A 57,671-nucleotide genomic window follows, 5' to 3' on the forward strand; every position below is an offset into this window, starting at 1 on the left:
CGTCGCCGGCGTGAACGGCGTCGCCGCGGGGGCGGGGGCGGGGTTCGCATTCGCCGCCGACTACCGGATCGTCGCGGACACGGCCGCGTTCAACACCGCGTTCGCCGGGATCGCCCTGACCGCCGACTCCGGGATGTCCTGGACGCTGCCCCGCCTGGTGGGCCCCAGCCGCGCCCAGGACCTGCTGCTCTTCCCACGGTCCGTGAAGGCCCCGGAGGCCCTGGAACTGGGCCTCGCCAACCGGGTGGTGCCGGCGGCCGAACTGGCCGACGAGGCGCGGGCCGTGGCACGGAAGCTGGCCGAGGGGCCGACGGCGGCGTACGCGGCGATCAAGGAGTCGCTGGCGTACGGGGCGGAGCACTCCCTCGCCGAGACCCTGGAGAAGGAAGCGGAGCTGCAGATCCGTTCCGGGGGGACGGAGGACCACACCATCGCGGTGGAGGCGTTCGTCGCCAAGGAGACGCCGCGGTACGTCGGCCGCTGATCCCCCGCCGGGCTTCCGGGGCCCTCGTCCGACGCGGGGCCGGGAGCCCGGCCCCGCGTCAGGTCAGGCGGTTCCGCGGAAGGCGCAGTCGGCGAGGTGGTCGTCCACGAGACCGCAGGCCTGCATCAGCGCGTACGCCGTGGTGGGGCCGACGAAGCGCAGGCCGCGCTTTTTCAGCGCCTTGGACAACGCGGTGGACTCGTCCGTCACGGCCGGCACGTCGCCGTGCACCTTCGGCGCCGGACGTCCCGCCGCATCCGGCGCGAAGGACCACACCAGGGCGTCCAGCTCGCCCGGCTCCCACGCGGCGAGGACCTTCGCGTTGGCCGTCGTCGCCCGGATCTTGGCACCGTTGCGGATGATGCCGGTGTCCGTGAGGAGCCGCGCCTCGTCCTCCTCGGTGAAGGCCGCGACCCGCGCGATGCGGAATCCGTCGAACGCCGCACGGAAGCCCTCGCGGCGGCGCAGAATCGTCAGCCAGGAGAGCCCCGACTGGAAGGCCTCGAGGCAGATCCGTTCGAAGAGGGCGTCGTCGCCGTGTACGGGACGGCCCCACTCGGTGTCGTGGTAGGCGACGTAATCCTCCGCGGACAGTCCCCAGGGGCAGCGCAGGCGGCCGTCCTGGCCCGGCAGGGCCGCGCCGTCAGCGGCCATCGCCGTGCTCCTGCGCGCCCCGGCCGCCGGCGGCCTCGTGCTCCTCGCGTGCCTTGTCGAACAGCCCCCCGTGCCCCGAGGCGACGGCCTGCGCTCCCGCCAGCGCGGACTCCAGCTCCGCGATGCGCGCGTCCCGCTCGGCGAGCTCCGCGCCGAGCCGGTCCAGCACGTCGTCGACGTCCTGCATGCGGTAACCGCGGGCGGCGGTGGGCAGGCGCAGCGCGTCGACGTCGGCGCGGCCGACCGCGCGGGAAGCCGGCAGCGGTTCGTGCAGGCGGTCCGGCGGCGCATCGGCCAGCCCGCCGCGCACCGCGTCCCCACGCCCGTCCCCGTCGAGGCTGCCCACCACGGCGAGCGTGATCGCGGCGATCACCACGACCAGCGAGATCAGCAGGAACCAGAACACGGCCATCTCCCCGAGGTTCTTCTTCGTCGCTCCGCGGCCGTTCCGCGGACCATCGGCAACGATCGTCCCACGCCGCGCCGACAGCTACCCTCGGCGGCGGGTACCCGAGCGGTGACCTGCGGTGAGCCGGAGCACGCGGACGTGCGCGGCTCGGCCGGGACGAGAGGAGAGGATGGCGGATGCTGCGCCTGGGAACACGCGAGTTCGGCGAACACGAGCCGGTGATCATGGCGATCGTGAACCGCACGCCCGACTCGTTCTACGACCAGGGCGCCACCTTCCGCGACGCCCCCGCCCTGGACCGCGTGGAGCAGGCGGTGGCCGAGGGAGCCGCCGTCATCGACGTCGGCGGGGTGAAGGCCGGACCCGGCGACGAGGTCACCGTCGAGGAGGAGGTGCGGCGCACCGCCGGTTTCGTGGCCGAGGTGCGACGGCGCCACCCGGACGTGGTGATCAGCGTCGACACCTGGCGGCACGAGGTCGGCGACGCCGTGTGCGCCGAGGGCGCCGACCTGCTCAACGACGCCTGGGGCGGTGTCGATCCGCAACTGGCGGAGGTCGCCGCCCGGCACGGCGCCGGCCTGGTCTGCACGCACGCGGGCGGCGCGCGGCCGCGGACCCGCCCGCACCGGGTGGCGTACGACGGCGACGGCGGAGTGATGGCCGACATCCTCCGCGTGACCCTCGGTCTCGCGGAGCGCGCCGTGGAGCTGGGAGTGCGGCGGGACGGCATCCTGATCGACCCCGGGCACGACTTCGGGAAGTCGACCCGGCACTCGCTGGAGGCCACGCGGCGGCTCGGCGAGATGGTCGGGACGGGCTGGCCGGTGCTGGTGTCCCTGTCGAACAAGGACTTCGTCGGGGAGACGCTGGACCGGCCGGTGAAGGAACGGCTGACCGGGACGCTGGCCACGACGGCGGTCTCCGCGTGGCTCGGTGCGCAGATGTACCGGGTGCACGAGGTGGCGGAGACCCGGCAGGTCCTGGAGATGGTGGCCTCCCTCGCCGGCCACCGCCCGCCCGCCGTGGCCCGCCGCGGGCTCGCCTGACGGCGTCCCGGCCGCACGGTGCCCGCCGCGCGAACGGCGTGGGCTCCGGCGAGGCGTCGCCCCTGCGCACCTCCCGGCCGGCGGCCCGAGCGATCGGCGGGCCGGCGCCGTCGCGGCGAGGGATTACGCACGGCTCCGCGCAGCGGGGCCACTCGGACTCCCGTCGCACGGCCGGTCCCCGGCTGCGGCCCGGCCGCGCGGCCCGGTGAGGTCCCGCCGACCCGGACGCCGACGGTGGGGAGCCGCGCGGCGTCGGCGCGCGTCGAGGCCGTCGGGACCGGAAGACCCGGGCGTAAGGCGCCACGGGGCCCACCGCGCGGCGCTACGCGCCGGCCTCCTTCGTGACGAGGGCGACCGCCTCGTCGACGTCGTCGGTCAGGTGGAAGAGGTCGAGGTCGTGCGGCGATGCCTTGCCGCTGCCGATCAGGTGGTCGCGCACCCAGGCGACCAGCCCCGCCCAGTACTCCGATCCGTACAGCACGATCGGGAAGCGGGTCACCTTGCGCGTCTGCACCAGGGTGAGCGCCTCGAACAGCTCGTCCAGGGTGCCGAGTCCGCCCGGCAGCACCACGAACCCCTGGGCGTACTTGACGAACATCGTCTTGCGGACGAAGAAGTAGCGGAAGTTCACGCCGATGTCGACGTACGGGTTGAGTCCCTGCTCGAAGGGCAGCTCGATGCCGAGGCCGACGGAGGCCCCGCCGGCCTCCAGGGCGCCCTTGTTGGCCGCCTCCATGGCGCCGGGCCCGCCGCCGGTGATGACCGCGAAACCCGCTTCGGCCAGTCCCCGGCCGAGCCGCACCCCGGCCTCGTACTCGGGCGAGTCCGCCGGCGTGCGAGCGGAGCCGAAGACGCTGACCGCCGGGCCGAGTTCGGCGAGCGCGCCGAAGCCCTCGACGAACTCGGACTGGATGCGCATGACCCGCCACGGGTCCTTGTGGATGAAGTCCGAGTCGCCGGTGGTGTCCAGCAGCCGCTGGTCCGTGGTGCCCGCCTGGACCTGGCCGCGGCGGCGCACCACAGGACCGAGGCGCTGCTCCTGCGGCCCGCGTTCCCGCCCGTCGCCCCCGGCGGACGACGGGGCGCGCCCGCCGCTGAAGGAGGCGCCGCCCCGGCCGCCGGGCGACGTCTCCCGCGCGGCGGCGTCGGCGGCGTCGCGCGCGGCGTCCTCCACGTCACGGTCCTCGGCCCGGTCCTCGGCGCGCTGCACGGCGCGCTCCGCGCCCCGCTCCGGCCCTCGCTCGGGACTGCCCATGTCGTGCTCCCTCCGCCTGCGGTGTTTCCCGTTCAGCGTACGCAGCCGCAGGTGACACGCGGTGTCATTCCGGGTGACGCGCCGCCGTCGGGTTCCTGCCCGCTACGGAGGGGTTCAGGCGGTGAGCCAGCTGCGCAGCCGCTCCTCGCAGTGCAGGATCAGGCGGGTGTCGACCCGTTCGTCACGCTTGTGGGCCAGATTCGGGTCGCCGGGGCCGTAGTTCACCGCGGGCACGCCGAGCGCGCTGAACCGCGAGACGTCGGTCCAGCCGTACTTCGGGCGCGGCTCGCCGCCGACGGCCTGCAGGAACGCCCTCGCCGCCGGGTGGGAGAGACCGGGCAGCGCGGCTCCGGAGCTGTCCTCCACGGCCGGCTCCGCGACGCCGCAGCCGTCGAACACCTCGCGGACGTGGGCGAGCGCCTGCTCCTCGGAGAGGTCGGGCGCGTAGCGGTAGTTGACCCTGACGGTGCACTCGTCCGGGATGACGTTGCCGGCGACGCCGCCCTCGATACCGACGGCGTTGAGCCCTTCGCGGTACTCCAGGCCGTCGATGACTACGCGGCGCGGCGTGTACGCGGCCAGGCGGTCCAGCACGGGCGCGGCGGCGTGGATCGCGTTCGCTCCGAGCCAGCTCCGCGCGGAGTGGGCGCGCTCGCCCCCGGTGCGCAGCGCGACCCGCAACGTGCCCTGACAGCCGCCCTCGACCTCGCCCTCGGAGGGTTCCAGCAGGACGGCGAAGTCGGCGGCCAGCCATTCCGGGTGAGCCTCGGCGACGTGCCCGAGGCCGTTGAGGTGGGCGGCGACCTCCTCGTTGTCGTAGAAGACGAAGGTCAGGTCCCGGTTGGGCGCGGGGACGGTGGCGGCGATGCGCAGTTGCACCGCCACGCCGGACTTCATGTCGCTGGTGCCGCAGCCCCACAGCACGCCGTCCTCGTCCAGCCGGGACGGGACGTTGTCCGCGAGGGGGACGGTGTCGATGTGGCCCGCCAGCACCACGCGTTCTGCGCGGCCGAGCGAGGTGCGGGCGACGACGTTGTTGCCGTAGCGGTCGACCGTCAGGTGCGGCAGGGCGCGCAGCGCCTCCTCGACGGCGTCGGCGAGCGCCTTCTCGTCGCCGCTCACGGAGGGGAAGTCGACGAGCTGCGCGGTGAGCCGCGCGGCGTCCTGGTGCAGGTCGAGTGCGGTGGGCGACATGGCTCCCACTCTAATCTCCGGTGTCGGCGGTACCTTGGTCCGCGTGTCCGAGAAAGCCGAGTCCACCCCCTCTCCGGCGAAGCCACGCGGGCGTCGCGGCAGGTTCCTGCGCGTGCTGGCCGCCTGCCTGGTGCTCGCAGCCGTCGCCGGCTATCTGGTGACCCAGTACCTCACCTCCGGCTCGGGCCCGGCGCGCTGCACGGTGGCGGCGGGCGGGAGCGGCGACGGCGCCACGTACCGGATGCATCCCGAGCAGGCGGCCAACGCGGCGACCATCGAGGCGGTCGCGTCGTCGCGGGGGCTGCCGGAGCGGGCGGTGACCATAGCCCTCGCCACGGCGATGCAGGAGTCGGGGCTGCGGAACATCGACCACGGGGACCGTGACTCGGTCGGGCTGTTCCAGCAGCGGCCGTCGCAGGGCTGGGGCAGCGTGCCGCAGATCATGGACCCCGTGTACGCGGCGGGGAAGTTCTACGAGCACCTGGTCGAGGTCCCCGGCTATTCGCGGCTGCCGCTGACCGTCGCGGCGCAGAAGGTCCAGCGCAGCGGCTTCCCGCAGGCGTACGCGAAGCACGAGGGGAACGCGTCGCTGCTGACGGGCGCGCTGACCGGCCGCCACGCGGCCTCCCTCACCTGCACGATGGGGCCGGGCGGTCCGGACGAGCGGCCGGGCGACGCGAACCGGGTGCGGGAGAAGCTCGCGCGCGAGTTCGGGCCGGCGGTGCTCGGCGAGGAGAGCGTCGCGGCCGGAACCGGCACGGGTGGCGGGCGCAGCGCCCCCGGATCGACCGCCCCGAGCGACGGCGCCCGGACCGACGGAGCCCCGAGCGACGGCGCCCGGACCGACGGAGCCCCGAGCGACGGCGTACGGGCGGGCGACGCCCGGCGGGAGGTCGTGCTGCCCGCGTCCGCGTCCGAGCGGGGCTGGGAGCTTGCGCACTGGGCGGTGGCCCAGGCCGGTGCACTGCGCATCGCGGAGATCTCCTACGACGGGCGGGTGTGGAGTGCCGAGCGCGCCGAGGAGGGATGGCGTCCGGCCGAGGGGGATGCCGGAGCACCGGACGCACGTGCCGCCGCCGTCACCCTGCGGGTCTCGCCCGGCACGACGTAGCCCTTCCGGATACCCCGAGCGGCCGCGGATCACCGGAAGTCGCGCGGGGGCACGGGCGTTCGGGCAGACCCCCGCAGGAAGGAGCGGCAGGCACCTGAGCCGCCGCTCCGGCACTCCCGGACGGCGCGTGCGACGCATTCCTCTTTCCCGTGCGGCACAGGGGCTGTGACGTTTCCGCCGCATTCTTCACGCGCCCCCGTATCGCCCTTTTCATCCGATACGGATAGTGCGACGCGTTACCAATCCTTTACCTGGTCCGGCCGCAACCTTCGGCCCTTCCGGCGCGATAGGCACTGCGTCCGGCCGGGCACCACCGCCCGTCCCGACCGTATGTGAAGAAGCAGCATCTTCTCCGTCAAAGGAGCATCATGTCCCTCCCCCTCACGCGCCGGATCGCTCGGGCCGCCCTTCTCACGGCAGCCGGTGCCGCTTCGGTCGTCGGCGCGGCCGGGTCCGCGAGCGCCGTCGACCTGCAGCAGGCCACCGACCTGGGCGGGCTGAGCAATCTGGACACCGCGGGTGTCACCGAGACCGCGGGTTCCACCGCCGGCACCGCCGCCGACCTGGCCGGTGAGGTGGGCGGCGACGCACTGGAAGGCGGCATGCCCACCGGCCGCCTGGTGAGCGACGCCGGCGAGAGCGTGACCCCGCTCGCCGAGGAGGTCGTGGCGGACACGACGGAGACCGCGAACGGCGAGCTCGGCCAGTCCGTGCAGCGGGCGGCGCACGACGTGCTGCCGATGGAGGACCTGCAGAGCGGCAGCCTGCCGACGCAGGGCCTCACCGGCGACGCCCTCTCCGGGGACGCCCTGTCGGGCGACGCGCTGGCAGGCGGGCTGACCGGCGACCTGCTGTCCGGTGGCGGCCTGCCCACCGACGGCCTGACCGGCGGCAACCTGACCGGTGGCGGCCTGCCGCTCGGCGGCGGCCTGCCCATCGGCTGATCCGCCTCGCCCCGACGGCGAGCGGCCCCGGACCTGTACTCAGGTCCGGGGCCGCTCGCCGTCAGCCGTCGCGGGGCCGGGCCCGCGCAAGGGTTCAATCACCGAGCCGGGCCACCGCGGCCCGTACCCGCTCGTCGGTGGCGGTGAAGGCCACCCGCACGCAGCGCTCGCCCGCCGCCCCGTAGAAGTCGCCCGGCGCCACCAGCACGCCGCGTTCGGCCAGCGCGCCGACGGTGTCCCAGCACGGCTCGTCCCGCGTCGCCCACAGGTAGAGGGACGCCTCGCTGTGCTCGATGCGGAAGCCCGCCGCCGTCAGGGCTTCGCGCAGCGCCGTACGCCGGGCCGCGTACCGTCCGCGCTGCTCGGCCACGTGCGCGTCGTCGTCCAGCGCCGCCGCGGCCGCGGCCTGCACGGGAGCGGGCGTCATCATGCCGCCGTGCTTGCGGATCGTCAGCAGCTCGCGCAGCACGTCGGCGTCGCCGGCCAGGAACGCCGCGCGGTAGCCGGCCATGTTGGACCGCTTGGAGAGCGAGTGGACGGCGACGATGCCCTCGTACGTCCCGCCGCACACGTCCGGGTGCAGCACCGAGACGGGTTCGGCCTCCCAGCCCAGCTCCAGGTAGCACTCGTCGCTGACCAGCAGCACCTCGTGCGCGCGCGCCCACTCCACGACGGCGCGCAGCTCCGCGGCGGACAGCACCTTCCCGGTGGGGTTGGACGGCGAGTTGAGCCACAGCAGGCGCATCCCGCGCGGGTCCAGGTCGCCCGGCCGGTCGTCGTGCACCACGGGTTCGGCGCCGGACAGGCGGGCACCGACCTCGTACGTGGGGTAGGCCAGGCGTGGATGGGCGACGCGGTCGCCGGGGCCCAGCCCGAGCTGGGTGGGGAGCCAGGCGACGAGTTCCTTGGAGCCGACGACGGGCAGTACGTTCCGGTCGGTGAGCCCGCGGGCGCCGAGGCGGCGTTCGCACCAGCCGACGATGCCCTCGCGGTAGGCGGGAGTGCCCCACACGGTGGGGTAGCCGGGGCTGTCGGCGGCGTCGACGAGTGCCTGCCGCACGAGCGCCGGAACCGGGTCGACGGGAGTGCCGACCGACAGGTCCACGATGCCGTCGGGGTGCGCGGAGGCGGTCGCCTTGTACGGCTCCAGCCGGTCCCACGGGAAGACGGGGAGCCGCTCCGTCACGGGCGACGGCGCGGAGGCCCCGGCGGAGAGGGAGGCGGGGGCGGTCTCGGAGGACACGGTTCGGCTGCTCACTTCCAGGCGGTGGGCTGACGGTACGGCCGTCCGACGGGGGACGCCGGACGGCGGCTGGAAACGCCCCGGTCCCGTACGGCTGGACCGTACGGGACCGGGTTCTGCTCGGGGCGCGGGGACCGTGCCGGTGGCCGGCCCCCAGGGGTGTCCGGTTCTCCTGCGCGGAGCGCCGTGCGACCGGCGGGTCGCGTACGGGACGTCACCCGCACACCCCGGGGCGCGCACCCCGGCGGAGTCACTCGTCGTGGCTCTGCGGGGGCAGCGCGGCGATGACGGGGTGGTCCCGCTCGATGAGGCCGAGCTTCGAGGCGCCACCGGGCGAACCGAGCTCGTCGAAGAACTCGACGTTCGCCTTGTAGTAGTCCTTCCACTCCTCCGGAGTGTCGTCCTCGTAGAAGATCGCCTCGACCGGGCAGACCGGCTCGCAGGCCCCGCAGTCGACGCATTCGTCCGGGTGGATGTACAAGGACCGCTGGCCCTCGTAGATGCAGTCGACGGGGCACTCCTCGATGCAGGCCTTGTCCTTCAGGTCGACACAAGGCTCCGCGATGACGTAGGTCACGCTGTCGTTCCTCCTCGATAGGGCTGGCGGCCCGTGGTACGGCTCCGCCGCAGGGCGCGCGGGAGCGCGGCGTCGTCGATGCCCACACCTAGTATCTCCGTTCCCGGCCGCGAGACGAACAGGAGGGGCGGGTAGAGCTGTGGAATTCACTGGCGGCGGACGCCTGGAAGTCCGTATCACCCCGGATGACGTGGGGAAACGGGTATCGGTGCGCAGTTTGACCGGTGACCGGGTACCCGGCGCGCGGTTCACCGACACCGTCGGCGTGCTCACATCGTGGACGTCCGGTGTGCTGGAGATCACACGACGGAACGGCCGGATCGTCGCCCTGCCGGAGGACGACGTGGTGGCCGCCAAGACGGTGCCCGCCGCCCCGGCGCGGCGGCGCGGCGTCCCCGCGGCGGGCGCGCACGAACTCCAGCGGGTCGCCGCCCAGGGCTGGCCGGCCCTGGAGACGGAACGTCTCGGGGAGTGGACGCTGCGCGCCGCGCACGGATTCACCAGCCGCGCCAACTCGGTCCTCCCCATGGGGGACCCGGGCACCGGACTCGACGCGGCACTCGAACGAGTGACGCGCTGGTACGAGGCCCGCGCGCTGCCCGCGAAGATCCAGGTCACCACGGGCGACGTGGACGACGACCGCGCGCTCGCCCGGGCGCTGGACGAGCGCGGCTGGACGGCGGAACGGCATGCCGTGCTGCGCACCGGCGCTCTCGCGCCGCTCGCCGACCGGGCCCCCGACCCGCGGGTGCGGCTGCACCGGACGCCCGGCGACGCGTGGCTGGGCGCCTACCGCCGGGCGGAGGGCGCGGCGGGGGACGCGGCCGTCCGCGTGCTGTGCGGCGGGCCGTCGGTCTGGTTCGCCACCGTGCCGGGCGCGTGCTCCGCGACGGGCGCGGAGGACCCGGGCGCCGGTCCGGTGGCGATCGGCCGCTGCGTGGTGGCGGGCCGCTGGGCGGGCTTCGCGGCCGTCGAAGTGGCCCCCGCGCACCGGCGGCAGGGACTGGCCACGGTCGTGATGGCCGAACTGGCGCGCCGGGCCCTGCGGGAGGGCGCCTCCGCCGCCTACCTTCAGGTCGAGACCGGCAACGCGGCGGCGCTGGCGCTCTACGACCGGCTGGGCTTCGCCGACCACCACGCCTACCACTACCGCCGCGCCCCGCAGAGGAGCACGCCATGACGGGCACCGACGACCCCCGGCGCGCGGCGAACCGCGAACGGTTCCGGGCCGCGGCGGCGGACGAACGCCCGGACCTCGCCCTGCTCTGCCTGCTGATCGGTGCCGAGGCGGCCGGACCGGAGCACGGCGCGGCGCGGCCCGACGGGCCGGAGCACGGCGGGGCGGCTCTCGACGAGGCCCAGATCGAACTGGACCGGCTCGCCGGACTCCTTCCCGCCCGCTTGCGCGGCAGGGGTGGTGCGGGCTCGCCCGGCGGAGCGACCGACCCGCGTGCGTGGGCCGAGGCGCTGCGCGAACTGCTCGGCGCACGCGAGGGCTTCCACGGCACCCCGGGCGACTACCGGCGGCTGGACTCGTCCCTTCTGCAGGCGGTCCTCCACCGGCGGCGCGGCCTGCCCATCCTGCTCTCCGTCGTGTGGACCGAGGTCGCGCGGCGCGCCGGCGCCCCGGTCTACGGCGTCGGCCTGCCCGGCCACTTCGTGGTGGGCTTCGGCGACCCGCTGGGCGACCACGTGCTGGCCGACCCGTACGCGGGGGGCGCCCTGCTCGGCGACCAGGACGTCGCGGAGATCGTCGCGCGGGCCACCGGATCGCCCGCGCCGGTGACGCCCGGGATGCTCCGCCCGGCGGGACCGCTGGACGTCGTGCTGCGCGTGCTGAACAACATCCGGGCCTGGGCGGCCGCCCGCCCGGAGCAGTCGGCCGTGCAGCTGTGGGCGCTGGACCTGTCGCTGCTGCTCCCCCACCGCCCGCTGCGGTTGCGGCTGGAGCGGGCGCGGCTGCTGGTGGAGCGCGGCGAGTTCCGGGCCGGGGCGCGCGAGCTGGAGGCGTACGCGGACGTGGCCGGCGAGGTCGAGCCGCAGAGCGCGGATGCCGTACGGCGGGAGGCGCGGGAGGCGCGTGCACGTTTGAACTGAACGGCACGCGCGGAACGTCGCTCCGACGGTCCCGTCCGCATTGCGACCCCCTGAGGGCGCCCGTAACGTCACTGTAACGGTGCGTATGTGACGGCTTACGCAGACGCCGGTGCTGCGGCTGCGCCCGGGATGTGGAGAACAGCATGCGTCGCGCCCGACTGGTCGCCGCCGCCTTCGCCGGCTCGGTCTGCCTGACCACCCTGACCCCCGCCGCGGCGGTCGCGGCCGAGCCCGCGGCCGAGGTCAGCCCGCGCCGGGTGCACCCGGGCGGCACCGTGACGATCACGGTGACGTGCGGCAAGCACGACGAGCAGGTCGCGTACCTCACCGCCTACTCGCAGGCGTTCGCGGAGGGCGAGGCCAAGCTGCAGCTGCTGCCCCGCGGCGGTGACGACGGCAAACCGACCTACCAGGGCCGGGCACGCATCGCGGGCGCACACGCGTTCTCCGGGTCGGCCGGCTCCGACGGCAGCGACGGCTCGTCGGGACGTGCGGAGTCCTCGGGCTCCTTCGAGACCTCCGGCTCGTACGAGTACGGCTCCGAGGACACCTCCGGGTCCGAGGGTGCCTTCGACGCGGAGGGCTCCTACCCGTACGACTCCGAGGCCCCGGGTTCCGAGGGATACGACGCGGACGGCTACGGGTCCGAGGGCGCCACCGGGAAGGGCACGCCCGGTTCCCGCGACTCCTACGACCCGGGCGCGGGCCGCCACGGGAAGTCCTGGGGCATCAACGGCAGTTGCCCCGACGGCAAGGACTTCACCACCAGTGTGTTCGTGGAACACAAGCCGCGCGGCGGTGCGCACGCCGGCCTGGGCGGAGGCCGCGACGAGGTGGACACCGCGGTGGTCGCCGCCGGCGGCGCGCTGCTGTCGCTCACCGTCGGCCTCGGGGTGTACGTGCTGCGGCGCCGCCGGTCCGGGGCCTGAGGCTCCGGACCGGCGACGTCCGCACGGCGTGCGCCGCGCCGGCTCGCCTGCAGCGGCTCAGCGGCTCCTGCTCACTGGCTGCGCGCGCCGGTCACCTCGGCCACCCGTTTCTGCGGCGTCGGCGGTGCCGGTTCGCGCAGCGCGTCGACCATCGCGGACGCGGCGTGCTTCGGTTGCATCGGCACGGTGCCGGCGCCCCCGTCGATCACCACACCGTCGAAGGCGGACCCGTAGGTGGCCTCCAGCTTCTCGAGGTCGATCACCGGCTGCAGCGTCCCGCCCGAGGGGGCCTCCATGATGAGGAAGGTGCCGATGGTCTGCTGGCTGAACGGCACCTCGACGTCGCCGGCGCGCAGCCAGACCCAGCCCGACATGGCGTCCTTGCCGAAGCCCTCGACGGCGGCCCGGAGTTCCTGCTCGCCGATCTTCGGCTGCTGGGTGCTGACCGGCAGCGTCACCGGTGCGGAGCGTCCGGTCGCCGCCCGCTCGCGGTAGGCGTCCTCGATCAGCGTCGCCGCCTTGCCGACCTCGACGGCCTCGTACGGTTTGCCGGGGACGGCCTCGGGCTCGCCGCCGGTGAAGACGACCCGGCCGTCCTTCCCGCCGTTGCCGTGCAGACGCCCGACGGCCGACGTCAGCTTCTCGTCGTCGACCTTGACGTGCGCGTCCACCACCCGGGTTCCGCCGAACAGCGAGCCGATCACCGAGACCGGGTTGTAGTCACGGCCGGCCGCCGCCCGTACGGTCTCGTCGGTGTCGATGGTCAGGCCCAAGGTCTCGGGCTCGACCTTCTCCTCACGGCCGTCGACGACCAGCGGGATCGGGTCCGTCATCCGGCTCTTGAGCGCGGCGTCCAGCGTGTTCGTCGCGTCCTGCTGGGTCTGGCCGCCGATGTCCACGCCCAGCACGGTGGTGCCGTTGGGCACGTCGGCGTGGTCCAGCAGCAGGCCCGCGCCGTAGGCGATCGCGACGACGCCGACCAGGCTGACACCGGCGAGCACCAGCTTCGAACGCCCCTTGCGGCGGCCCTCGTCACCGTCCCGGTCGCCGCGGTCGCCGCGGTCCGGGGCGACGTCGGGGTCGCCGTCGCGCCGGTCGTCCCGGTCGTCCCGGTCGTCCCGGTCGTCGTCGAAGAGACCGTGGTCCACCGGGCGGGGGCCCGGCGCGTCGGGTGGGAACACGCTGTCGACGGAGGGCACCCGGGGGATGCCGCTGACGAGGGTGTCGCTGGTGATCCGGTCGTCCCCGCGCGGGCGGGGCGGCGCCGGCGGGGTCGGCCCCTGCGAGTAGAGCGCGGAGGTGGAGCCCTGACCGGGCCCGGAACCGGTGCCGGGCACGCCGGTGCCGGGCGGGCCGACGTCCGGGCCCTTGGGGCGGCCCAGCCCGCCGGGGCCGCCTACGGTGCCCGGAGCCGGGCCGGGCGAGGAGCCGCCCGGGATCGGCCGGACGGGCATGTCGCCGGTCTGCGGGCCGGTGGTGCGGCCGGACGGCGGGCCTGCCGGCGCACCGGGGTCGAATCCGGACGTCGGCCGGTCGAGGAAGTCGGACAGCGCGCCGTCCTGTGCCCCGCCCGAGCCGCGAGTCCCGCCGAGGCCGCCCACCGTGGGGAAGCCGTCGGGCGGGGTCGCCGTGCGGCCGTCCTCGGCTCCGGGGCGCTCGGCGGCCGACGGCCCGGGGTCCGGCGCCGGCCGCGGCGGCTTGCGCGGCGCGAACCAGTCACTCGTGCCGCGGGGTGCCTCGCCGGAACCAGAACCGGAACCGGGGTCGGCAGCCCGGCCGGAAGCACTGCCTGCACCCGTGCCCGGGGCGGCAGCGGACGCAGCCGCCCCGCCCGGCGTCGAGGCCGGCCCGGAACCGGAACCACCCGTGGAACCGGACGCGGCACGCGCGCCGGGGCCCGTCCGGTGCGACGGATCGCTGTCGGCGGCCTCGCCTCCGGCCGCCCCGGCGTCGTCACCCTCGCCGACCGTCTTGCGCATCACGACCGGCGGGATCGGGCGCGATCCCGGGATGTTGATGCGGATGCGGGTCGTCAGCGTCGTCTCGGTCTTCGGTTCGTCCGCGGGGGCCGGTGCGTCGCTGCCGGCCTCCGGCGCGTCCGACGGCCGGGACGGCGCGCCGTAGGGCTCGGTGCCCGGCGCGTACGGAGGGCCGCCGCGCCCGTGGGGCCCGGAGGACGAACTGTCAGTTTCACGGCTCAATGCAGGTTCTCCCGGTTGGATGCGCCGCCCTTCCCGGCGTCGACCGCAATCGACGCCCGCGGCTCGCCGGCGCGCCCCACCTTACTGGGGACGTCCGGCGCCAGGCCCGTGCCCACCGAATCGGCACATCCGGCGCAGCGTCAGCTCTGCCGCGCGCCGCGACGTTCCGTCGGCCGGCGGGGAGGCGCAGGCAGCGAGATGGTGGCACACAACAGCGCGACGAGCATCCCGCCGAACAAATAGGCATATGAGCTGAATCCGGTGCCGAACAGGAAATCGCCCTCCGCACGCGAGGAGGTCAGCAGCATCACGGCGACCAGCCAGCCCGCGGCGGGCACCATGGCGCCGACCTTCGTACGCGTCAGCTTGGCGCCGCCGCCGAACGCGCCCGCCGCGCCCGCCAGAGCGAGCAGCAGCCCGCCCGGGGACCAGCCGTCCTGTACCAGCGCTCCCGCCGTACCGACCAGCGCGCCCAGCACGAACAGGAAGGCGTACACCGCCCACCGGACCGGACCGGGCCGGGTCAGCACTCCCTCACCGGGGTGGCCGGTCGGGCCGGTCGCGCCGGCTCCCCCGGCGCTCATGCGACCTCCAGACCGGCGAACAGGTCGTCCCACGGAGCGCCTTCGGGCGCGGGGCGGTCGGCGAGTCGGTAGTGCTCGGCGCCGAACAGGGGCTGGCCCAGGTCGTTGGACAGGGCGAAGAACGGGCCGTCCACGGCGATCTGCGTGGCGTGTGCGCGCATGGCCGCGTTCTTCGCCGCCAGATAGCGCTCGCCGCCCTCGACGACGACCGCGACCTGGCCGTCGTCGACGACCCCCGGCACGTCGTCGGGGGTGGCGATGCCGGGGAACGGCATCGCGCGGCCCTGTTCCCGCAGCCGGGCGAAACCCGCCTCCACGGCGCCGCGTGCGACACAGTTCCAGTAGACCCGGGCCACGGTGTGCGGCGGTCCCAGGTCGGGGCGGAAGTCCTCGTGGGCGGCGAGTTCGGCGCCGCGGCTGGCGACGCGGTGCGCCTTGATGTGGTCGGGGTGGCCGTAGCCGCCGTTCGGGTCGTAGGTCACGAGCACCTGCGGCCGCACCTCGCGGAGCACCGCGACCAGGTGTCCGGCGGCCTCGTCGAGCGGGGCCTGCCAGAAGCAGCCGGGCCGGTCGTTGGTCGCCAGGCCCATCATCCCCGAGTCCCGGTAACGCCCCTCACCGCCGAGGAACCGGTGGTCCCGGACGCCCAGTTCCCGCATGGCGGCGGCGAGTTCACCGATGCGGTACGCGCCCAGGGTGTCGTCCCGGTCCGGAGCGAGATGGGCCAGCTCCGGTGGGATCACCTCGCCCTCCTCGCCGAGGGTGCAGGTCACCAGGGTGACGCGGGCGCCTTCGGCGGCGTACCGGGCCATGGTCGCGCCGTTGTTGATCGACTCGTCGTCCGGGTGCGCGTGCACCAGCAGCAGACGGCGCTCGGGAGCATCGGTCATGCCCCCGAGCCTACGACCCGGCGCCCGCCGTCGGCGCTCCCGCCCCGGGAGAGGAGACGTCCGGGGAGCGCGGACGGCGTCAGAAGCTGATGTCCCCGAGCATCCCGGCGACGTTCGAGGTGACCTGCTCGATGGTCGGCGCGATGGACGAGCTGGAGAGGTAGAAGCCCAGCAGCATGCAGACCACCGCGTGCCCGGCCTTGAGGCCGGATTTCTTGACGAGCAGAACCACGATGATCGCCAGCAGCACCACCGCCGAAATCGAGAGTGCCACGGCGGTTCACCTCCCAAGTCGCGTGCGTCGGTTGCGGATGCACGGGCTACATACCCGGCACCGGTCATGCGCAAAGGATCATAACTATCGACCGGGGCGGCACGGCTCGTCGCACGGGTGCAAGACAGGGGCGCATATGCGATTTCGGCCAGCGCTCCCCCTAGGGGTGGCGCATAGGCTCGCCGTATGCCTACGACCTTTCCCCGGCAGCACGCCCGTACGGGCCGGTTCACCCTCGGGGTGCCCCGGGCCTTCACCGTCGCCCCGGACGGCACGCGCGTCGTGTTCCTCCGCAGCCGGGGCGGAACCGACCGTGCGCACGTGCTGTGGGTACGCGAGCCGGACGGCCGGGAGTATGCCGCGGCCGACCCGGCCGTGCTGCTCGGCGGCGCCGGCGAGGAGTTGTCGCCCGAAGAGCGGGCGCGGCGCGAACGGAGCCGGGAGACGTCCTCCGGCGTGGTCGCGTACGCCACCGACGCCGCGGTGGAACTGGCGGCGTTCGCCCTCTCCGGGCGCCTCTACACGGCCGAGCTGCGGGCGGGCACGGCGCGGGAACTGCCCGCACCCGGCCCGGTGCTCGACCCGCGGCCCTCCCCGGACGGACGTCTGGTGGCGTACGTGACCGATGGCGTGCTGCGCGTCGCCCCGGTGGACGGCGGCGAGGACCGTGCGGTGGCCACGCCCGAGTCGGAGACCGTGACCTACGGGCTGGCGGAGTATGCGGCGGCCGAGTCGATGCACCGCTACCGGGGGTTCTGGTGGTCGCCGGACAGCGACCGCCTGCTGGTGGCGCGGGCCGACGACGCGCCCGTGGGGCGCTGGTGGATCGCCGACCCGGCGAACCCGCACGAGCCGTCCGCGGAGCTGGCCTACCCGACGGCCGGGACGGCGCACGCCGAGGTGGGGCTGTGGCTCGTCGGCACGGACGGCGGGCGGCGCACCGAGGTGCGCTGGGACCGCGAGCGCTACCCCTATCTCGCTCGCGTGCACTGGTCGGCCTGCGGGCCGCCGGTGATCCTGGTGCAGGCCCGTGACCAGCGCAGTCAGCTCCACCTGTCCGTCGACACCGCCTCCGGCGCCACCTCGACGCTGTACGCGGAGGAGGACCCGACATGGCTGGAACTCTTCGCCGGATGCCCCGCCTGGACCCCGTGCGGACGGCTGCTGCGCATCGCCGACGCCGGCGGCGCGCGGCGCCTGTTCGCGGGCGAGGTGCCGCTCTCCCCGGCCACCCTGCACGTCCGCACCGTCCTGGACATCGGTGAGCACGACGTCCTGGTCGCGGCCTCCGCGGCGGGCGACACCGGGCGTTCCGACCCGGGCGACATCGGGGTCCACCTCATCCCGTTCGACGGCGACGGCGGGGGCGTACGGCGGCTGGCGGTGGACGTCGGCCCGCACGTCGCCTCGGCGGTCCGCGGCGGCGACACCGTCGTCCTCACCTCCGCCGCCCTCGACCGCCACGGCAACCGGGTGCACGTGCTCCGGCTCCGGGAGGACGGCACCCTCGAGGAGCGGGGCACCGTCCCCTCGCTCGCAGAGGAGCCGGTGCTCACGGCCGCCCCGCTGCTGGCGCACGTCGGCAAGCGGGAGATCCCGACCGCGCTGCTGCTGCCCACCGGCCACCGGGACGGCGACGGGCCGCTGCCCGTCCTGCTCGATCCGTACGGCGGCCCGCACGGCCAGCGGGTCACCGCGGCCCGGAACGCGTACCTGACCTCGCAGTGGCTCGCCGACCAGGGATTCGCCGTGGTCGTCGCCGACGGCCGCGGCACCCCCGGCCACTCCCCCGCCTGGGAGAAGGCGATCTCCCGGCAGGTCGTGGACGTCGCGCTGGAGGACCAGATCGACGCCCTGCACGCGCTGGCGGAGGCCCGCCCGTCGCTGCTGGACGTGAGCCGGGTGGGCATCCGCGGCTGGTCGTTCGGCGGCTGGCTCGCGGCCATGGCGGTGCTGCGCCGCCCCGACGTCTTCCACACCGCCGTCGCCGGCGCCCCGGTCACCGACCAGCGGCTCTACGAGGCCCACTACATCGAGCGGTACTACGGCACGCCGCAGGACGACCCGGAGGTCTACCGGCACAACTCCGCGGTCGCCGACGACGGTCTGGTCGAGCCGGCCGGGCCGCACCGCCCGCTGCTGCTCGTGCACGGCCTCGCGGACGACAACGTGGTCGCCGCCCACACGCTGCGACTGTCCTCGGCCCTGCTGGCCGCGGGACGGCCGCACGAGGTCCTGCCGCTGTCCGGCGTCACCCACATAACCCCGCAGGAGCAGGTCGCCGAGAACCTGCTCCTGTTCCAGGTGGCGTTCCTGAAGCGGACCCTCGGCACCACAGGCACACCCGATAAGACTTAGATATTGGACAATCGCTAATCTACTCGAAATAGCGACGTGAATCATCCATTTGCGCCAGTACGTTTCACCTTGACCCACCCCGCAGCTCCATGTTTAGACTATTCCTCCGCAAACTCAGGAGGAGTAGTGAAAATTCTTAGATCAGCTGGCGCCATCGCCGCAGGAAGCATGCTGGCTCTCGGCCTGATGACTTCCTCAGCCTCCGCCGATGCCGCTCACATCGAGAATGCGACTGACGTTTCCGGCGCACCACCCTCAAGCGCCAGGTGTACGCCTGTATATCCCGATAGCCACAGCCTCATCGCAGGTGAAGCCTGCTTCGAGTCCTACGGCGACTACTTCTGGGTGCGGGACTGGCGAGCCGACGGTCATCACATCGAAGTGAGGGCCACGTACCGTGGAAATCCGGCCACCTTGTTCATCTGCAAGGACTACAAGGGTGAAGTGGCGGGATGGACTCGTTGCTCTTTCCATAACGAAATGACCGAGGACCAGAGGATCAATTACGTCACGATGCTCATGGAGGGAAACAGCATTCTGGCCAAGGGCCCAACCATCTCTTCAGTTAGCTGAACAGAGCACTGAACAGAGCCGTGAAGCCCATTTGAGGGCCACCGCATTGCGACTCCAGAGATGGCGCTTTGACAACGTCACGAGACGTTAAGTCCTCGCGGTACTCAAGCACCTTCAGATCGGCCGCCGTTTCAGTGGGCAAGGCCTGGCAGCAGCGATGGGGATGTGTACCCTCGGCAGGGGCGCTTCAACTCGCGGTCCGAAGCCCTGCATGTCAGTGCCACCACGCCTCGAAACGGCGGCCGATCTGAAGCACTCATCAGATACATCACCATCTGAGCTCTCAGTTCCTGCGGCGACACGAACATCAAAAGCCGGAAGAAGGACGTAACGAGGTGGTTCGGCCGAGGTCGACCGTCTGTGCTCTTGTTACGTGGACCTCCGATTCGGAGACCGTGCCGCTCTCTGCCCGCGACGCGGGCACACGAGTCGAACCCCACCCTCTCCTTCGCCCCGGAGGTGTTTTGCTCACGGGTGCTTACTGATCTCGGCAAGGTGACTGCGTGATCAGCGGCAGTCGCGGTGACGTCCTGGGGTGACGCACTATTGTAATTCAAGATCCGTCTATTCCGGGCCAAGCGGAACTTCGGCGTGATACATCCCGCCAGCGCAGGCTGGCACTTGTTCTACTCGCATCTGTCGGGGCTGCCCTGTTAGTTCGTCGGCGGCACCGCTAACCGCGAGAATTGACCTCTCAGCTCTGTCCTCTGGGATCAGATCCGAACTCTGCTAGGGGGCAGTACACAACATCGATGTCGCTCATGATTTTGCGACAGGCGAAGTGATGGGTCAATGCCCACGAGCTTCAACGTAGCCGTCAGGCCAGTCTCCGCGATCGCTGATGAGCGATGCACGAGTTGCGTTCCCACCATCCCCGTAGGGAACAGGTCATCCCTGTCACGGTTGCCTGCCTCTCAATGGCGGCAGCGGTAGCCAGTCGCGCTCAGCTAAGTTGCCGGACCTGCGGCTCTCGCCTACGTGCCGTCGCTTGCCCAAAAGCAAGCGACGGCACGACAGAGACCTTCGCGGATCCCTACCTCACGGCATCTTCTTGACGCTCTCCGTCTCGGCGCGCTCCTCGACGATCTCGCGCTCCTCCTCCGGAGTCACCAACTCGTCGGTCCGGCGCCGGGCGCCCCCGCCGGTCATCACGACGTCCTCGCCGTGGGCGAGGATGGTGGGCTCCTCCGGGAAGTGGCAGGCGGTCAGGTGACCGTCGTGGTTCCCGGAGATCTGCACCAGCGGCGGCTCGTCGGTGGCGCACTTGTCCTGCGCCTTCCAGCACCGGGTGCGGAAGCGGCAGCCCGATGGCGGGTCGATGGGCGACGGCACGTCGCCGGCCAGGCGGATCCGCTCGCGCTGCTCCTCCTCGCCCTCATCCAGCCGCGCCTCCGGCACCGCAGACAGCAGCGCGTGGGTGTACGGGTGGCGGGGCCGGTTGTAGATCGACTCGCGGTCGCCCACCTCGACGATCTTGCCGAGGTACATCACGGCGACCTTCTGCGAGAAGTGCCGCACCACGGCGAGGTCGTGCGCGATGAAGAGGAAGGCGATGCCCAGCTCCCGCTGCACCTTCTGCAGCAGGTTCACCACCTGGGCCTGGATGGACACGTCCAGCGCCGAGACCGGCTCGTCGGCAACGATCAGCTTCGGCTCCAGTGCCAGCGCGCGGGCGACGCCGATGCGCTGCCGCTGGCCGCCGGAGAACTCGTGCGGGAAGCGCTGGTAGTGCTCGGGGTTGAGACCGACGGTCTCCAGCAGCTCCCGGACGCGCTTCTCGCGGCCGCCGGGCGGGTTGATCCCGTTGACCTCCATCGGGCCGCCGATGATGGTGCCCACGGTGTGTCGGGGGTTCAGCGACGACTGCGGGTCCTGGAAGATCATCTGGATCTCGGACCGCATCGGCGCCATCTGGCGTCGCGAGTAGTTCGCGATGTCCGTGCCCTGGTAACGGATCTCGCCGGCGGTGGAGTCGAGCAGCCGGGTCAGCAGGCGGCCCGTGGTGGACTTGCCGCAGCCGGACTCGCCCACCAGGCCGAAGCTCTCGCCCTCCTGCACGGTGAGGTCGACGCCGTCGACGGCCTGGACGTGGCCGACGGTGCGCCGGATGGGGAAGCCGCCCTTGATCGGGAAGTGCTTCTTCAGTCCCTTGACTTCCAGCAGGGGCGCGCCGGTCTTCGACGCCGCGCCCTCCGTCTTCGTCAGGGTGAGTTCCTCGCTCATGTTCCGTTCTCCCTAGACCAGCCGCGGCTTGATCTGCTCGACGAAGAAGGTCTGCTTCTGCTCCGGCGTCAGGTGGCAGGCCGCGCCGCGTCCCTCGGGGAGCGGCGGACGGTCCGCGGTGCAGGAAGCACCGGTGACCTGGCCCTGGAAGTCGCACCGCGGGTTGAAGTGGCAGCCGGGCGGCGGGTTGAGCAGGCTCGGCGGCGTGCCCTCGATCGGGACGAGCTCCTCGTCCACGTTCGAGGTGATGCGCGGCATCGAGCTCAGCAGGCCCCAGGTGTAGGGGTGCTGCGGCGCCCGCAGCACCTCCGCGGTGGTGCCCCGCTCCACGGCCCGGCCGCCGTACATCACCATGATGTCGTCCGCGACGTTGGCGATGACGCCCAGGTCGTGGGTGATGAAGACGATCGCCGAGCCGAACTCCTCCTGGAGCTCGTTGAGCAGGTCGAGGATCTGCGCCTGGACGGTCACGTCCAGCGCGGTCGTCGGCTCGTCCGCGATCAGCAGGTCGGGGTTGCAGACCAGGGCCATCGCGATCATGGCGCGCTGGCGCATGCCGCCGCTGAACTGGTGCGGGTAGTCGTCGACACGGACCTTGGGGTTGGGGATGCCGACCTTGTGCAGCATCTCGATGGCCCGCTCACGGGCCTCCTTCTTCCCCGCGCCCATGTGCTTGCGGTACGGCTCCATGATCTGCCGGCCCACCGTGTAGTACGGCGACAGCGCCGTCAGCGGGTCCTGGAAGATCATGGCCATCTTGTTGCCGCGCAGCTTCTCCAGGTCCTTCTCGCGCGCGCCGGTCAGCTCCTGTCCTTCGAGCAGGATCTCGCCGGTGATCTCGGTGCTGACCGGGTTGTGCAGGCCCAGCACCGCCAGGTTGGTCACCGACTTGCCGGAGCCCGACTCGCCCACGATGCCCAGGGTCTTGCCCCGCTCGAGGTCGAACGAGAGCCCGTCGACGGCCTTGACGATGCCGCCCTCGGTGCTGAACCGGATGCGCAGGTCGCGGACGGAGAGGAAGGAGTCCGCCCCGGTCGGGGGCGTGGTGTCCGCGGTTTTGGTGAGAGTGGTCACGGGTCGATCTCCTAGGCGAGGCGCACGCGCGGGTCGATGAACCCGTACACGAAGTCCACGAGGATGTTGAGCAGCAGGATGAAGGCGGAGGCGAACAGCATGACGCCCATGGTCATGGGCAGGTCCTTGTTGTTCACCGAGTCCACCACGAGGCGTCCGAGACCGGCGAGGCTGAAGGTCGTCTCCGTCACGATGGCGCCGCCGAGCAGGGCTCCGAGGTCGATGCCGAGGATGGTGACGATCGGGGTCAGCGAGCCGCGCCAGGCGTAGCGGAAGAACACGTACTTCCCGGACATGCCCTTGGCCCGGGCCGTCCGGACGTGGTCCTCCTGCAACTGCTCGATGAGCGTGGAGCGGGACATACGTGTGTAGTTCGCGGTGAAGATCAGCGACATCACGAACCACGGGATCAGCAGGCCGATGAACCAGCCGCCGAGGTTCTCCGTGAGCGGCACGTACTCGGGGGCCGGCAGCAGGCCGGTGCTGTAGACCAGGAGTCCGACCACGATCGGGCCGATGAAGTAGATCTGCAGCGAGCTGAGCACCAGCGACGCGGAGCTGAAGGACTTGTCGATCAGCGTGCCCTTCTTGCGGGCGGCGATCATGCCGGCGCCGATGCCGAGGGTCAGGAAGACCACCAGGCCGCCGAGGGTCAGCGAGACGGTCAGCGGGAGGCGGTCGATGATCGTGTCCCAGACCATGCGCTGGTCGTTGAAGGAGACGCCGAAGCACGGAGCGTCGCAGTGGCCGACGTCGAAGCTGCGGCCGGCGACGATGCCCTTCATGAACTCCCAGAACTGCACGGGAACGGGCTGGTCGAGCCCCATCTGCTTCTCGATCAGGGCGACGTTCTCCGGCGTGCAGTTCTTGCCGCAGGCCAGCAGGGCCGGGTTCTGCGGGATCGCGAAGAAGATGAAGAACGTGAACGCACTGATCAGGAAGAGAATCACGAGGCCGCCGACCGATCGGCGGAGAAAGAATTTAAGCATGTTGGTTCGCTGCTCTCGGCGCGGCGGCTACGACGGTGAAACGTGGGCTGAACACCCGGGCGGGTTCCCGGGGGCCTGAAGCCCCCGGGAACCCGTGGTGAGGTGCTGTTACTGCTTGACGTACACCTGGTTCACGTTGATGTAGCTCCGGACGGTGCTGAACTTCGCGCCGCCGATCTTCGAGCCGTGAATCTGGATCGTCTTGGTGTAGTAGAGCGGGACGGCCGGGTTGATCTCCTCCACGATGTGGTGGTGGAGCTTGACCCACTCCTCGTTGGCCTTCTCCGGGTCCTTGATCTTCAGGATCCGGTCGATGTCCTTGTTGGTCTTCGGGTCGTCGATGTGCGAGTAGTTCGACGCACCGTCGGCGATCACGTCACCGTCGTAGACCGGCGGGATGACCGTGGAGGGCGAGGACCAGTCCTGGCCCCAGCCGGTCATGTAGACGTGGAAGGGGTTGTCGACCTTGCCCATCTGCTCGTACCAGGTCTGGGAGTTGACCGCCTTCTTCTGGACGTTGAAGCCGGCCTCCTCGAGCGCCTTGGCGATCACGACCGACTGCTTCTGCCGGATGTCGGTGTTGGCGAAGGCGTAGACCAGCTCCATGTTCTCCTTGCCGGCCTCCTTCAGGAGCTCCCGGGCCTTCTCGGGCTGACCCTTCGGGTTGTCCAGGCGACCGTAGGGGTCGTACTCCGGCTCGTGGCCGGGGAGCGTCGGCGCGAACAGGTTGCCGGCGGTGGCACCCGCGTACTCGCCGCCCTCGGGGGCGAAGATGGCCGGACCGGGCAGCGCGTAGGTGATGGCGTCGCGGACCTTCTTGTCCTTGATGCGCTTCATGTTCATGTTCAGCTGCCAGACGTACGGCTGGTAGCCGGCGACGCTGCGGTCCTTGGCGTTGGTGACCACGTCACGGAGCTGGGCCGCGGAGACGGCACCGCTGAACTGCAGCGCGCGCTGGGCCTCGCCCTTGTCCGCGAGGATGCGGCGGGTCTGGTCCGCGTCATCGTGGTTGAACGTGAACTTCCACTTGTCCGGGTAGGCGCGGCGGATCGGGTCGGTCTCCGCGTCCCAGTGCTCGTTACGGACAAGCGTCATCGACTTGCCCGGCTTGTAGTCCCCGATCTTGTACGGACCCAGCGCCTTCGGGTTCTGGTCGTACTTCTTCTGCGTGTCGTCGTCCTCGGGAACGATCGCGTAGCCGGCCATCGCGAGCGCCTGCGGCAGGTCGTTCTGCGGCGCGTCGAACTTGAAGACGATCGTCTTGTCGTCCGGCGTCTCGATGACGCTGTCCGGCAGGTGGTCACCCTTGTACGGACCGTCCGGGAGGGCCTTGCGGTAGTCGTCGCCGGACAGCCACTTCTGGATGAAGGTCGGGCCGTCGAAGATGACCTCGGCGTACAGGCGCTCGAAGGTGTGGCGGACGTCCGCGGACGTGATCGTGTCGCCGTCCTGGTCCTTGACGCCGTCCTTCAGCGTGTACGTCCAGGTCTTGCCGCCGTCGGACACCTCACCGGCACTGGTGGCGAGGTCGCCCACGATGGTCTTCGACCCGTCGTCGTTCTCCTTGGTCGCGGTGAGACCACGGTGAATCAGCACGGCCAGGTTGCCGGCGTCGCTGACGTAGATCTGGCCGGGGTCCAGGTGGGTGAAGTCCGTCTGCTGGTAGACACGGACGGTCCCGCCCTTGGAGGAACCCTCGACCTCGTCGGCAGGGCCCTGCGAGGCGGCGGCGTCCGCATAGGTGACCGGCTGCGACTGCGCCTCGATGTCGCCGAAGTCGGTGTCCTTGCCCGGACCCTTGTCCTGGCCGCCACCGCCGCTGCAGCCGGTGAGAATCAGTGAGCCGGCCGCCAAGGCGACTGCGGCTCCGCGCATTCTGCGCGAACGGAGGAAACTCATGATGCCGAATACACCTGCCTGTCAGTTGGGATCCATCTGCTGCCGGTTCGCAGCCCGGTAGGCCGGACGCGGGGGTGGCAGCCCCCCGGGTGGACGTCCGTCAACGTCCGGACTTGGGGTCGAAGGCGTCCCGCACGGAGTCGCCGAGGAGGTTGAACGCCAGGACGAAGATCACCATGGCGATGCCGGGGAAGAACATGAACGCGGGGTCGTACTGGTAGTAGTCCGCGGCCGCAGCGAACATCCGCCCCCAGTCGGGGGTCGGTTCGACGTAGCCCGCACCCACGTAGGACAGGAACGCCACAGTCAGGATCGCCGAGGGCAGCATGTAGGTGGCCTGCACCAGGATCGGCGTCATCAGGTTCGGCAGCAGCTCCTTGCGGATGATCCGCCACGGGGACGCCCCGGACACTTTCGCGGCCTCCACGAACTCCCGCTCGCGGAGCGTCAGCGCCGAGCTGCGCACCAGGCGCGCCATGCCCATCCAGCCGAGCACCGCCAGCACGACGACGATTGCGCAGAACTGCACGTAGACCGGCGTCTCCTTGGTGGGCGACACGAACAGGGCCAGCACGACCGGCATGGTGGCGATCAGGGTCAGCTGACCCGGCAGCGCCATCATGAAGTCGGTGATCCGGCCGAGCCAGTAGTCGACCCTGCCGCCGAAGTAACCGCTGACCAGGCCGACCAGGATACCGAGCAGGACCATCGGGATGGTGCAGACGAGCGCGGTGAAGAGCGAGGTGCGCATGCCGTACAGCAGCTGGGTGAAGACGTCGCGGCCCAGCACGGGCTCCACACCGAACCAGAACTCGGAGGACATACCGCCATAGGAGCCAGCGGGATAGTTGAACGCGTCCAGCAGTCCGGGCGTGTCCTGTCCGTACAGGGTGTACGGGTTCTTGCCGTACAGCATCGAGATCACCGGAGCCAGTGCGGCGACCACGAAGAAGGAGATCACCACGCATGCGGAGATCACGCCGGTGCGGTCGCGCTTGAAGCGTCGCCACATCAGCTGGCCGGGAGAGAGACTCTGCTCGCCGCTCTGGCCGGCCGCATCCTTGCTCAGGCTCACTTCGCCGGTACCGGGGGTGTCGGTCTCGACGGAGGGCGCCTGGGTTGGACTTGTCATCGCGTGTTAGCCCCTGCGTTAGTGGTACTTCGCTGACCCCGTCTGGATGGCACCGGGGTGCGCCTGGGGTTGAGCGGACTTTTGCAAGTGAATAAGTGCTCAGTCAAGAGGTGTTGGGGTTGGCTTATGAGCTCGGGGTGCATCTTGAGCGAAGATTGCGCAGATTGACGTCCCAGCGTGCTTGACAGAGAGCGATCGTAGTAGACAAAAACGGACGAACCTATGCGAAACGCGTTCACCATCTCGCAACGTGGCCGTCGCCACGCCGATATACGAACGTGGAGAACTGAACTCCGTACAGGCGTCTCCACAGTCTCTCCTGTTTCGCGACACGGATTCGGTCTTTCGCCTGCTCAGTCCACGCGGGTAGACCTCACCACCCGATCGGCGGCCGATGCGCGATCGAACAGAGGCAACGACGGACACACGGGGCACGCGGGCACACCTCGACGGCCCGGGGGCCGGCGACGTGACGTCGCCGGCCCCCGGGCCGTCGTACGGGCGTGCCGGGGCGCCTCCCGGCGCCCCGTCGTCAGCGCTTGGCGCGGGAGGCCGTGCGGGCGCGCTCCTTCTGGTCCAGGACGACCTTGCGGATGCGCACCGTCTCCGGCGTCACCTCGATGCACTCGTCCTCACGGCAGAACTCCAGCGACTGCTCCAGGGAGAGCTTCCGCGGCGGCACCAGGTTCTCCGTGGTGTCCGCGGAGGCGGCGCGCATGTTGGTGAGCTTCTTCTCCTTGGTGATGTTGACGTCCATGTCGTCGGCGCGGGAGTTCTCCCCGACGAGCATGCCCTCGTACACCTCGGTGCCGGGCTCGATGAAGATCGTGCCGCGCTCCTGGAGGTTCATCATCGCGAACGGGGTCGCCTTGCCCGCCCGGTCCGCGACCAGCGAGCCGCTGCTGCGCGTGCGCAGGTCCCCGAACCACGGCTCGTGGCCCTCCGAGATGGAGTGCGCGATGCCGGTGCCGCGGGTCTCGGTCAGGAACTCCGTCCGGAAGCCGATCAGGCCGCGCGACGGCACCAGGAACTCCATCCGGATCCAGCCCGACCCGTGGTTGGTCATGGTCTCCATGCGGCCCTTGCGGGAGGCCATCAGCTGGGTGATGGCCCCGAGGTGCTCCTCGGGCGAGTCGATCGTCATCCGCTCGACGGGCTCGTGGAGCTTGCCGTCGATCTCCCGGGTGACCACCTCGGGCTTGCCGACGGTCAGCTCGAAGCCCTCCCGCCGCATGGTCTCCACCAGGATGGCCAGCGCCAGCTCGCCGCGGCCCTGCACCTCCCACGCGTCCGGACGCTCGGTGGGCAGCACGCGGAGCGAGACGTTGCCGATCAGCTCGCGGTCCAGGCGGTCCTTCACCAGCCGCGCGGTGACCTTGTGGCCCTTGCCGCCCTTGCCGACGAGCGGCGAGGTGTTGGTGCCGATGGTCATGGAGATGGCCGGCTCGTCCACGGTGATCAGCGGCAGCGCCACCGGGTTCTCCGCGTCGGCGAGGGTCTCGCCGATCATGATCTCCGGGATGCCGGCCACCGCGCAGATGTCGCCCGGGCCGGCCTTCTCCGCGGGCTTGCGGGTCAGCGCGTCCGTCATCATCAGTTCGCTGATGCGCACGTTCTGGACCGTTCCGTCGCGCTTCATCCAGGCCACCGTCTGGCCCTTGCGCAGCTCGCCGTTCTTCACCCGGAGCAGCGCGATGCGGCCGAGGAAGTTGTCCGCGTCGAGGTTGGTGACGTGCGCCTGGAGCGGCGCGTCCTCCTCGTACGTGGGGGCGGGCACGGTCTCCAGCAGCGTGGTGAAGAACGGCTCCAGGCTGTCGCTGTCGGCGGGCACGGTGCCGTCGTCCGGCTGGGTCAGCGAGGCCACGCCGTCCCGGGCGCAGGTGTACACGATCGGGAACTCGATCTGGTCCTCGTCGGCGTCCAGGTCGAGGAACAGGTCGTAGGTCTCGTCGACGACCGCGGAGATGCGGGCGTCGGACCGGTCGGTCTTGTTGATGCAGAGGATCACCGGCAGCCGCGCCTGGAGCGCCTTGCGCAGCACGAAGCGGGTCTGCGGGAGCGGGCCCTCGGAGGCGTCCACCAGCAGCACGACGGCGTCGACCATGGACAGGCCGCGCTCCACCTCGCCGCCGAAGTCGGCGTGGCCCGGGGTGTCGATGATGTTGATGACGACCGGGTCGCCGCCCTTGCGGTGGTACTTCACGGCGGTGTTCTTGGCGAGAATGGTGATGCCCTTCTCGCGCTCCAGGTCGTTCGAGTCCATCACCCGGTCGTCGACCGACTCGAGCTGGTGTGCGGCGAACGCCCCCGCCTGCTTGAGCATGGCGTCGACCAGGGTCGTCTTGCCGTGGTCGACGTGGGCGACGATGGCGACGTTACGAATATCGTGGCGGGTGGGCATGCGTGGGCGCTTCTCCCGGAGTCGTGGATGACGGCGCGACCGATCCGGTCCGCGCGGTCGCCGGGCTCATCACTGTGCTGTGCGCCGCGGCCTCATTACCGCCCCATGGTACGGGCCGGGGGCCTCGCCGCCGCCCCCGGGTCTCGACGTGCGGACGCGCGTGTGCTAGCGCCCGGCGCCGCGTCCGGTCGCACGGCACGGCCGCCTCGCCGTCCACCCGGGGTGACCGGGCGGGCGAGGCGGCCGTACCGACGACGGCGGCTTACTCCGTGCGGCCGATGTCCTGGTAGCGCGGGGTCTGGAAGCCGTACGCGCCGACGTTGGCCAGGTCCTCGCGGACCGCGACGAGCTGGGGACGCTGGTACAGCGGCACCGAGCCGGCGGCCGCCCAGATGCGGGAGTCGGCGCGGCTCAGCAGATTCTGGCGCTCCTCCCGGTCCAGCTCGCCGACGGCCGCGGCGAAGAGCTGGTCGATGCGGTCGGTTCCGACCCGGGTGTAGTTCTGGCGCACGGTGAGGGAGCCGTTCCCCGCCGGGACGGGCTTGGCGAAGATCGGTCCGGCGTCGGTCGCGGGGAACGCGCTCGCCGGCCACGCGTACAGGGCCAGGTCGAAGTCGCCGGACGCGATGTGGTCGCGGAACAGGCTCTCGTCCTCGACCCGCTCGATGCGGGTGCGGATGCCGACCTCGGCGAGCTGGTCCGAGATCTGCTCGGCCGTCGCACGGGTGAGGGCGCTGCCGGGGCCGTCCGGGACCAGGAAGCGCAGGGCCAGCGGGTTGCCGCCCTTGGTGCGGACGGCGGCGGCGCGGCCGGCCTCCAGCCTCTTCATCTCGTCGGCGCGCTGCTCGGCCCGCTCGCCGTCGCGGTTCTTCCCTTCCTCGTCGCCCTTCTCCTTGGCGTCGACCGGGGCGTCCGGGTCGTCGCCCGTGGCGGGGGCTCCGCTCTCCCAGCCCGCGTCGGCGAGCAGGGCCTGCGCGGACTCGACGTCGCGGCCGCCGAGAGCGGCGCTGTTGTCCTGGTATCCGGCCTGGTCGCGCATCCGCAGGTGGCTGCCGAGCGCCTGGGCCGGCAGCCCCAGGCCGGCGAGCGCCTTCTCCGCGAGCGCCCCCCGGTCCAGCGCCCGGGCGAGGGCGCGGCGCACGCGTTCGTCGCCGAGCGGGCCGGAGGCGCCGTTCAGGGCGAGCTGGGTGTAGGCGGGGGCAAGGGCGCGGCGCACGTCGTACGTCCCGAGGTCGCCGGTCTTCTTCCGGGCATCCTTCCGGGACTTCCCGGCGGTCTTGCCGTCGGCCCTCTCCTTGTCGCGGGGTTTGGCGTCGGTGGTGTGGACGCCGTCGATGCGCTCGGCGAGCTTCGGGGTGACTTCGGCGACGTCGACCTTCCCGGCGGCGAGCGCCGCGCCGCGTTCGGCGCGCGGCACGACCGTGAGCGCGATCCGGTCCAGCTTCACCTCGTCCCCCCACCAGGCGTCGTTGCGCACGAGGGTGACCCGGTCGTCCTTCTTCCCGAACGGCTTCACGGCGAAGGGCCCGCCGGAGGCGGGCAGCCGGGTGCGTGCCTCCTCGTTGAAGCCGTCGGGGCTGCCCATCACCGACTTCGGGTAGAGCGGTGTGAAGAGCGACTCCCAGTCGGCGTACGGCTTCTTGAAGGTGACCTCGACCTGGCGGGGGGTGTCGCCCGCCGCCACCTTCGCGATCCGGTCGTAGCCTGCGTTGCGGGCCGTCCAGTAGGCGCTGTCGCCACCGCCGAGCGCCTTCCACTGGGCGCGGAAGTCGGCGGCGGAGAGGGCACGGCCGCCGCTCCAGCGTGCGTCCTCGGCGAGGGTGTAGACGACCGTCTGCCGGGGTTCGGTCTCGGTGACCTCGGCGGATTCGAGGTAGTCGCCGTTCCGCTGGGGTCGGCCCCGGCTGTCCAACGTGAACAGGGCGGGCAGCACGGCCTCCGCGATGCGGGTGGTGGCACCGGTGGCGTCGGGCTGGAAGACGTTCAGCGTGGTGGGCATCGCGTCGACGGCCCAGCTCAGCGTTCCTCCGTCGGCGACGTCGTCGCGGGAGACGGCGCGCACGTCCCGGGCGGCTCCGCTGTCGCCGTGCGGGGCGTCGTCTCCGCCCGAGGTGCACGCGGCGAGCGGCAGCAGCAGGCCGCCGGCGGCGAGTACGGCCGCGCAGCGCCGCGCGGCGGTGTCGATGGCTGGTGCGGCTGGCATCGCGGGAACCTCCGGGGCGCGCGGACGCCGCCCCGGGTGGGCCGGCGGGTCGTCGCAGGTGGGCCGTGTGGTGCACGGGCTCGGTACGCACCCACTGAAAGCGACCGGACGCGGTGCGGCATCCGGGCAGGTCCATCCGTGTGCCGACGCCACCCGCCCGGCGCACACGTCCGCGGGCGCCCCGCCCCGCCGAGAGCGGGGTGTAATCTGAATTACATGATTACCCAGCAAGAGCGTGAGAAGCTGCGCGGCTGGTTCGCCGGCCGCCTGCCGGACGAGGTGTACGAGGAACTGCCCGACGTGACGGTGGACCGCGAGGAGATCACCGTCGTCGGACGGATCACCGGGCCCAGGCTCGCCGACGACGTCTCGCCGGAGGAGCGGGAGGCTGCGGCGGAAGGCCGGCTCAACGAATTCCGGGAACGCACCCGGGAGGCACGGATGGCCGTGGCCCGCGAGGCCGAACGCCGGTTCGGGCGCAAGGTCTCCTGGGGCGCCCGGTGCGACGACCTGGAGGCGGTGTTCACCAACGTCTCGGCGCCGGTGATGTCACGCCTGCGCCAGCCCGAGCGTCAGGTGCTCGACGTGCTGATCGCGGGCGGCGTGGCCCGGAGTCGCAGCGAGGCGCTCGCCTGGTGCGTGCGCCAGGTCCACGCCAACGCCGCCGACTGGTTCTCCGAACTCGCGGACTCGCTGGAGCACGTGCGCCGAGTCCGCGACCGCGGCCCGCACACCCGGACCGCGGACTGACCGGCGGCGGACCGCACGGAGCGACCGCCGGGCCGTCCGCGGCCGAGGGGCCCCGCCGGACGCTGACGGCGGTTCAGAACTCGGAGGTGTCCAGCTCGATCGCCAGCGGTTCCGGCAGGGTGAGGGTCTTGGCGAAGGACGTCTCCTCGAGGTGGGTGTACCGGCCGTCCAGCGGCTCGGAGTAGACCCTGACCGTGCCGGCCTGCCTGTCGACGAGGAGATAGAGGGGGACGCCCGCGGCCGCGTATCCCCTGAGCTTCCCGGCGCGGTCCTTCTCCGCCGTCGACGTGGACGTCACCTCGCCGACGAGCAGCACGGGGGCGGGGTCGTGGTACTCCTCCTGGTCGGCGAACGCCCCCTTGGGCGCCACGACCAGGTCGGGAATCACCTTGCCCGTCACCGAAGCCCCGGGGATGTTCAGCCCGAGGCCGGTGTAGCGCCCCAGTTTCCGGCGTTGGAGCACCACCTGGGCGGTCAGCTCCGAAACGATCTCCTCATGCTCACCGTTCGCCGGTGGGGTCACGTGGATCTCCCCCTCGATCAACTCCACGCGCCACCCCTCGGGAGCGGCCGTGCTGAGGGAGTCGAAGGCTTCTTCCACGGACCGGGCCATCGGATCGTCCATACGGTCATCCTCGTCAGCGCACGTCGTACGCTCCGGGACGGTCAGCACCATGGCGGGCCTCCTCCTGTTTACGGAGCGACGTTCTCACCCTAAGCGAGCCGACCACCACGAGAACGGACCTCGTTCACTCGAACGCGTGAGCGGATACGTTTCTGCAGGTCACCCCGACTCCGCACTCCGTTCAGGCGAACCGTTCAGGCGTTGCCGGCCGCCTTCTCCGCCGCACGCTGGAACTCGCCGAGGTCGTAGTGAGCGAGGACGGAGTCGAGGTTGGTGAGCGCGCCCAGGTGCTCCACGAAGCCGCGCGGGTTGTACTCGATCTGGAGCGCCACCCGCGTCCGCGTGTCGCTGACGTGGTGGAAGGTGACCACGCCGGCGTGCTCGACTCCGTCCATCGTGCGCCAGGCGATCCGCTCGTGGGGGACGACCTCGGTGAGTTCGGCGGTGAACGCCTTGTCCGCGCCGGGCAGGGCGAGCCACCACGAGAAGGTCCGGTCGTCGATGCGCGCGACCTTCTGCACGTGGCTGAGGAACTCCGGCCAGCGCGTCACGTCGCTCCACAGCGCCCAGGTCACCGCCACCGGGGCGTCGACGTCCACGGTCTCCACGAGGGAGGACGACACGTTTCTCCACCTCTTTCCCATGTGTACGAAGGGGAGTTGGCACCCCGCGTACCCCGCCGCGCCGCTTTCATGACCGGGCGGTGCGGCTCGCGCGTCAGCGCCGGGGGCGCACACCCCCCTGCGGCGAACGCGCCCCCACACGCGGGCAACCCTCCACCGGCCCCGCGTGTCCGACAAGGCGGAAGAAGCGGACAGATGACGTTCTTCGCGTTGCCCGTCCGCAGCGTGGAACGCGTGCGCCTGCCGCGTGTGCGCTCCGCCGACCCGTCAGACCGAAGCAAGGGGGACACCTCGATGCGTGCACGAACGACCGCGATCGCCGCCACCGCCTGTGCGCTGGCGCTGCTGCCGGCAGCCTCCGCCGTCGCCGGTACGGGGCCCGCGCCGGACAAGCAACGCAAGGCCGCGTCCACCGCGCCCTCCGCCGCCGGCAACCCGCTGAGCGCCCGCGCCCAGGCGGCCGGCGTCTGCACCGACGCGTACGAGATCGGCACCGCCGGATACATCGTCCGCGACGGGCAGCGGATCGGCTCCGTCAAGCAGTTCTACTCGCCGTCCTGCGGGGAGAACTACGGCTACCTGTGGGTGTGGCAGAGCTTCCGCGCCTCGCACGGCGACTACGACGTCTCGGTCGGCGTCTACAGCTACAGCCGCGACGAGTTCGTCGGCAAGCGCACCTGGCTGAACACCAACGGGAAGGAGTACTGGTCCAACCCGGCCGACACCACCTCGGAGTGCACCGCCGCCGTCGGCTCCCTCCGCGCCGCGGGCGACCCGCTGGCCGGCCAGGCCGCAAGCTCCAAGCGCTGCTGACACCGCACCACCGTGGCAGCAGCGGGGCGTCGGTCCCCCCGGGCCGACGCCCCTCGTCGCTCTTCCGGTCCCGCCCCTCCCGTCAGCGGCCGGCGAGGAACTCCCCCACCTCCGGTGCCAACAGCCCGACCTTCGGGTTGTGGGACAGTCCGCTCAGCATCCTGTGCTCGGCCGCGGGCAGCAGGCCGGCGATCGCACGGGAACCCTTGCGCAGCAACGGGTCGCTCTTCTCGCCGGAGATCACCAGGGTGGGCGCCGTCACCCCGGCCCAGTCCTCCGGTCGCAGCGGCTCCCCGCGCATGTAGGGCGCCATCACCGCCCAGTCGTGCGCGGTGGCCGGCGCCGTGGCCCGGAGCTTCGGCCAGAACGGCGTGAACCGCATCGCCGCGACGACGAAGGACGGGACGCCCATGCCCCGCGTCATGAAGTACCGCACGGTCTCGTCCCGGCGGCCGGCATCGATCAGCGCATGCAGCCGTGTCTGCAGGTCGGCGGGCGGAACGTGGTGTTCGTCGTCGACGACGAACGGCGGCTCGAACGCGACGACGCGCACCAGCCCGGGCAGCCGGCCGCCTGCGGCGGCGAGCAGCGCGAGGGCGGCGCCCGAGGACCAGCCGAACAACGAGAGATCGTTGTCCGGCCCGCCCTCGGCCTCCGCCAGCGCCACCAGGTCGTCGATCTCGCGCCGCACGTCGTACACACCCGGAGTGTCACCGCTGTCACCGCGACCGCGCCGGTCGTAGGTGAGCACCGTCAGCCCGTGGTCCCGGACGAGCGCCTCGGCCAGCTGCGCCATCTTGGGAAACTTCCGGTAGCTGAACGCGCCGCCTATCTGGATGACGGTGCCCGCGCCGCCGCCGCGGCGGCGGTCGTAGACGATCTCCGTGCCGTCCGCCGAGACGACGGATCCCTGCTCGATCGCCGCGCTCTGTGATGTCGTCGCCATGGCCCGCTCCTGATGGAAATCCGAGGCACCGCGCGGTGCACTGTGGTGAGGTTCACCGGTACGGACGGCACCGGGCCCGGAAAATCATCGCTCGGGCGCGCAAGGACGGGAGAGGAACGTGGCAGGAGCACTGGACGGGCGGGTCGCGCTGGTCGCCGGGGCGACGCGCGGAGCCGGGAGGGGCACCGCCGTGGAGCTGGGCGCGGCCGGGGCGACGGTGTACGTCACCGGGCGGACCACGCGCGGGCGGCGGTCGGAGTACGACCGGCCGGAGACCATCGAGGACACCGCCGACCTGGTCACCGCAGCAGGGGGGCACGGCATCGCCGTGCCCACGGACCACCTCGACCCGGCGCAGGTGCGCACGCTGGTGGAGCGGATCGAGTCCGAGCAGGGCCGGCTGGACGTGCTGGTCAACGACATCTGGGGCGGCGAGAAGCTCTTCGACTGGGACGCCCCGGTCTGGGAGCACGACCTGGACGCCGGCCTGCGCCTGCTGCGCCTCGCCGTCGAGACGCACGCGATCACCAGCCACCACGCGCTGCCGCTGCTGCTGCGGAACCCGGGCGGTCTGGTGGTGGAGATGACCGACGGCACCGCCGAGTACAACGCCCGGAACTACCGGGTGTCGTTCTTCTACGACCTCGCCAAGTCGTCCGTACTGCGCATGGCGTTCGGACTGAGCCGCGAGCTGGGCCCGCGGGGCGCGACGGCGGTGGCGCTCACCCCGGGATGGATGCGGTCGGAACTCATGCTCGACGCGTTCGGCGTCGCCGAGGAGAACTGGCGGGAGGCGCTCACGGATCAGCCGCACTTCGCGATCTCCGAGACCCCGCGTTTCGTGGGCCGGGCGGTGGCGGCGCTTGCCGCGGACCCGGAGGTGGCGCGCTGGAACGGCGACTCGCTCTCCAGCGGCGGGCTGGCGCGTGAGTACGGCTTCACCGATCTCGACGGCAGCCGCCCGGACGCCTGGCGCTACCTGGTCGAGGTGCAGGACCCCGGCAGGCCGGCGGACGTCACGGGCTACCGCTGAGGGGTGTCCGGCCCGCCCCGGACACCTCACTCGAACGGGTCAGTCGTGTACCCCGCAGAGCGAATCCCCGTCCGCGCTCTTCACAACGCGTGTGTGACGTAGAACACTCTGGCGGACCAGCCGAGCCACCCGCACCGAAGCGGAGGTGCCCCAGCACATGACCCTGCAGGACGACATGACCAGCGTCCAGCGTTGCCTGGACGATCTCACCCGTTGTGTGACCCGCCTGGAACAACAGGTCGGCAGCGGACTGGAGATGAGGCGGGTACGCAGCGACGCCGAGCACCTGCGGGAATCCCTGGCGCTGCTCCGGGCCGCCACCGGCGGCACGGAGGCGTCACCCGCTCCGCGTCCCGAGATGGTGACCATCCCCGACGCGCCGTACGACGCGGCGCTGTGGACGGACGCGGAGGACGAGGGGCTCGGCGCACGGGACCGGCACGCGCCCTGATACCCGGCCGCGCCGGGGTGCACGCCGCGTTGACGCAGGCGTGACCCCGGCGCGCGCCGGCGCGTTGGCCACCCGCCCGGCCCACCGCCGTGCCCGGCCACGCGCCGCCGCGTCCCCCGCGCAACCGCCCGCCACCCTCCCCTCGACGGAGTCGACCCTTGGCCACCGGAACCACACACCCCACCGAGCCCACGGGGCCGGACAGCCCCGGACCCCGTTCCGCGCCCGGCGGCGTCACCGACGCCCCCGGGCGCGCCGCGATTCCGCAGCGCCACCTGCGCGTGGACCGCTGGTGGCTGCCGCCGGCCGCCACCGCCGCCGGCCTGCTGGCGTTCATCGTCTACTCGACGTGGCGCGCCTTCGCGAACGCCGACTACTACGCGGCGCCGTACGTCTCGCCGTTCTACTCGCCCTGCCTGGCGGAGAGCTGCGTGCCCATGAAGGGCGGCCCGAACTGGGAGATCTTCGGCAGCTGGTGGGGGCTGTCGCCCGCGCTGCTGATCCTGATCTTCCCGCTCGGCTTCCGGCTGACGTGCTACTACTACCGCAAGGCGTACTACCGCGGCTTCTGGGCGTCGCCCCCGGCCTGCGCGGTCGCGGAGCCCCACGCGAAGTACAGCGGCGAGACCCGCTTCCCGCTGATCCTCCAGAACCTGCACCGGTACTTCTTCTACGCCGCGCTGCTGGTCGCCGTCATCCTCACCTGGGACACCGCGCTCGCCTTCCGCAACGCGGACTACGAGTGGGGCCACATGGGCCTGGGCACCCTGGTGTTCGTCGCGAACATCGTGCTCATCTGGCTCTACACCCTCTCCTGCCACTCCTGCCGCCACATCATCGGCGGGCGACTCAAGCACTTCTCCAAGCACCCGGTGCGATACCGCATGTGGGGCTGGGTCGGGAAGCTCAACGCCCGCCACATGCTGCTCGCCTGGGCGTCGCTGATCAGCGTGGCGCTGGCGGACCTGTACGTGTACCTGCTGGCCATCGGGGCGTTCGACGACCCGCGGTTCTTCTGATTCGAGAGGACAGCGAAGACAAGATGACGCAAGTCGAACGCCAGCAGTGGGACGTGGTGATCGTCGGCGCCGGCGGCGCCGGGCTGCGCGCCGCCATCGAGGCGCGCGAACAGGGCATGCGGACGGCGGTGATCTGCAAGTCGCTGTTCGGCAAGGCGCACACGGTCATGGCCGAGGGCGGCATCGCCGCCAGCATGGGCAACGTCAACTCCGGCGACAACTGGCAGGTCCACTTCCGCGACACGATGCGCGGCGGCAAGTTCCTCAACCAGTGGCGGATGGCCGAACTGCACGCCAAGGAGGCCCCGGACCGCGTCTGGGAGCTGGAGACCTGGGGTGCGCTCTTCGACCGCACCAAGGACGGGAAGATCTCCCAGCGGAACTTCGGCGGCCACGAGTACCCGCGCCTCGCGCACGTCGGCGACCGTACGGGCCTGGAGCTGATCCGCACCCTCCAGCAGAAGATCGTGTCGCTCCAGCAGGAGGACTTCGAGGAGTCCGGCGACTACGAGGCCCGGCTGAAGGTCTTCCAGGAGTGCACGGTCACCCGCGTGCTCAAGGACGGCTCCGCCGACAACAGGGTGGCCGGCACCTTCTGCTACGAACGCGAGTCCGGCCGGTTCTTCGTGCTGGAGTCTCCCGCGGTGGTGCTGGCCACCGGAGGCATCGGCAAGTCGTTCAAGGTGACGTCCAACTCCTGGGAGTACACCGGCGACGGCCACGCGCTGGCGCTGCTGGCCGGTGCGTCGCTGATCAACATGGAGTTCGTGCAGTTCCATCCCACGGGGATGGTCTGGCCGCCTTCGGTGAAGGGCATCCTGGTCACCGAGTCCGTGCGCGGCGACGGCGGCGTGCTCAAGAACTCCGACGGCAAGCGCTTCATGTTCGACTACGTGCCGGACGTCTTCAAGGACAAGTACGCCACCTCCGAGGAGGAGGCGGACGGCTGGTACACCGACCCGGACAAGAACCGGCGCCCGCCCGAGCTGCTCCCCCGCGACGAGGTGGCCCGCGCCATCAACTCCGAGGTCAAGGCCGGACGCGGCACCCCGCACGGCGGCGTCTTCCTCGACGTCTCCACCCGCATGCCGGCCGAGGAGATCCAGCGGCGGCTGCCCTCGATGCACCACCAGTTCAAGGAGCTGGCGGACGTCGACATCACCGCACAGCCGATGGAGGTCGGCCCCACCTGCCACTACGTCATGGGCGGCGTGGACGTCGACCCCGACACCGGCGAGGCGACCGGCGTGCCCGGGCTGTACGCCGCGGGCGAGGTGTCCGGCGGCATGCACGGCTCCAACCGGCTGGGCGGCAACTCCCTCTCCGACCTGCTGGTCTTCGGGCGCCGGGCGGGCCTGTACGCCGCCGAGCACGCCAGGAGCACGGCGCCGGACGCCCGTCCGGTGGTGGACGACGCCGAGATCGACGCGGCGGCGGCGGAGGCGCTCCGGCCGTTCAGCGCCGAGGAGACGGCCTCCGCCGAGACGGGCGAGAACCCGTACACCATCCACCAGGAACTCCAGCAGGCGATGAACGACCTGGTCGGCATCATCCGCCGGGACGAGGAGATGGCGCAGGCGCTCCAGCGTCTCGGCGAGCTGCGGCTGCGCGCGGCCCGCGCGGGCGTGGAGGGGCACCGCCAGTTCAACCCGGGCTGGCACCTGGCCATCGACCTGCGGAACATGCTGCTGGTCAGCGAATGCGTGGCGCGTGCCGCGCTGGAACGCACCGAGTCGCGCGGCGGCCACACACGCGACGACCACCCGGACATGGCCCACGACTGGCGGAAGGTCAACCTCGTCTGCTCGCTGGCGGACGACGACGAGGGGCCGGGGCAGATCGCGCTGCGTCGCCGCGACATGCCGCCGATCCGTGCGGATCTGCTGGGGCTCTTCGAGAAGGAGGAGCTGATCAAGTACCTGACGGACGAGGAGCTGACCGACCAGTGAGCAGCACGAGCGGCACCACCAGTGGAGCCATGGCCGACGGTCCGGACCGCGCCCCGGACGACGACCGGGAGCGCGAGCCGGCGATCGCCCGCGAGAGCGACGCGGGCGCGATGGGCGAGGCCACCCAGGCGCCGGGCGGCGGTGGCCTGAAGGACGCTGCCGGCGGCGAGCCGCGTGACGGCCGCGCCCCGTCCGCCGGCGGCACGTCCGCAAGCAGCAGCTACCAGGCGCACTTCCGGGTGTGGCGCGGCGACACCGAGGGCGGCGGCCTGGAGGACTTCACCGTCGAGGTGCACGAGGGCGAGGTCGTCCTCGACATCATCCACCGGCTCCAGGCCACCCAGGCGCCCGACCTCGCCGTGCGCTGGAACTGCAAGGCGGGCAAGTGCGGTTCGTGCAGCGCGGAGATCAACGGCAGGCCGCGGCTGCTGTGCATGACGCGGATGTCGGTCTTCAGCCCGGCCGACACCATCACGGTCACGCCGATGCGCACCTTCCCGGTGATCCGCGATCTGGTCACGGACGTGTCCTTCAACTACACCAAGGCGCGCGAGGTGCCGTCCTTCGTGCCGCCGAAGGGTGTGGCGCCGGGCGAGTACCGGATGCAGCAGGAGGACGTCGCGCGGTCGCAGGAGTTCCGCAAGTGCATCGAGTGCTTCCTGTGCCAGGACACCTGCCACGTGGTGCGTGACCACGAGGAGAACAAGGAGTCCTTCGCGGGCCCCCGTTTCCTCATGCGGATCGCCGAGCTCGACATGCACCCGCTGGACGCCGCCGAGGAGAACGGCCTGGACCGCAAGACCACCGCGCAGGACGAGCACGGCCTCGGCTACTGCAACATCACCAAGTGCTGCACGGAGGTGTGCCCGGAGGGCATCAAGATCACCGACAACGCCCTGATCCCGCTCAAGGAGCGGGCCGCGGACCGCAAGTACGACCCCCTGGTCTGGCTCGGGAACAAGATCCGCCGCCGTTAGGGCGTGCTGTCCGGCGGGCCCTCGGGCCCGCCGGACGGGACCAGGGGGGCGGGGTCCGTGGAGGAACCCCGGCGCCGATGCGACGGCTTGGTGACCGAAGCGTGGAAGGTCACGCCGCACCGCCCGCCGCGGCGGTGATCTGCGTCACGATGAGGCGACCGCCGGGCCTGCCGGGTCCGTCGGTCCGGCCCCAACCCCACGTCCGGGGCCGGTGCGCAACTTCCCCCCACAGGAAGGAAGCACCCTCATGTCGTTGCTTTCCCGCACGAGCCGCCGCTCCGGCATCGCGGTGGCGACCGGAGCCGCAGGCTGTCTCACGGCCCTGAGCGTGATCGCCCCGGCGTCCGCCGCCACGGCGCCTCCCACGGTCGAGCGGGCCCCCGCGTCGCAGCAGCAGGCCGCCGGTCTCACCCCCGGCCAGATGCTCAACCGCGCGGACTCCTGGCTGACGGCCAACAACGGTTCCCAGGTGCCCTACAGCCAGACCCGGACGTGGTCCGACGGATACCGCCAGGACTGCTCGGGATACGTCTCGATGACGCTGGGCCTGGCGAAGCCCGGCCCCAACACGGTCGGACTCGCCGGCAGCCGGGACCTCACCACGCCGATCAAGCTCAAGAACCTGAAACCCGGCGACCTGCTCATCGACGCCGACGGCTCGAACACCACACGCCACGTGGTGATCTTCGAGAAGTGGACGGACGCCTCGCACAGCGCCTACTCCGCCTACGAGCAGCGTGGCGGGCACGGCACGGACCACCGCGTGCTCGACTACGGCCTCGGCGCCGGCAGCGAGTACAAGCCCTACCGTCCGGTGAAGCTCGCCGGCGTCGCCCCCTAGAGGCCACAAATCGGAGGCGCTGCCGTCCGCGAGTCGGCAGTACGGCACGAGTGTGGCGGGGCGGCCGGGCGGCAAGGACCGACTCCCGGCCGCCCCGCCGCGCCGTCTCCGGCCGCCGGGCGGGCCGGAGGGGAGCCCGCCCGGACGGGGCCGGCGCGCCTTGCCCGGCGCTGAGGGAGCGACGTAGCCTGAGCGCTCTTTCGTCAGAGCAAGCAGGTGAGCGTCGTTCCAGTGAGTGCTCCCACCGTGTACGACGTCGCCGAGCAGGCCGGCGTCTCGATCGCCACCGTCTCCCGCGTCTACCGCAACCCGGAGTCCGTGCGGGCCGGCACCCGCGCCAAGGTGATGGCCGCCGCCCGCACTCTCGGCTACGTCCCCAGCGGGAGCGCCCGCGGCCTCGCCAGCCGCACGACGCGCGTGCTGGGGCTGTGCTTCCCGGACTACGCCGATCCCGATGCCGAGGACCCGGACGGGGAGTCCGACGGCGCCCCCGACGGGTCGGAGCTGATGCTGTACTCCGACGAGATCATCCGCGGCATGGAACGGGCCGCACGGCGCCGGGGCTACGCCCTGCTGATCGCCGCCTCGCTCGCCGAGGGTCCCGAGAACCTGGTCGCGGAGGTCGCCGGCCGCGTCGACGGGTTCGCCGTGCTGTCCCAGACGGTGCCGGTCGAGGACCTGGAGGTGATCGCCCGGCGGCTGCCGGTCGTGATGCTCGCCGGGCCGCGCGAGGACGCGTCACTGGACCACCTCGACCACATCGAGGTGGCGAACCGCGACGGGGAGCTGGCGCTGACCCGGCACCTGATCGCCGACCACGGGCTGCGGCGGCTGGCGTTCGTCGGCAGCACCCCGGACTCGCCCGACGGCGAAGCGCGCTTCCGCGGTTTCCAGGCGGCGCACCGGGAGGCCGGCCTGCCGGTGCCCGAGCGGCCGGACGTCCGGGCGGAGTTGACGCAGGCGGAGGGACACCGGGCCGTCGGCGAGCTGCTTGCCGTGGGGGGCTCCGGTGAGCGCCCGGAAGGCGTCGTCTTCGCCAACGACCAGATGGCGGTGGGCGCCCTGGCCGCGCTGCGACGACGCGGGGTGCGTGTGCCGGAGGACCTGGCCGTGGTGGGCTTCGACGGGATTCCGCTCGGCCGGCTGGTGACCCCGGCGCTGACGACGGTGCGGCAGCCGATGCGGCGGCTGGGCGAGAAGGCCGTGGAACTGCTGGTGGCGCGCCTGGAGGACCGCAAGGCGGAGCCGGTGTCCGTGGTGCTCCCGGTGTCGGTGATCCGGCGGAGAAGCTGCGGCTGCGACGACGGAAGCTCGGATTCCGTTACCTATTCGTAATACACGGGGACCTTGCGACCCGCCCGCCGGGACGAGTTATGTATGCGCTTACAAGCGCTCCACCCCCCACACCCCGCCAGCGTCCCCACAACGCCGGGTCCCCCGCCAGCTCCCGCTCCAAGCCCTCAGGAGGAGCCGATGAAGCTCATCCCCCGTCTTCCCACGGCGTCCCGTCCACGCACCACCCTGGCGGCCGTCACCGCTGCGAGTGCGCTGCTGCTGACCGCCTGCGGCGGCAGCGGCGGCGACGGCGAGCAGAAAGCCGCGGACGAGAAGCAGACCCTCACCGTCTGGGGCATGGGCGAGGAGGGCAAGCACCTGCAGACGCTCGGCGAGGAGTTCGAGAAGGAGAACCCGAACATCACCGTCGAGGTCACCCCGATCGGCTGGGACGTGGTGCACCAGAAGCTGATCTCCGCCGTCGCGGCGGGCGAGCTGCCGGACATGGCACAGATGGGCAGCACCATGATGGGCGAGTTCATCGCGCTGGACGCGCTGGAGCCCGTGGACACCCGGACCTTCCAGAAGTCCGACTTCTTCCCCGCGGCCTGGGAGGGGAACGTCAAGGACGGCGAGACGTACGGCGTCCCCTGGTACGTGGACACCCGCGTGCTGTACTACCGCACCGACCTGGCGGAGAAGGCCGGGATCGACGAGGCGCCCGAGACGTGGGAGGACATGAGCTCCCTGGCCTCCGGCTACAAGGAGAAGGCCGGGACCCAGTGGGGCGCCTACCTCCAGCCGTCCAACACCGGCGCGTGGCAGACGTTCGTACCGTTCCTGTTCTCCGCCGGCGGCTCGCTGCTCGGCGAGGACGGCAAGCCCGCGCTGAACTCCCCCGAGACCGTCGAGGCGCTCACCGAGTACGGCGCCTACGCCGAGAAGGGCCTCTCCGCCAAGAGCGTGCCGCCCGGCTTCGACCCGGTGAAGACCTTCGGCAACGACCGCACGCCGATGTTCGTCTCCGGACCGTGGATCGTGAACCTGCTGAACGAGCAGCAGCCGCAGATCAAGGGCGACTGGGCGGCCGTGCCGCTGCCGGCCGGCCCCGACGGCGGCAAGTCCTGGGTCGGCGGCTCCAGCCTGGTGACCTTCGCCGACAGCGGGCACAAGGCCGCTGCCGAGAAGTTCACCGCCTACCTGACCGGCACGAAGGAACAGGCCGACTGGTACGAGATGTCCAGCTCGCTTCCCGCGAACCAGGCCGCCTGGGACGAGCCGGAGGTCTCCGGCACCAAGGGCCTCGACGTCTTCCGCACCCAACTGGAGAGCTCCGAGCCCATCCCGCCGATGGAGAAGTGGGAGGAGTTCGCCGCGAAGGTCGACGAGGCCGTCTCCCGCGTCACCCAGAAGGGCGAGGACCCGAAGAAGGCCGCCGCCTGGCTCCAGCAGGCCACCGAGGGCCTGGCGGGCTGAGGCCGATGTCCGCGACCACCGCCTCCGGGCCGCCCGGCACCACCGGCCCCACCCCCCGGCGCACGGCGAAGCAGCCGACCGCGCCGGGGGCGGGGCGGGGGCCGCGGCGCCCCCGGCGCGACAGGCTCAGCATGCAGAACCTCGCCGGGTGGCTCTTCTCCACGCCGTTCCTGGCGGTCTTCGGGACGTTCATGGCGTTCCCGATCCTCGCGACCCTCGTGATGAGCTTCACCAGCTTCGGGCTGCGGGACGTCACCGACCCGTTCGGCGCGGAGTTCATCGGCCTGGAGAACTACACCCGGCTCTTCGAGGACGAGAAGTTCACCACGGCGCTGTTCAACACCGCCTACTTCGTCGTCCTCGGGGTGCCGCTCACCGTGGGGACCGGGCTCGCCGCCGCCGTCCTGCTCAACTCCGGGGTCGAGCGGATGCGCACCTTCTTCCGCGTCGGCTTCTACGCGCCGGTGGTGACCAGCATCGTCGCCGTCGCGGTGGTGTGGCGCTTCGTGCTCGACCCGGCCGACGGGCTGATCGCCGGCCTGGCCGCCGAAGTCGGGCTGGACGGGCCGAACTTCCTCGGCTCCGAGATCCTCGCCATGCCCTCGCTGATCGTGATGGCGGTGTGGCGCAACCTCGGGACCGCGATGGTCCTGTTCCTCGCGGGCCTCCAGGCCATCCCCACCGAGGTGCGGGAGGCGGCACGCATCGACGGCGCCGGCATCTGGCAGGAGTTCCGCCGCATCACCGTGCCGCTGCTGCGCCCGACCATGCTCTACGTGTCGGTCATGACCTCGATCGCCTTCCTCAACGTCTTCGAGGAGCCGTTCGTGATGACCGACGGCGGCCCGGGCGACAGCACGCTCACCGTGTCGCTGCACATGTACCAGGAGGGCTTCGACTTCTTCCACATGGGCTACGCCAGCTCCATGGCGTACGTGCTGTTCACCGTGATCCTCGCGATCACGCTGCTCCAGCTCCGTCTGCTGAGGGACAGGACGCGATGACCACCACCGCACCCGGCGCATCCGCCGGACACCAGGCCGCCCGTCGACGCCGCAACGCCGCCCGCCTGCGCAGAGGACTCGTCTACGCCGGGCTGACGGCCGGGGTGGTCGCCATGCTGGCGCCGTTCGTCTGGATGGTGCTGTCCGCCTTCAAGACCGACCGCGAACTGGGCGCCAGCCCCACCGTCTGGATTCCCACGCAGTGGACGCTCGAGCACTTCCGGGAACTGCTCGACCTGCTCGACATGGGGCTCCACTTCTTCAACTCCACCCTGGTGGCGGTGGCGGTGACGGTCTGCAACCTGGTCTTCTGCTCGATGCTCGGCTACGCGCTGGCCAAGCTGAACTTCCTCGGCCGGGGCCCGGTGTTCGCGGTCGTGCTGGGCGCGCTGATGGTGCCCAGCACGCTCATGCTGATGCCGATGTTCGTGATGATGAGCAGGATGGGCCTGATCGACAGCTACGCGGCACTGATCCTGCCGTTCGCGGCCGGCGCCTTCGGGGTCTTCCTGATGCGGCAGTTCATGCTGTCGGTGCCGGACGAACTCCTGGAGGCCGCGCGGATCGACGGGGCGAGCGAGTGGTACATCTTCTGGCGCATCGCGATGCCGCTGGTCAAGCCCGCGCTGGCGACGCTGACGATCTTCACCTTCCTCGGCTCCTGGAACAACTTCCTCTGGCCGCTGGTCGCGACCAACGACCCCGACCGGTACACACTGCCGGTGGCCCTGGCCACCTTCGCCATCGACCCGACGAAGGCGGACGGCTCCAACGGCGTGCTGATGGCCGGCGCGTTCCTGGTGGTGCTGCCGGTGCTGCTGGTCTTCGTCGTGCTCCAGCGGTACTTCACCCAGGGCATCGCCACCGCCGGACTCAAGTAGCCCGCCGGAGGCGGTCACCCGCACGCGTCCGTCCCACCGTCCCGTCCCGTCTCGTCCCCTGACGTCCCGTCTCGTCCCGTCCCCTCTCGTCCCGACCCGCGTCCCGTTCCTTCCCGGGACATACGCCCATCGCGCATCGTGGGGCCTGAGCACGGCCGCGATGTAAGCGCATCCATGGAGGTTCCCCCACATGACCGAGAAGAACGCCCGCCTCGACTGGGAGCAGCGCATCGGCCTCCCGAGCGACCGGCCGCTGACCGGCACCGCCGACCTGCCCGCCCCCACCGGGCTGCGCTCCCAGGACGGCACCGGACACGTGCTGCTGGACTGGCAGCCGGTGCCGGGCGCGCTCGGCTACCTGGTGTACCGCTCGGCCTCGGTCGACGGCCCCTACGAACCCCTCGACCACCTGGGCGGCGACGTGCTGGCCGTGCCGCACCCGCCGTACGCGGACACCCTGGCCGAAGCCGGCCGCGGCCACTGGTACAAGGTCGCCTCCTGGACCGACGCCGGCCCCGGCCCGATGACCGAGAACCCCGTGTCCGGCTGCCCCGTCGCGCCCGGCACCGCCCCCGCGCAGGTGACCGTCACCGCCAACGCCGCCGCCCCCACCGAGCCGCTGCCCGGGGTGTGGAACCGGATGATCGGCGCCGAGCACCTGTCGATGCTCACCTGGCCGGAAGGCCCCGGCCCCGGCGGATCCGACGTCGCCGCCGAGTACGCCCGGGCGCTCGGCATCGTCCGCGACGAACTGGGCGTCCGCACGGTCCGCGCGCACGGCACGTTCCTGCCGGAGTGCGTCCAGGTGCGCGAGGACGGCTCGTTCGACTTCTCCGGCCTGGACGAGGTGTACGACCGCTTCCTGGCCACCGGCCTCAAGCCGGTCGTCGAACTCTCCTTCATGCCCGCCGAACTGGCCGCGGAGCCGGACTACACCGTCTTCGAGTACCGGGGCATCGCCTCCGTCCCGCGCAACTGGGAGCGCTGGGCGGCGCTCTGCGGCGACCTCACCCGGCACCTGCGCGAACGGTACGGCGCCGACGAGGTGGCGACCTGGGAGTTCGAGGTCTGGAACGAGGCCAACCTCGAGGTGTTCTGGAACGGCACGCAGGAGCAGTACCACCTGCTGTACGAGAAGGCCGTGCGCGCCATCAAGGCCGTCGACCCGCGCATCCCCGTCGGCGGCCCCTCCTCGGCGGCGGCCGGCTGGGTCGGCCCGCTGCTGGAGTACTGCCGCGAGCACGACGTGCCGATCGACTTCGTCTCCACCCACACCTACGGCAACGCCCCGCTCGACTTCCGCCCGCAGACCCGGTCGTTCGCCGAGGCCACCGGCAAACCGGAACCGGAGATCCTGTGGACCGAGTGGGGCGTCACCCCCACCCACTTCCACCGGGTCAGCGACTCCGTCTTCGCCGCCCCCTTCGTGCTGCGCGGCATGAAGAGCGCGCTGGCCTCCACCGACTGCCTGGCCTACTGGGTGGCCACCGACCACTTCGAGGAGCTGGGCCGCCCGCCGAGGCTCTTCCACGGCGGCTTCGGCCTGCTGACGGTCGGCAACCTGCGCAAGCCGCGCTTCTGGGCCCTCGACCTGCTGAACCGGCTCGCCGGCGGCCGGATGCCGGTGGACGTCGCGGGCGACGGCGCCGGAGCACTGACCGAGGCCCTCGCCACCCGCGCCGACGACACCTCCACGGTCGACGTCCTGGTGTGGAACGGCACTCTGGACCAGTCGAAGATCGACGGCGCCCGCGCACTGGACCGCACGGCGACGGTGCGCGTCACCGGGCTCGCGCCGGGTGCCTCGTACGCGGTGGGCGTACGGGCGGTGGACCAGCAGCACGGCAACCTCAAGGCCCTGTGGGACGAGCTGAACGAGACCGGCGCCGACTGGCCCGACGAGCGGCAGTGGACGCGGCTGCGGGAGGCCGACCGGCTGCCCGAGGAATCGCTGCCCGCCGTGACGGCCGACGGCGACGGCACCGTCGAGGTGACCGTCGACCTGCCGATGCCCGGAATCCGGGCGCTGCGCCTGACCCGGGCCTGAGCCCGGCATGAGGCGCCCCGCATGACGTCCGGGGCCCGGCCCTGACACCGGGCCCCGGTCTCCCCTCCCCCACCCCCCCCCCCCCCCCCCCCCACACACACCCCTCACCCCGCACACCGAAGGAGTCGCACACCGTGGAACGACGTACCTTCCTCGGCGCCGGAGCGGGCGCCACGGCGGCGCTCGCGCTGGCCGCCCCCGTCGCAGCGAACAGCGCCCCCGCCGTCCCCGCAGGGGCACCGCGCGGCCGGGACACCGAGGCGCTGCTGCGCCGCTGGTTCCGGGACACCTACCGGTCCCTGGACGCCATGTACACCGACTTCGGTCTCACCACCGACAAGATCGACGTGAGCGGCGACGCGCCGGTGCAGAGCACCAACACCTCGCCCACCAACATCGGCTGCGGCCTGTGGGCCACGGTCGCCGCCGCCCGCCTCGGCGTCGTCGACGGGGACGCGATGCGCCGCCGCCTGAGGCGCACGGTCGCCGCCGTGGAGCGGCTGGAACGCGCCCACGGATTCTGGCTCAACTGGTACGACGCGCACACCGGCGAGGTGCTCACCGAGTGGCCGGAGACCGGCGACCCGGTCCGCCCGTTCCTGTCGTCGGTGGACAACGCCTGGCTGGTCACCGGGCTGCGCATCGCCGCCGACGCCGACCCGGCCCTGCGGCCGCGCGTCCGGGCTCTGCTGGCCGACGCGGACTGGTCGTTCTACTACACGCCCTTCGACGCCGACGACCCGGTGCAGCACCCGGGCCAGCTCAAGGGCGGCTACTGGACCGACGACGACACCTACACCGGCCACTGGTACGGCGCGCTCAACACCGAGCCCCGCATGGCCAGTTACCTCGGCATCGCCGACGGCACGGTGCCCGGCGAGCACTACTGGCACGTTTTCCGCACCCTGCTGCCCGGCATGGGCCAGGAGCAGGAGCCGGCCGGCGAGTGGGCGGAGGTCGACGGCTTCCGCGTGTGGCGCGGCCACTACACCTACCGCGGGAAGAAGATCGTGCCGTCCTGGGGCGGGTCGATGTTCGAGGCGCTGATGGTGCCGCTGTTCGTGCCCGAGGGCGAGTGGTCGCCGCACTCGTGGGGCGTCAACCACCGGCGGCACGTGTGGAGTCAGATCGAGCACGGGCTGCGCGAGGAGGACTACGGCTACTGGGGCTTCTCCCCCGCCAACGTCCCGGCCGGCGGGTACAGCGAGTACGGGGTCGACGCCGTCGGCATGCAGACGGAGGGCTACACCTCCAAGGGCGTCGTCACGCCGCACGCCTCCTTCCTCGCCATGCCGTTCGCCCGCGGGCACGCCGTCGCCAACCTGCTCCGCATCGAACGGGACTTCGACGCGTACCACGACGGGCTCGGCTTCCGCGACTCCGTCGACGTGCGCGACGGCACCGTCAGCGGCGCGATGCTCGCCCTCGACCAGGGCATGATCGCCGCCGCGCTGGCGCAGGTGCTCCGGCCCGGCACGCTGCAGCGCCCGTTCCGGCGGGGCGGCTTCGCCCGGCGCGTGCGGCCCCTGCTGCGGCGGGAGGACTTCGGCATAGCGTAGGCCCGCCCGGGCCCCGCCCCGCCTCGCCTCGCCTCTCGCCCCGCACGGAACGGAGTACGCGTGCCCTCCACCGCCCAGCCGCCCAACCTGCTGCTGTTCATGACCGACGACCACGCGGTGCCGGCCATCGGCGCGTACGGCAGCGCGTTGTGCCGTACCCCGGCGGTCGACCGGCTGGCGGCGGAGGGCATGCGCTTCGACAACACCTTCTGCACCAACGCGATCTGCACTCCCGCGCGCGCGACGCTGCTCACCGGCACCTACGGTCACGTCAACGGCATGACCTCGCTCCAGGCGCCGGACCACGTCTTCGACGCGACGCAGCCGTCGTTCCCCGAGATGCTCCAGGCCGCCGGCTACCAGACGGCCCTCGTCGGCAAGTGGCATCTCGGGCACGGCGGCGACAGCGACCCGCGCGGCTTCGACCACTGGGAGATCCTCCCCGAACACGGCGTCTACCACGACCCGACGTTCCTCACGGCGGACGGCTCACGCACCTACCAGGGTTACGTCACGGACGTCATCACCGACCTGGCGCTGCGGTGGCTGGACCGGCGCGACAGGGACCGGCCGTTCGCCCTGCTCGTGCAGCACAAGGCGCCGCACCGCGCGTTCGAGCCCGCGGAGCGGCACCTGCGGCTGTACGAGGACCGGGACATGCCGGTACCGGCCACCCTGCACGACGACTACGGCGGCGGCCGTGTCCCCGAGGCCGCCGAGGCGCGGATGCGGATGTCCGACCTCCAGGACTTCGACCTCAAGGCCCCCGTGCCGGAGGGGCTTTCGGAGCGGGAGGAACGGGAGTGGCGCTACCAGCGCTACATCAAGGACTACCTGCGGGTCGTCGCCGCCCTGGACGAGAACGTGGGCCGGGTGCTGCACTACCTCGACGTCGCGGGGCTGGAGGACGGGACGGCCGTCGCGTACACCTCCGACCACGGGTTCTTCCTCGGGGAGCACGGCTGGTTCGACAAGCGCTTCATGTACGACCCGTCCCTGCGGATTCCGCTGGTGGTGCGGTGGCCCGGACTGGTCGCCCCGGGAACGGTGAACGACGACCTGGTGGCCAACATCGACTTCGCGCCGACGCTGCTGGACCTGGCCGGCGTGGACGCGCACCCGCGGATGCAGGGGCGCAGCATCCGCCCGCTGCTGGAGGGGCACACCCCCGCGGACTGGCGGTCGTCTGTGTACTACCGGTACTGGATGCACATGGACCACGACCACGGCGTCCCCGCCAGCTACGGCGTGCGGACGGCCACACACAAGCTGATCCACTATCCGGGGCACGGCTCCGGCGCCTCGGGAGCGCGGGACGTTCCGCGGGAGCCGGCGTGGGAGCTGTTCGACCTGGAGGCCGACCCGGACGAGCTGCGCAACGTGTACGCCGACCCCGGATACACGGAGGTGCGGCGCGCGCTGGAGGCGGAGCTCTCGGCGCTCCAGCGCCAGTACGGCGACGCCCCCGGCTGAGCCGGGGGACGTACGGCGAGGGCATCCCCCGCGCCAAATCCTCCGCGCGGCCGCGCGGAGGATTTGGCGCGGACGCCCACCGCCGGGAACATGTGCGGAGACCGGCGTGGACGGAGACCGGCGTGGACGGAGAGGCACACAGCGTGAGCGACCCCGCACCCCGCGCCTGCTGCGCGCCCGCCCGCGAGGGTGCGCCCCCCGCCGAAGCACCCCACGCCGCGGCGCCGTCGCACGGCGCGCCGGGCGCCGGACCCGGCGGCGTGATGCGGGAGCCGCACGGCGGGTGGCGTTCCCTCGCGGGCGGTCCCTTCCTCATGGGCTCCGCCGACGGGCCCTACCCCGCCGACGGCGAGGGCCCCGTCCGCGAGGTCGCCGTCTCCCCGTTCTCCCTGGCCGCCACCGCCGTCACCGTCGCCGAGTTCGCCGCCTTCACGGAGGCCACCGGCCACACCACGGACGCCGAACGGTTCGGCTGGTCGTTCGTCTTCGCCGGGTTCCTGCCGCGGGACGCCGCGCCCACCCGCGGCGCCGCGGCCACACCCTGGTGGCGGCAGGTGTTCGGCGCGGACTGGAACCACCCCGAGGGCCCCGGCACGGACACCGCCGCCCGCCGCGACCATCCCGTGGTGCACGTCAGCCACGCCGACGCCGTCGCGTACTGCGCCTGGGCGGGCGTACGCCTTCCCACCGAGGCCGAGTGGGAGTACGCGGCGCGCGGCGGCCTGGAGCAGCAGCCGTTCCCGTGGGGCGCCGAGCGCGACCCGGGCGGGGAGCCGCGGATGAACATCTGGCGCGGCACCTTCCCCGACCGGAACACCGCGGCGGACGGTTACGCCGCCACCTGCCCGGTCGACGCGTTCGAGGCGAACGCGTTCGGACTGTGGAACATGACCGGCAACGTGTGGGAGTGGTGCGCCGACTGGTTCAGCCCCGGCTTCCACAAGCGGGGCCCGCGCACGGACCCGGCCGGGCCGCCCGTCGGGCAGGCCCGGGTGCTGCGCGGCGGCTCGCACCTGTGCCACGAGTCGTACTGCCTGCGCTACCGCACGTCCGCGCGGATGGGGAACACGCCGGACAGCTCCAGCGGCAACACCGGTTTCCGCGTGGCACGCTGAACCCGCGTCGCGGACCGTCCGCGCGTGGTCGTCCCCGGACTCCCCGGCGACTCCCCCACCGGACGACGCCCGTGCCGCCGTCCTCCGTCAGAGGTCGTACCAACGGCGTGTCCGCACGCCGGGGTGCAGATCACCGCGGGCTGACTACGCTGCCGCACGAGTGGCCGGTCGTCGAGAACCCGAGGTGTGGCAATGAGACGTCGTCAGTTCCTGGGCGCAGCGGGTGCGGTGGGTGGCCTGGCCGCGGTGCCGGGCGCGCTGAGCCTCGCGGGGGCGTCGCCGGCGGGGGCGGCACCGGCCCCGTCCGGAGTGCCCGGCCCGCCCACCGTCACGCCCGACGACCTGCGGTTCCGTCCACGGACGCTGCGCCCCGGCAGTCCGCAGCGCGCGGGCCTGCTGGCCGAGCACGTCGCACGGATCACGCCGACGGCCGCCGAGTTCATGGCCCCCGGCCCGGGACGTCCCGAGCCGTCCCATCCCGGCTTCGTGGTCCTCGCCGCGCGGCACGGCGTGATCGTGGAGCACGAGGCGCGCGGTCACGCGCTGCGCTACGCGAGCTGGGACGCGGAGGCGGGCGCGCCGGTCGAACTGCCGCGCGAGGACTGGGTCGACATGCGGCCCGACACGCTCTTCGACATGGCCTCGGTGTCGAAGCTGTACACCTCGGTCGTGCTGACGATCCTCGCCGAACGCGGCGACCTCGACCTCTCCGCGCCGGTGTCGCGGTACCTGCCCGACTTCGCGGCCGCCGACCCGGCGAAGGCACCGGTCACCGTCGAGATGCTGCTGACGCACACCTCCGGCATGAAGGCGTGGATGAGCCTCGCCGACTACCCGGACAACGCGGCGCGGATGGCGGCGATCTACGCCCAGCCGCTGGACTTCGAACCGGGCAGCGACTACACGTACTCCGACCTGAACCTGATCACCGCCGGACGGATCGTGGAGGAGCTGACCGGCAAGGGCCTGGACACCCTGGTCGCCGAGCTGATCACCCGGCCGCTGGGTCTGCGCGACACCGGCTACAACCCGCCGGCCGCCAAGCTGGACCGCGTCGCGGCGACCGAGTACCAGCCGTGGACGGACCGCGGCATGGTGCGCGGCACCGTGCACGACGAGAACGCCTACTACCTCGGCGGCGTCGCCGGCCACGCCGGGGTCTTCTCCACCGCCGCCGACATGGCGGTGTTCGGGCAGATGGTGCTGAACGGCGGCACGTACGGCGGCACCCGGCTGCTCCGGGAGGACACCGTCCGGTCGATGCTGACCAACCGGAACGGGCGGTTCGGCGGCGGCGCGGCGCGCGGTCTGGGCTGGCAGCTGGACCAGCGCTTCTACATGGACTGCCTCAGCTCGCCGGTCGCCTTCGGGCACACCGGATACACCGGCACCTGCCTGGTGGGCGATCCGCTCGAGGGCATGCTGTACGTGCTGCTCACCAACCGGGTCCATCCGACCCGCGAGTGGGGCACGACCAGTTCCTACCGGCGGCAGCCCGCCCGCCGGCTGGGACGCGCGCTGCCGGTTCGTCCGCCCGTCGGCCGGTACGCCTGGTTCTCCGGGCAGGAGGACGAGGCGACCGCCACCCTGGAGGTGCCGCTGCGCCGCCCGGTGCGCGACGACGCCTCGCTGAGCTTCCGGCTCTGGTACGACACCGAGGCCAGCGACGTGTGCACGGTGGAGGCGACCACGGCCGCCGACCCGGGGGACGAGGACTGGCAGCCGGTGCGGCTGGAGCTGCGGGCCGGCGACGACCACCGGTGGGCGGCGGACGACGGCGCGTTCTCCGGCTTCGCGGCGCGCCGCCGGCTGCGCGGACGGGCCGAGCTGCCGGACGGGGTGACCGCGGTGCGCTGGCGGTACGTCACGGACTCGCTCTACCAGGGACGGGGCGTCTACGTGGACGACATCCGGGTGCTCGACGGGCACCGGCCGGTGTTCCTGTCCGTCCGGCCGTGGGACAACGACCGCATCCGTGCGGAGGGCTGGACCGAATCCGCGGACTGATCCCCGCCCGCCCCGCCCGGCCCGTGCCGGCGGCGGGCGGACCCTCCGGAACCGTCCGGGCCCGGCCGGGGTGTGCTCAGAACAGGCTGAGCAGCGCTTCGGTCGGGTCCTTCGGCTTGCTGTCCCCGTCGGGCAGGGCCACCTCGAACCACACCGTCTTGCCGTGCGGTGTGCGCCGGCTGCCCCACGCCTGGCTGAGCAGCTGCACGAGCTGGAGTCCGCGGCCGCCCTCGTCGGTGGCGCGGGCGCGGCGGCGGCGCGGCTGGACCAGGCCGGAGTCCCAGACCTCGCAGACCAGGGTGCGGTCCAGCAGCAGCCGCAGGCGTATCTCGCCCTCGCCGTGCCGCAGCGCGTTGGTGACGAGTTCGCTGACGAGCAGTTCGGTGGTGTCGGCGAGTTCGTTCAGGCCCCAGCCGGCGAGCTGCTCGACGGCCATGTCCCGGGCGCGGGCGACGGACTGCGGCTCGGGTTCGAGGTACCAGTCGCCCACCGACCCGGCGGGCAGGCCGTGCACGCGGGCGACCAGCAACGCGATGTCGTCCTCGCCGTGGTGCACGTCCAGGTCGCCGAGCACCCGGTCGGCCACGTCCTCCAGGGCCTTGGGCGGCCTGGCCAGAGCGCGGCGCAGCGCGTTGAGGCCCTCGTCCAGCGGATGGTCGCGGGACTCGACGAGGCCGTCGGTGTACAGCGCGAACAGCGCGCCGTCCGGCAGTTCCACCTCGACCTGTTCGAACGGCTCGCCGCCGACGCCGAGCGGCACGCCCTTGGGGACCTCCAGCAGCAGCGCCCCGGCGTCCGGGTCGTCGGGGTCCGGCTCCAGCAGGACGGGCGGCAGGTGGCCGGCGTTGGCGAACGTGCAGCGCCGGGTGACCGGGTCGTAGACGGCGTAGGCGCAGGTGGCGAGGTAGACCTCGGCGAGGTCGTCGGCGCTGTTGCTGTGCTGCCAGCGGGCGCGGCGGCGCCGGCTGTCGCTGGGTGCGGCACCGAGCCCCTGGGCGATCTCGTCGAGGGCACCGAGCACTTCGGCCGGTTCGGTGTCCAGCAGCGCCAGCGTGCGCACGGCGGTGCGGAGTTCGCCCATGGCGACGGCGGCGCGCAGACCGCGGCCCATCACGTCGCCGACGACCAACGCGGTGCGGTGACCGGGGAGTTCGATGACGTCGAACCAGTCCCCGCCGACCTCGGTGGCCGGATTGCCCGGCAGGTAGCGGCACGCGATGTCGAGCCCCGCCGCCTCCGGGTTGCCCGGTGGGAGCAGGCTGCGCTGGAGGATGAGCGCCCGCTCGTGCTCGCGCCGGTAGAGGCGGGCGTTGTCGAGGAACACCGCGGCCCGGGCGGCGAGTTCGGCAGCCAGCGCGGCATCCCGTTCGCCGAACGCGCCGCTGCCCTTCGCGCGGGAGAAGTGCGCGAGGCCGAGGACTCGTTCCCGGGCGACCATCGGCACCGCCAGCGTGGACTGCACCACGGCGCCGAACTGCACCGGCACGGAACCGTCGTCGCGGCCGGTGACCCGCTGCACCCGGCCGGTGCGCAGCGCCTCGGCCCCGGCGGAGTCGGCGGCGTAGCAGTGCATGGAGCCGACGGAGACCGGACCGGCGTCGGCGTCGCCGGCGTCGGAGGGCAGGGGCAGCGGCGCGTCGGAGACGGAGCTGGCGAAGGCGACCCGGCGCAGTTCGCCGGTGCCCTCGTTGGCACCGGCCGCGGGCGGTTCGTCGCCGATCAGCACGGCCTGGTACAGGTCGACGGACGCCAGGTCGCAGAACTGCGGCACGGCGACGTCCAGGAGTTCGCGGGCCGTGGTCTCCAGGTCGAGGGTGTTGCCGATGCGCGCTCCGGCGGCGTTCAGCAGCGCCAGGGCACGCCGTACGTCGTCGGGCTTGCCTGCCGCCTCGACTGGGATGTCACTCAACGCCGCCCCTTCCCTCACCGGTGTCCGCCCGGGTCGGAGCATTGTCGCAGGTCCGTGCCCACGCGCCATACCCTTCCCGGTCACTGCACACGTTCTTCCGGTATTCGGCGGAACGCCCGCAGGCACCGTCCTGCTCGACCCCCCGTTCGCAGGGTCCTTGATGTCTCCTAACCAGGCAGCGGGAGCTCGAACCAGACTGTTTTCCCCAGCGGGCCGTGGCGGGTCCCCCACCTGCGGGATTCCCGGGCGACCAACTGGATGCCGCGGCCGCCCTCGTCCTCCTCGGTGGCGCTGCGCGGCTGCGGCGGGTCGGGCAGCGGGTCGGAGACCTCGACCAGCAGCGAACCCCCGCGGACCATGCGGACACCGATCGGTCCATGCGCGTAGCGGAGCGAATTGGTGACCAGTTCGCTGACCAACAGCTCGGTGCTGTCGATGAGTTCGTGCAGGTTCCAGTCCCGCAGGGTGTCGCGGACGACCGAGCGGGCACGGCGCACCGCGTAGCTCTCGGCGGAGAACGTCCAGGAGGCGGCGCTGCCTTCGGGAAGGCCGCCGAGCTGCGCCATGAGCAGCGCCGCGTCGTCGGCCGGCACCGACGGCGAGGCGGACCGGGAACGGTGCGGCTCGTCCCCGAGACGGACGGCTCCGGCGAACGCACCGCGGGAGCCGTCGCCGCGGGCGCCGCTGGAAGCGCGGGTGGCGACGACGGCGTCGCAGGCGTCATCGAGTGAGGGCGCCGGCGTACGGGCGCAGAGCAGGTCGCGGAGGCGTTCGATGCCGTCGGTGATGTCCTCGCCGCGGTTCTCGATCAGGCCGTCGGTGTAGAGGACGAGCACCGCGCCGTCCTCCACCTCCAGTTCGGTGGTCTCGAAGTGCACGCCGCCGACGCCCAGCGGCGCCCCGGACGGCAGGTCGAGGACCCGGGACCGCCAGCCTCCCTCCGGTCCGGGCATCAGGAGCAGGGGCGGCACGTGTCCGGCCTTGGCGAGGTGGCAGCGGCGGGTGGTGGGGTCGTAGACGGCGTAGAGGGCGGTGGCCAGCAGGGGGTCGTCGGGCCCGGGCGCGAGGTCGTCGGCCAGGTCGTTGACGCGGCGCAGCAGTTCGTCCGGCGGCAGGTCCAGGCCGGCCAGCGTGCGGACGGCGGTGCGGAGCCGGCCCATGGTCGCGGCGGCCCGCAGACCGTGCCCGGTGACGTCGCCGACGACGAGCGCGACCCGGCCGCCCGCCAGCGGGATGACGTCGAACCAGTCCCCACCGACCTCGGTGCCGCTGCTGCCGGGCACGTACCGGTAGGCGACCTGCACGCCCGGCGGCGAGGGCACGGACTGCGGCAGCAGGGTCCGTTGCAGCATCAGGGCGCCCTCGCGCTCACGGGCGTAGAGGCGCGCGTTGTCCAGGGAGGTGCCGGCCCGGTCTGCCAGCTCCATGGCGAGCGCCAGGTCGTCGTGGTCGAAGGGGTCGCTCTCCGTGGCGCGGCTGACGACCAGCAGGCCCAGCACGATGCCGCGGGCGCGGAGCGGGACCACCATCAGCGAGTGGATGCCCAGGTCCAGCGCGGCGACGACCTTGGGGTCGTCGGCGTAGGTCGCGGCGCGCAACTCCTCCTGGGAGGTGATGAGGTGGGGGGCGCCGGTGGAGAGGGTGCGGCCGAAGTAGGAGCCGGACTCGAAGGCGATGTCCTGGCCGACGCGGAGCATCCGGCGCACCGACGGGCCGCGGTCGCGGGCGGCGACGCCCAGCTGGAGCAGGGGAGTGCCGGAGGTGGGTGTACGACCGGGCAGGTCACCGCCGTGCGCCAGGTTGCCGACGAGCATCACGCCCGCGTAGTCGGCGAAGCGCGGGACCAGGGCGGTGGCCAGGGCCTGGGCGATGTTGCGGACGTCGAGGAAGTCGCCGAGGGCGACGCCGACGTGGTCGAGGAGAGCGAGACGCTGCCGGGCCCGTTCGATCTTCTCCAGGGCGTCGCGGCGCTCGGAGACGTCCATCACGGCGCAGCTGAGGCCGAGGACGTGACCGAAGTCGTCGGTGAGGCGGCTGTAGGACACCGACCGTGCGCCGATGCCGTCGGGGGCGTTGGTGACCAGGTCGATGACCGAGCGGCCGGTGCGGAGCACGGTGGACTGCACCTGGGTGATCTCCTCGGCCATGCCGGGC

At 72.1% G+C, this 57,671-nt stretch carries 47 protein-coding genes and 1 pseudogene (2 of these 48 cut by a window edge); 26 read left to right on the forward strand and 22 right to left on the reverse strand.

Features of this window, described 5'->3' with window-relative positions:
- Positions 1–484, forward strand: partial view of a 2-cyclohexenylcarbonyl CoA isomerase gene (gene chcB, locus K304_RS0115405; protein WP_027764473.1) — the 3' portion only. It extends 305 nt beyond the left edge of the window; the window shows 484 of its 789 coding nt (coding positions 306–789); its start codon lies off the left edge, out of view; its stop codon occupies positions 482–484.
- Between the two features lie 63 nt (positions 485–547).
- Here the strand turns inward: chcB and K304_RS0115410 are convergent, their stop codons facing one another.
- Together K304_RS0115410 and K304_RS0115415 are read right to left on the reverse strand one after the other, a co-directional pair.
- Positions 548–1,138: a DNA-3-methyladenine glycosylase I gene (locus tag K304_RS0115410; protein WP_027764474.1), complete on the reverse strand. Its 591-nt coding sequence runs from the start codon at positions 1,136–1,138 to the stop codon at positions 548–550.
- Positions 1,128–1,550, reverse strand: a complete 423-nt coding sequence (locus tag K304_RS0115415) for a DivIVA domain-containing protein (RefSeq protein ID WP_027764475.1) — start codon at positions 1,548–1,550, stop codon at positions 1,128–1,130. The genes K304_RS0115410 and K304_RS0115415 overlap by 11 nt, the downstream gene beginning before the upstream one ends.
- A gap of 173 nt (positions 1,551–1,723) precedes the next feature.
- On the opposite strand from K304_RS0115415, the gene folP reads away from it, so the two are divergent.
- Entirely contained in the window at positions 1,724–2,593 is an 870-nt protein-coding gene (folP, locus tag K304_RS0115420) for a dihydropteroate synthase (RefSeq protein WP_027764476.1), read from the forward strand.
- 322 nt (positions 2,594–2,915) lie between these two features.
- Here folP and K304_RS29280 read toward each other — a convergent pair whose 3' ends face one another.
- Both K304_RS29280 and dapE read right to left on the reverse strand, forming a co-directional pair.
- The gene (locus tag K304_RS29280) at positions 2,916–3,848 is read right to left on the reverse strand and encodes an LOG family protein (RefSeq protein ID WP_486591684.1); all 933 of its coding nucleotides are present in this window, start codon (positions 3,846–3,848) and stop codon (positions 2,916–2,918) included.
- 114 nt (positions 3,849–3,962) lie between these two features.
- Positions 3,963–5,042 carry a succinyl-diaminopimelate desuccinylase gene (dapE, locus tag K304_RS0115430; protein WP_027764477.1) on the reverse strand — a complete coding sequence of 360 codons (1,080 nt, stop codon included), beginning with the start codon at positions 5,040–5,042 and terminating at the stop codon, positions 3,963–3,965.
- 43 nt (positions 5,043–5,085) lie between these two features.
- Here dapE and K304_RS0115435 point away from each other — a divergent pair, with 43 nt between their 5' ends.
- Together K304_RS0115435 and K304_RS32195 are read left to right on the forward strand one after the other, a co-directional pair.
- Positions 5,086–6,153 carry a VldE C-terminal domain-containing protein gene (locus tag K304_RS0115435; protein WP_051308491.1) on the forward strand — a complete coding sequence of 356 codons (1,068 nt, stop codon included), beginning with the start codon at positions 5,086–5,088 and terminating at the stop codon, positions 6,151–6,153.
- Positions 6,154–6,521: 368 nt separating this feature from the next.
- On the forward strand, positions 6,522–7,097 hold the full coding sequence (locus tag K304_RS32195) for a hypothetical protein (RefSeq protein ID WP_027764479.1): 576 nt from the start codon (positions 6,522–6,524) through the stop codon (positions 7,095–7,097).
- Between the two features lie 94 nt (positions 7,098–7,191).
- On the opposite strand, the gene dapC is transcribed toward K304_RS32195, so the two are convergent.
- Positions 7,192–8,340 (reverse strand): succinyldiaminopimelate transaminase, encoded by a 1,149-nt coding sequence (gene dapC, locus K304_RS0115445; protein ID WP_051308492.1) that lies wholly within the window; start codon positions 8,338–8,340, stop codon positions 7,192–7,194.
- A 250-nt stretch (positions 8,341–8,590) separates the two neighbouring features.
- Positions 8,591–8,917: a ferredoxin gene (gene fdxA / locus K304_RS0115450; protein WP_027764481.1), complete on the reverse strand. Its 327-nt coding sequence runs from the start codon at positions 8,915–8,917 to the stop codon at positions 8,591–8,593.
- Positions 8,918–9,056: 139 nt separating this feature from the next.
- Here fdxA and K304_RS0115455 point away from each other — a divergent pair, with 139 nt between their 5' ends.
- From K304_RS0115455 to K304_RS0115465, 3 genes are all read left to right on the forward strand, one after another.
- Positions 9,057–10,097, forward strand: coding sequence for a GNAT family N-acetyltransferase (locus tag K304_RS0115455; RefSeq protein WP_027764482.1), 1,041 nt, complete (start codon positions 9,057–9,059; stop codon positions 10,095–10,097).
- Positions 10,094–11,014, forward strand: a complete 921-nt coding sequence (locus tag K304_RS0115460; RefSeq protein WP_027764483.1) for a transglutaminase-like domain-containing protein — start codon at positions 10,094–10,096, stop codon at positions 11,012–11,014. Before K304_RS0115455 ends, K304_RS0115460 begins: the two co-directional genes overlap by 4 nt.
- A 143-nt stretch (positions 11,015–11,157) precedes the next feature.
- Positions 11,158–11,943 carry a hypothetical protein gene (locus K304_RS0115465; RefSeq protein ID WP_027764484.1) on the forward strand — a complete coding sequence of 262 codons (786 nt, stop codon included), beginning with the start codon at positions 11,158–11,160 and terminating at the stop codon, positions 11,941–11,943.
- A 71-nt stretch (positions 11,944–12,014) separates the two neighbouring features.
- Here the strand turns inward: K304_RS0115465 and K304_RS0115470 are convergent, their stop codons facing one another.
- The 4 genes from K304_RS0115470 to K304_RS0115485 form a co-directional block, all read right to left on the reverse strand.
- Entirely contained in the window at positions 12,015–14,144 is a 2,130-nt protein-coding gene (locus tag K304_RS0115470) for a hypothetical protein (protein WP_027764485.1), read from the reverse strand.
- A gap of 140 nt (positions 14,145–14,284) precedes the next feature.
- The gene (locus tag K304_RS29285) at positions 14,285–14,728 is read right to left on the reverse strand and encodes a DUF6113 family protein (protein ID WP_051308494.1); all 444 of its coding nucleotides are present in this window, start codon (positions 14,726–14,728) and stop codon (positions 14,285–14,287) included.
- Complete coding sequence (gene mshB / locus K304_RS0115480; protein WP_027764486.1) at positions 14,725–15,618, reverse strand: N-acetyl-1-D-myo-inositol-2-amino-2-deoxy-alpha-D-glucopyranoside deacetylase; 894 nt, start codon at positions 15,616–15,618, stop codon at positions 14,725–14,727. Before mshB ends, K304_RS29285 begins: the two co-directional genes overlap by 4 nt.
- A gap of 79 nt (positions 15,619–15,697) precedes the next feature.
- A complete protein-coding gene (locus K304_RS0115485) occupies positions 15,698–15,892 on the reverse strand; it encodes a hypothetical protein (protein WP_023527854.1) in 195 nt (64 codons plus the stop codon).
- 186 nt (positions 15,893–16,078) lie between these two features.
- On the opposite strand from K304_RS0115485, the gene K304_RS0115490 reads away from it, so the two are divergent.
- Both K304_RS0115490 and K304_RS33390 read left to right on the forward strand, forming a co-directional pair.
- A complete protein-coding gene (locus K304_RS0115490; protein WP_027764487.1) occupies positions 16,079–18,250 on the forward strand; it encodes a prolyl oligopeptidase family serine peptidase in 2,172 nt (723 codons plus the stop codon).
- 168 nt (positions 18,251–18,418) lie between these two features.
- Positions 18,419–18,823, forward strand: coding sequence for a hypothetical protein (locus tag K304_RS33390; RefSeq protein WP_158687351.1), 405 nt, complete (start codon positions 18,419–18,421; stop codon positions 18,821–18,823).
- A gap of 1,038 nt (positions 18,824–19,861) precedes the next feature.
- On the opposite strand, the gene K304_RS29290 is transcribed toward K304_RS33390, so the two are convergent.
- The 7 genes from K304_RS29290 to K304_RS29295 form a co-directional block, all read right to left on the reverse strand.
- Positions 19,862–21,046, reverse strand: coding sequence for an oligopeptide/dipeptide ABC transporter ATP-binding protein (locus K304_RS29290; RefSeq protein ID WP_078529174.1), 1,185 nt, complete (start codon positions 21,044–21,046; stop codon positions 19,862–19,864).
- A 12-nt stretch (positions 21,047–21,058) separates the two neighbouring features.
- On the reverse strand, positions 21,059–22,120 hold the full coding sequence (locus K304_RS0115505; RefSeq protein WP_027764488.1) for an ABC transporter ATP-binding protein: 1,062 nt from the start codon (positions 22,118–22,120) through the stop codon (positions 21,059–21,061).
- An 11-nt stretch (positions 22,121–22,131) separates the two neighbouring features.
- Positions 22,132–23,109 (reverse strand): ABC transporter permease, encoded by a 978-nt coding sequence (locus K304_RS0115510; protein ID WP_027764489.1) that lies wholly within the window; start codon positions 23,107–23,109, stop codon positions 22,132–22,134.
- A gap of 108 nt (positions 23,110–23,217) precedes the next feature.
- Positions 23,218–25,008, reverse strand: coding sequence for an ABC transporter substrate-binding protein (locus tag K304_RS0115515; protein ID WP_027764490.1), 1,791 nt, complete (start codon positions 25,006–25,008; stop codon positions 23,218–23,220).
- A 100-nt stretch (positions 25,009–25,108) separates the two neighbouring features.
- Entirely contained in the window at positions 25,109–26,140 is a 1,032-nt protein-coding gene (locus K304_RS0115520; RefSeq protein WP_027764491.1) for an ABC transporter permease, read from the reverse strand.
- Positions 26,141–26,672: 532 nt separating this feature from the next.
- Positions 26,673–28,541, reverse strand: a complete 1,869-nt coding sequence (gene typA / locus K304_RS0115525; RefSeq protein WP_027764492.1) for a translational GTPase TypA — start codon at positions 28,539–28,541, stop codon at positions 26,673–26,675.
- A 262-nt stretch (positions 28,542–28,803) separates the two neighbouring features.
- Positions 28,804–30,744: an ABC transporter family substrate-binding protein gene (locus K304_RS29295; RefSeq protein WP_037790587.1), complete on the reverse strand. Its 1,941-nt coding sequence runs from the start codon at positions 30,742–30,744 to the stop codon at positions 28,804–28,806.
- Positions 30,745–30,960: 216 nt separating this feature from the next.
- Between K304_RS29295 and K304_RS0115535 the strand changes: the two genes are divergently transcribed.
- Positions 30,961–31,494, forward strand: coding sequence for a hypothetical protein (locus K304_RS0115535; protein ID WP_027764493.1), 534 nt, complete (start codon positions 30,961–30,963; stop codon positions 31,492–31,494).
- Between the two features lie 73 nt (positions 31,495–31,567).
- On the opposite strand, the gene K304_RS0115540 is transcribed toward K304_RS0115535, so the two are convergent.
- Both K304_RS0115540 and K304_RS0115545 read right to left on the reverse strand, forming a co-directional pair.
- Positions 31,568–32,119: a Uma2 family endonuclease gene (locus K304_RS0115540; RefSeq protein ID WP_486591685.1), complete on the reverse strand. Its 552-nt coding sequence runs from the start codon at positions 32,117–32,119 to the stop codon at positions 31,568–31,570.
- A gap of 194 nt (positions 32,120–32,313) precedes the next feature.
- The gene (locus tag K304_RS0115545) at positions 32,314–32,742 is read right to left on the reverse strand and encodes an SRPBCC family protein (protein WP_027764495.1); all 429 of its coding nucleotides are present in this window, start codon (positions 32,740–32,742) and stop codon (positions 32,314–32,316) included.
- A gap of 294 nt (positions 32,743–33,036) precedes the next feature.
- Here K304_RS0115545 and K304_RS0115550 point away from each other — a divergent pair, with 294 nt between their 5' ends.
- Complete coding sequence (locus tag K304_RS0115550; RefSeq protein ID WP_027764496.1) at positions 33,037–33,555, forward strand: hypothetical protein; 519 nt, start codon at positions 33,037–33,039, stop codon at positions 33,553–33,555.
- 82 nt (positions 33,556–33,637) lie between these two features.
- Here the strand turns inward: K304_RS0115550 and K304_RS0115555 are convergent, their stop codons facing one another.
- On the reverse strand, positions 33,638–34,501 hold the full coding sequence (locus K304_RS0115555; protein ID WP_051308495.1) for an alpha/beta fold hydrolase: 864 nt from the start codon (positions 34,499–34,501) through the stop codon (positions 33,638–33,640).
- A gap of 118 nt (positions 34,502–34,619) precedes the next feature.
- On the opposite strand from K304_RS0115555, the gene K304_RS0115560 reads away from it, so the two are divergent.
- The 15 genes and pseudogenes from K304_RS0115560 (at position 34,620) to K304_RS0115630 (ending at position 53,608) form a co-directional block, all read left to right on the forward strand.
- Entirely contained in the window at positions 34,620–35,534 is a 915-nt protein-coding gene (locus tag K304_RS0115560) for an SDR family oxidoreductase (RefSeq protein ID WP_027764498.1), read from the forward strand.
- A gap of 157 nt (positions 35,535–35,691) precedes the next feature.
- Positions 35,692–35,985, forward strand: coding sequence for a hypothetical protein (locus tag K304_RS0115565; protein ID WP_027764499.1), 294 nt, complete (start codon positions 35,692–35,694; stop codon positions 35,983–35,985).
- A gap of 158 nt (positions 35,986–36,143) precedes the next feature.
- A complete protein-coding gene (locus tag K304_RS0115570; protein WP_027764500.1) occupies positions 36,144–37,004 on the forward strand; it encodes a hypothetical protein in 861 nt (286 codons plus the stop codon).
- 23 nt (positions 37,005–37,027) lie between these two features.
- Positions 37,028–38,953 carry a fumarate reductase/succinate dehydrogenase flavoprotein subunit gene (locus tag K304_RS0115575; RefSeq protein ID WP_027764501.1) on the forward strand — a complete coding sequence of 642 codons (1,926 nt, stop codon included), beginning with the start codon at positions 37,028–37,030 and terminating at the stop codon, positions 38,951–38,953.
- A 215-nt stretch (positions 38,954–39,168) separates the two neighbouring features.
- Positions 39,169–39,930, forward strand: a pseudogene (locus K304_RS0115580) (succinate dehydrogenase/fumarate reductase iron-sulfur subunit); the annotation flags it as partial.
- 247 nt (positions 39,931–40,177) lie between these two features.
- Complete coding sequence (locus K304_RS0115585; protein WP_027764503.1) at positions 40,178–40,771, forward strand: hypothetical protein; 594 nt, start codon at positions 40,178–40,180, stop codon at positions 40,769–40,771.
- A 231-nt stretch (positions 40,772–41,002) separates the two neighbouring features.
- On the forward strand, positions 41,003–42,106 hold the full coding sequence (locus tag K304_RS0115590) for a LacI family DNA-binding transcriptional regulator (protein WP_027764504.1): 1,104 nt from the start codon (positions 41,003–41,005) through the stop codon (positions 42,104–42,106).
- Between the two features lie 138 nt (positions 42,107–42,244).
- On the forward strand, positions 42,245–43,522 hold the full coding sequence (locus K304_RS0115595) for a sugar ABC transporter substrate-binding protein (protein ID WP_037790591.1): 1,278 nt from the start codon (positions 42,245–42,247) through the stop codon (positions 43,520–43,522).
- A 131-nt stretch (positions 43,523–43,653) separates the two neighbouring features.
- Positions 43,654–44,526, forward strand: a complete 873-nt coding sequence (locus tag K304_RS29300) for a carbohydrate ABC transporter permease (protein WP_486591687.1) — start codon at positions 43,654–43,656, stop codon at positions 44,524–44,526.
- Positions 44,523–45,407 carry a carbohydrate ABC transporter permease gene (locus tag K304_RS0115605; protein WP_051308497.1) on the forward strand — a complete coding sequence of 295 codons (885 nt, stop codon included), beginning with the start codon at positions 44,523–44,525 and terminating at the stop codon, positions 45,405–45,407. The genes K304_RS29300 and K304_RS0115605 overlap by 4 nt, the downstream gene beginning before the upstream one ends.
- A 190-nt stretch (positions 45,408–45,597) precedes the next feature.
- A complete protein-coding gene (locus K304_RS0115610) occupies positions 45,598–47,454 on the forward strand; it encodes a GH39 family glycosyl hydrolase (protein ID WP_027764507.1) in 1,857 nt (618 codons plus the stop codon).
- A gap of 134 nt (positions 47,455–47,588) precedes the next feature.
- Positions 47,589–49,013 (forward strand): glucoamylase family protein, encoded by a 1,425-nt coding sequence (locus K304_RS0115615; protein ID WP_027764508.1) that lies wholly within the window; start codon positions 47,589–47,591, stop codon positions 49,011–49,013.
- A 60-nt stretch (positions 49,014–49,073) separates the two neighbouring features.
- Positions 49,074–50,486, forward strand: coding sequence for a sulfatase family protein (locus K304_RS0115620; RefSeq protein ID WP_027764509.1), 1,413 nt, complete (start codon positions 49,074–49,076; stop codon positions 50,484–50,486).
- A 263-nt stretch (positions 50,487–50,749) separates the two neighbouring features.
- Positions 50,750–51,601, forward strand: a complete 852-nt coding sequence (locus tag K304_RS0115625) for a formylglycine-generating enzyme family protein (protein ID WP_486591688.1) — start codon at positions 50,750–50,752, stop codon at positions 51,599–51,601.
- A gap of 192 nt (positions 51,602–51,793) precedes the next feature.
- The gene (locus tag K304_RS0115630) at positions 51,794–53,608 is read left to right on the forward strand and encodes a serine hydrolase (RefSeq protein ID WP_078529176.1); all 1,815 of its coding nucleotides are present in this window, start codon (positions 51,794–51,796) and stop codon (positions 53,606–53,608) included.
- 76 nt (positions 53,609–53,684) lie between these two features.
- Here the strand turns inward: K304_RS0115630 and K304_RS29305 are convergent, their stop codons facing one another.
- Both K304_RS29305 and K304_RS29310 read right to left on the reverse strand, forming a co-directional pair.
- The gene (locus K304_RS29305) at positions 53,685–55,517 is read right to left on the reverse strand and encodes an ATP-binding SpoIIE family protein phosphatase (protein WP_078529178.1); all 1,833 of its coding nucleotides are present in this window, start codon (positions 55,515–55,517) and stop codon (positions 53,685–53,687) included.
- Between the two features lie 167 nt (positions 55,518–55,684).
- Positions 55,685–57,671, reverse strand: the 3' portion of a protein-coding gene (locus K304_RS29310; RefSeq protein ID WP_486591686.1) for a SpoIIE family protein phosphatase. Its footprint extends 653 nt past the window's final position; only the last 1,987 of its 2,640 coding nucleotides appear in the window; its start codon lies beyond the right edge, outside the window — the gene reads right to left on this strand; its stop codon occupies positions 55,685–55,687.

The sequence above is a fragment of the Streptomyces sp. CNS606 genome, from assembly GCF_000426325.1.

Bases quoted from the DNA above. Each gene is read 5' to 3' on its own strand.
- K304_RS0115410 (WP_027764474.1), bottom strand. From the start codon at position 1,138: ATGGCCGCTGACGGCGCGGCCCTGCCGGGCCAGGACGGCCGCCTGCGC.
- K304_RS0115415 (WP_027764475.1), bottom strand. From the start codon at position 1,550: ATGGCCGTGTTCTGGTTCCTGCTGATCTCGCTGGTCGTGGTGATCGCC.
- folP (WP_027764476.1), top strand. From the start codon at position 1,724: ATGCTGCGCCTGGGAACACGCGAGTTCGGCGAACACGAGCCGGTGATC.
- K304_RS29280 (WP_486591684.1), bottom strand. From the start codon at position 3,848: ATGGGCAGTCCCGAGCGAGGGCCGGAGCGGGGCGCGGAGCGCGCCGTG.
- dapE (WP_027764477.1), bottom strand. From the start codon at position 5,042: ATGTCGCCCACCGCACTCGACCTGCACCAGGACGCCGCGCGGCTCACC.
- K304_RS32195 (WP_027764479.1), top strand. From the start codon at position 6,522: ATGTCCCTCCCCCTCACGCGCCGGATCGCTCGGGCCGCCCTTCTCACG.
- K304_RS0115460 (WP_027764483.1), top strand. From the start codon at position 10,094: ATGACGGGCACCGACGACCCCCGGCGCGCGGCGAACCGCGAACGGTTC.
- K304_RS0115465 (WP_027764484.1), top strand. From the start codon at position 11,158: ATGCGTCGCGCCCGACTGGTCGCCGCCGCCTTCGCCGGCTCGGTCTGC.
- K304_RS29285 (WP_051308494.1), bottom strand. From the start codon at position 14,728: ATGAGCGCCGGGGGAGCCGGCGCGACCGGCCCGACCGGCCACCCCGGT.
- mshB (WP_027764486.1), bottom strand. From the start codon at position 15,618: ATGACCGATGCTCCCGAGCGCCGTCTGCTGCTGGTGCACGCGCACCCG.
- K304_RS0115490 (WP_027764487.1), top strand. From the start codon at position 16,079: ATGCCTACGACCTTTCCCCGGCAGCACGCCCGTACGGGCCGGTTCACC.
- K304_RS33390 (WP_158687351.1), top strand. From the start codon at position 18,419: ATGCTGGCTCTCGGCCTGATGACTTCCTCAGCCTCCGCCGATGCCGCT.
- K304_RS29290 (WP_078529174.1), bottom strand. From the start codon at position 21,046: ATGAGCGAGGAACTCACCCTGACGAAGACGGAGGGCGCGGCGTCGAAG.
- K304_RS0115510 (WP_027764489.1), bottom strand. From the start codon at position 23,109: ATGCTTAAATTCTTTCTCCGCCGATCGGTCGGCGGCCTCGTGATTCTC.
- K304_RS0115515 (WP_027764490.1), bottom strand. From the start codon at position 25,008: ATGAGTTTCCTCCGTTCGCGCAGAATGCGCGGAGCCGCAGTCGCCTTG.
- K304_RS0115520 (WP_027764491.1), bottom strand. From the start codon at position 26,140: ATGACAAGTCCAACCCAGGCGCCCTCCGTCGAGACCGACACCCCCGGT.
- typA (WP_027764492.1), bottom strand. From the start codon at position 28,541: ATGCCCACCCGCCACGATATTCGTAACGTCGCCATCGTCGCCCACGTC.
- K304_RS29295 (WP_037790587.1), bottom strand. From the start codon at position 30,744: ATGCCAGCCGCACCAGCCATCGACACCGCCGCGCGGCGCTGCGCGGCC.
- K304_RS0115535 (WP_027764493.1), top strand. From the start codon at position 30,961: ATGATTACCCAGCAAGAGCGTGAGAAGCTGCGCGGCTGGTTCGCCGGC.
- K304_RS0115540 (WP_486591685.1), bottom strand. From the start codon at position 32,119: ATGGACGATCCGATGGCCCGGTCCGTGGAAGAAGCCTTCGACTCCCTC.
- K304_RS0115550 (WP_027764496.1), top strand. From the start codon at position 33,037: ATGCGTGCACGAACGACCGCGATCGCCGCCACCGCCTGTGCGCTGGCG.
- K304_RS0115555 (WP_051308495.1), bottom strand. From the start codon at position 34,501: ATGGCGACGACATCACAGAGCGCGGCGATCGAGCAGGGATCCGTCGTC.
- K304_RS0115565 (WP_027764499.1), top strand. From the start codon at position 35,692: ATGACCCTGCAGGACGACATGACCAGCGTCCAGCGTTGCCTGGACGAT.
- K304_RS0115575 (WP_027764501.1), top strand. From the start codon at position 37,028: ATGACGCAAGTCGAACGCCAGCAGTGGGACGTGGTGATCGTCGGCGCC.
- K304_RS0115585 (WP_027764503.1), top strand. From the start codon at position 40,178: ATGTCGTTGCTTTCCCGCACGAGCCGCCGCTCCGGCATCGCGGTGGCG.
- K304_RS0115595 (WP_037790591.1), top strand. From the start codon at position 42,245: ATGAAGCTCATCCCCCGTCTTCCCACGGCGTCCCGTCCACGCACCACC.
- K304_RS29300 (WP_486591687.1), top strand. From the start codon at position 43,654: ATGCAGAACCTCGCCGGGTGGCTCTTCTCCACGCCGTTCCTGGCGGTC.
- K304_RS0115605 (WP_051308497.1), top strand. From the start codon at position 44,523: ATGACCACCACCGCACCCGGCGCATCCGCCGGACACCAGGCCGCCCGT.
- K304_RS0115610 (WP_027764507.1), top strand. From the start codon at position 45,598: ATGACCGAGAAGAACGCCCGCCTCGACTGGGAGCAGCGCATCGGCCTC.
- K304_RS0115625 (WP_486591688.1), top strand. From the start codon at position 50,750: ATGCGGGAGCCGCACGGCGGGTGGCGTTCCCTCGCGGGCGGTCCCTTC.
- K304_RS0115630 (WP_078529176.1), top strand. From the start codon at position 51,794: ATGAGACGTCGTCAGTTCCTGGGCGCAGCGGGTGCGGTGGGTGGCCTG.